This window comes from Effusibacillus consociatus (assembly GCF_042652925.1).
GTDB lineage: Bacteria > Bacillota > Bacilli > Tumebacillales > Effusibacillaceae > Effusibacillus > Effusibacillus consociatus.
This window is the reverse complement of record NZ_JBHSHC010000096.1, coordinates 56,027-113,697: the sequence shown is the minus strand read 5'-3', so window position 1 is coordinate 113,697 and position 57,671 is coordinate 56,027. Positions and strand designations below refer to the sequence as shown.

The following is a 57,671-nucleotide window of genomic DNA, read 5'->3' as shown; positions in this document are numbered from 1 at the left end:
ACCGCTCCGTAGGCAAGATTACATGGGCCAGTCTCTCTTCCGAAAAAACAGGCAAGCAGCAACTCACCATCCTCCTGCTGATCCCGTACTTGCTGCAGGCCATTCTGGCTACCGTCGAACTCCTTCCTTGGACAAGCTGGATTACATTTCTTACATTGCCGTTAGTCCTCCTCATCATCCGCCGTGTCTGGACCAGTACCACTCATTACGAACTAAACCTCGTTCTGGGCCTAACAGTACTTCTACAGTTACTGTACGGGATTGCCTACACACTAGGATTGCTGTCCTCCGTGTTGTTAGGGTAGTTAAAATAGTAATTGAAGGAAAGGTTATTGAAGGGGAAAAAGCAAAAGCAAAAGCTAATAAATATGTAATAAAGGGACAATAGTACAGAGAGGAGCAAACTGCAAATGAAATTTAGCAGCCGTATTAAAGTTTCGCTGGCAACTGCTTTAGTTGGATCTTTAGCTTTGTCCACTCCTACCTTTGCAGCTAATAGTATTTGCTACTATTCCTTTGAATCTGAAATGTATATGGGCTCAAATTCAAGTTCTTTTACACCCACAAACTCAGATAATGTACTTACTATTGTGGGGTGGCAAGACACTAACGATAATAGTAAACCAGCAGATGTTGAATACAAGCTGATTCGTAGCGGTTTTTGGGGTAGTACTTTAGTTGGATCTGTAAGGATTTCTGGCAATAAACCTCAAGCTGTACCTTCGACATGGTATAGGCACGTCTTCACAGGTGTAAGTCCAAATTATAACTACAAACTGTACACGGCCAATTGGTCCCAGAAAACTGTGAGGGGTGCGGGCAACGCATACGACGGTTATTAAAAAGCCCCCCTGGATCAAGCGAATTAGTATCATACATAAGAAAGAGGCTGCTGTGCCCATAAGAAGGTTATATACTATGGGACACAGCCTCTTGTTGTTGTTTGCTTCTTTCCGCTGGACCGTTTTTTGGGGAGCCATTCCGATTGGACTGTTAGCTGCCGCAATGCTGCATGCAAACAATTTGAGAGACAGGGAACATGACCCGCTCGTCGGGAAGATGACTCTGGCAAATTTGCGTTCCGAAAAAAGGGCCAAGCAAGAGCTGACAATCCTCGTTTTATCCGCCTATTTCATGCAAGCGGTTCTGGTGGCGATGGGAATTCTGCCGTTGTTGTCATCGATTTCCCTATTGTCTCTCCCATTAGCATTCACAATTATCCGTCGAACGGCAAAAAGCAAAACCCCATTGGAACTGAATTTGGTTCTCGGGCTGACTGTCTTGTTGCATTTGCTTTTTGGCATGTCTCATGCCATGGGATTATTCAGCTCGGTCCTTCTTGCATGAAAAGCCCGCTGATCACTCAGCGGGTTGCTTGTATTTGAAGCGATCCGATTCTGGAAGCAATTCTAAATATTGTCGGGGAATCGGTTCCCCTTTTTTGAGCGCTTCCAATATTTCAACAAGATACCCATAGGACCCCACGTTCGGAGACGATGTGACTCCTCTTCCAACGGCCTCAGAAGACTTACTGTTGTGTTCCAGTTCCAGAGTGTGAGGCTGGTTATTCTGCTGTTGGCTTCCCAGCATTTCTTCTTTTCCGGCGGTGTACTCCCCGATTGGTTGGGATTGCAGGGCATAGCCGGTTCCCATCATAGCAAAAACGGAGACACAAGAAAGAACAATCCATGTCCTCCCCACCCAATTCTTCTCTTCCTCGGATCGAATCGACAGAACAGCCATTGTCATCGAGATGAACATAAACAAAATTGTACATACCAATAGAAGGATCAACATGTAAAGTCACCTGCAATGTAAAGAAGACTTGGGTGAATGCCTGGGTGGCACAACAAAATAAGGCACTGACTGTGTCAGTACCTTATTGTTCGTCCGGTTCTCCGGCGACTCCTGCATCCTTTTTGATTAGCTTACATACTTCTCTGCTTCTATTACCTTAGCGGCAATTTCACGCTTAAGCCCAATCGTGTTGATCGGATTGAAGCGAACCAGCTTCTTGAAGATCGACAACTGAGTACGCAGCATGTCGCCCTCTTCCATAGCAGCCAACGCTTCACGGCCCAATGCTTCAATTCGACCAAACGCATCGTTTACGTAAGCACGAGTCATTGCAACTTTAAGCGGAGCGTCACCTTTTAGAAGCGCTTTATTGGTGCGCAGGATCGCAGATTCCATTGCAAAAATTCCGATCAGAATTTCCGCAAGATTCGCAAGAATCTCTTGCTGAGCGTCAATCTTGTTCTGATATTTTTGAACGGCCAATCCGCCAACCATCAGGAACGCTTTCTTTGCTTGCTCAAGCAGCAGTTCTTCAGTTCCCAATGGACCTTCGTTTGGCATTTGCGGAGCCATTCCCATCAGTTCCGACTGCAGTTTTTGAGCAGCTTGCAGCAAAGGAATTTCACCTTTGAATGCTTTCTTCAGAAGTGTACCCGGAATCAACAGACGGTTGATTTCGTTCGTACCTTCGAACAGACGGTTAATACGGGAATCACGGTATGCTTGCTCGATCCGATACTCCTGGATAAATCCATATCCGCCGTGGATCTGCACCCCTTCATCCACGCAGAAGTCGAGCACTTCCGAGCCAAACACTTTCGCAATCGACGCTTCAATTGCATACTCTTCAATCAGCTTGGCAGCTGTTCTGCCGAGATCATCCGGATAGTCAAAATCAGCAAATGCGTGATCGTAAAGTCCGGCAATTCGATAAATCAAGGATTCAAGAACGAAGGACTTGATGTTCATCTCCGCCAACTTGCTGCCAATCAAAGAGAAGGAGGAAATCGAACGACCAAACTGTTTCCGTTCGTTTGCATATTTGGCGGACAGCTCGAGTGCATATTTGGAACCACCCAAAGCAGCTACGCCTAACTTGTAACGTCCGATGTTGAGGATGTTGAATGCGATTACGTGACCGCGTCCTTCTTCGCCCAGCAGGTTTTCAACCGGAACTTTTACATCTTCCAGGATCAAGGGACGAGTGGAAGAACCTTTGATGCCCATTTTCTTTTCTTCCGGACCGGTGGAAACACCCGGGAAAGTTTTCTCAACGATAAACGCAGAGAACTTCTCGCCGTCAATTTTTGCATAGACAATGAATAAATCCGCAAATCCAGCGTTTGTAATGAACTGCTTCGTACCATTAAGAACGTAGTACTTGCCGTCCTCGGAAAGTTTAGCGGTTGCTTTTGCACCGAGTGCGTCAGAACCGGAACCCGGCTCAGTCAATGCGTAAGCTCCAATCCATTCACCGGTAGCCAGTTTCGGCAAGTATTTTTGTTTTTGTTCCTTCGTGCCAAAATAAACGATGGGGAGCGTACCAATCCCTGTATGTGCACTGTGCGAAACTGCCAGTGACCCGGCACGAGAGAAGTACTCCGAGATCAAGCTGCCGGAAACCTTGTCGAGACCCATTCCGTCATATTCTTCCGGAACATCGGCACCAAGAAGGCCCAGTGCTCCCGCTTTTTTCATGAGCTTATCAGAGAGTTCAATGTCCAAATGCTCAATCTGCTCGCGGTGTGGATCAACTTCACCAGCCACAAAGTCTGCGGTGGTTTTTGCAATCATTTTCTGCTCATCGTTAAATTCTTCCGGTGTAAAAATTTGATCAGGCTTCACAGTTTCAATGACAAAGCTGCCGCCTTTAATTTTTTCAGCCATCAGTTTTTCGGTCATTAATGAATGTCCTCCTTCCCTCAATGAGGTATCGTTTTACATCGCAAAATTAGGATACATATTTTTGTGCTTCGATTACTTTTGCAGCGACTTCACGCTTCAGTGCTACTGTATTGACCGGGTTGAAACGGGTCAATTTCTTGAAGATGGACAGTTGGGTACGGAGCATGTCGCCTTCTTCCATAACTGCCAACGTTTCACGGCCCCATGCTTCAATTCGGCCAAACGCATCGTTTACATACGCACGGGTCATTGCAACTTTAAGTTGAGCGTCTGCACCATTTGCAAGAGCTTTCTTCGTGCGCAGGATCACAGATTCAATTGCATAAATTTCGATCAGGATATCCGCAAGGTTCGCAAGAATTTCTTGCTCAGCTTCGATCTTGTTTTGATATTTTTGAACAGCCAATCCACCGACCATCAGGAACGCTTTCTTCGCTTGCTCAAGCAGCAATTCTTCGGTTCCCAGAGGTCCGTCGTTTGGAGTTTGAGGCGCCATTCCCATCAGTTCCGATTGCAGTTTCTGAGCCGCTTGCAGCAGAGGAATTTCACCTTTGAATGCTTTCTTAAGAAGCGTACCCGGAATCAACAGACGGTTGATTTCGTTCGTACCTTCGAAGATCCGGTTAATACGGGAATCTCGGTACATTTGTTCAATCGGATACTCTTGAATAAACCCATAACCGCCATGGATTTGGACCCCTTCGTCCGCAACGAAATCGAACACTTCGGAACCGAACACTTTTGCAATCGAACATTCAATTGCATATTCTTCGATTTTCTTTGCGTTTGTACGACCACGATCTTCCGGATCGGTATACCCTTCAAATTCAGTATTATAAAGACCACCGATTCGATAAATCATAGACTCAAGCACAAACGTTCTAATGTTCATCTCTGCCAATTTGTTGGCGATCAATGGGAAAGAAGAAATCGGACGTCCAAATTGTTTCCGTTCATTTGCATAGGTTGCAGACAATTCGATTCCGTACTTGGAAGATCCAACACAGCCATTTCCGAGTTTGTAACGACCAATGTTCAGGATGTTAAACGCAATAACGTGACCGCGTCCTTCCTCTCCCAGCAGGTTCTCAACAGGAACTTGTGCATCTTCCAGAATCAACGGACGGGTGGAAGAAGCCTTGATCCCCATTTTCTTTTCTTCCGGACCGGTGGAAACCCCAGGGAATGTTTTTTCTACTATAAACGCAGAGAATTTCTCTCCGTCAATTTTTGCGTATACAACGAAAACATCAGCAAAGCCAGCGTTGGTAATGAACTGCTTTGTACCGTTCAGAATATAATACTTGCCATCTTCCGACAGCTTTGCTGTGGTTTTCGCACCAAGTGCATCGGAACCGGAACCCGGTTCGGTCAATGCGTAGGCTGCAAGCCATTCACCGCTTGCCAATTTCGGCAGATATTTTTGCTTTTGTTCTTTTGAGCCGAAGTATACGATCGGCAAAGTACCGATACCAACGTGAGCCCCATGAGAAAGTGCGAAGGAGCCGCCCCGGGTAAAGTTTTCGGTAATCAAGCTGGAAGAAATTTTGTCGAGTCCCAGTCCTTCGTATTCTTCCGGAACATCAGCTCCGAGAAGGCCGAGTTCACCTGCTTTTTTCAAAAGCTTAACAGTCAGGTCGAGATCCAAATGTTCGAGTTGTTCACGATGAGGTGCAACTTCGCCCGCAACAAAATCTGCTGTTGTCTTGGCAATCATTTTTTGCTCTTCGTTAAAATCCTCCGGTGTAAAGACTTGACTCGGATTAACGGTTTCAACAACAAAACTTCCGCCTTTCACTTTCTGAGCAACTTTCTCAGCCATTTTGGAAAGCCTCCTTATACGAGTTCAAATACCCCTGCAGCACCCATACCGCCACCGATGCACATTGACACTACTCCATACTTCCCGTTGCGACGACGCAGTTCATTGATCAATGAAACCGTCAACTTCGAGCCCGTACATCCGAGCGGATGCCCAAGTGCGATTGCACCGCCGTTCACGTTTACCTTTTCCATATCCAAGTCAAGGTACCGTGTTACATATACGGCCTGGGATGCAAATGCCTCATTGATTTCAAACAAATCCACATCTTCCTTGGAAATTCCAGCCTTCTCCAATGCTTTCGGAATTGCGACGATAGGTCCGACTCCCATGATATCCGGATCAACTCCGCCGACCGCAAAGGAACGGAATACAGCCAGTGGCTTTAATCCGAGAGAAGCCGCTTTTTCAGCCGACATGACCATTACAGCTGCTGCCCCGTCAGAGGTTTGGGAGGAGTTCCCTGCCGTAACAGAGCCCTTCACATGAAAAGCGGGTCTCAACTTCGCGAGTGTTTCCATCGTGGTCTCCGGACGAACACCTTCATCCGTATCAAAAATGAATTCTTTAACCTGAACTTTCCCATCTTCAAAAGACTTGAGAGTCGCTTTAACCGGAACAATCTCCTCTTTGAATTTGCCTTCTTTTATAGCTGCTGCAGCACGCTGATGGGAGCGGACAGCAAAAGCGTCCTGATCTTCCCGGGATACTCCAAAGCGCTGCGCCACTTGTTCTGCAGTGTGACCCATGGACATGTAGATTTCCGGTTTATTTTCAGCCAGCCACGGGTTAGGAGAAAGCTTGTATCCTGTCATGGGGACATGGCTCATACTTTCCACGCCACCCGCAATAATCACATCCGCTTGCCCGATCATAATCTGTTGAGCAGCGAGTGCAATTGTCTGGAGACCGGATGAACAGAAACGGTTCACTGTCATACCGGAAACAGGGTTTGGTATTCCTGCGCGCTGTGCCACGATACGACCAAGGTTCATTCCTTGTTCGCCTTCAGGCATTGCACAACCAATAATTACGTCTTCAATCCCAGCCGGATCTAAGCCTGGTGTACGGCGAATCAGATCCTCCAAAACGATACCGCCCAAATCCTCGGGACGCGTTTGTCGGAGCGAACCTTTGGGAGCTTTACCAACAGCAGTCCGAACACCCGATACAATAACAGCTTCTTTCATGCCCTTCCCCTCCAAAATGACACTCATCGAAGTGAGTGTTAATTGCGTAACGGTTTTCCTTTGGACAACATGTACTGCATTCTTTCCTGTGACTTCGGCTCGCCGCACAAGCTCAGGAATGCTTCACGTTCAAGATCGAGCAGGTATTCTTCGGTCACCCAGGTATTCGCAGGCACTCGACCGCCGGCTAGCACGAAGCCGATTTTATCAGCAATCTTCACATCATGGTCAGAGATGTAACCTGACAGTTTCATCGATTGAGCTCCAAGCTTCAACACGGCATATCCAGGTTCGCCAACTACCCGAATCATTTTCTTTTGCGGTGCACGGTAACCTGCGTCCGCCAATGCGATTGCAGTCTGCTTCGCATTGTAAATCAGATAGTCGTTGTTAACAGTTACTCTGTCTTCACGGCGGAGATACCCGATCTTCTTAGCCTCCGGACCGGAAGTTGACACTTTCGCCATAGCGATCGTTTCAAATGTTTTATTGACAAGCGGTTGCAGATCGACATCCTTTTGGTCTTGTACCGCTTCTATGTTGCGAATCAACAGTTCTTTGTTACCGCCACCGCCTGGAAGCAGACCTACACCAACTTCCACAAGTCCAATATAGCTCTCGGCAGCCGCTTGGATTCGATCAGCCGGGAAGCACACTTCGATACCACCGCCAAGTGTCATGGCAAACGGTGCAGCAACAACCGGTTTATCCAGATATTTCAATTTCATCGTTGTGTCCTGGAATTGTTTTACAATCCAACTGATGTCATCCCAGTTCTCGTCTTGTGCTTCCATCAGAATCATCATCAGGTTCGCACCGACACAGAAGTTCTTTGCCTGGTTTCCAATCACCAGACCGCGCCAGTTTTGCGAAACTTCTTCACAAGCCTGCTGAATCATCATGGTGATGTCAGCTCCGATTGCCTGGTTGGGAGAATGGAATTCCAGACAAGCGATGCCGTCCCCAATATCAATTAAGGAAGCACCTGCGTTAGACTTGATTGTCTTGCCTTGTTCCTTAAGCGCTTTCAGATCGATAATTTCTTTCTTTTCTTCGATTCCCTTATATTCACCCTTCAAGGTATAGAAGGATTTAACAGCATTGTCCCTGCTGTAGAAGGAAGTCTTGCCGGAAGCAACCATCTCCTGCACCCATGCCGGGATGGTTTCTCCTTCTTCCTTCATGCGGGCAACCGATTTTTCAAGACCGATTGCATCCCAAGTCTCGAATGGTCCAAAATTCCAGTTGAAGCCCCACTTCATCGCTTTGTCAACACTTACGATATCACCAGCGATCTCGTCAACTTTCTCCGCCGAATACAGAAGCACACGTTTCAGCACGTTCCATGCAAACTGGCTTGCTTGGTCTTGCCCATAAACAAGCGCACGCAGCTTATCTCGGGAACCGCCTTGAAGTTTCGCCGCTTCCAGGGAAGCAAACGTCTTCTTTTCCTTTGGACGGTATTCAAGCGTATTGTAGTCAAGAACGAGAATGTCTTTTCCTTCTTTTTTATAGAAGCCCTGCTTCGTTTTCTCTCCGAGCCACTTGCGTGTCACCATTTCTTTCATGAAATCCGGGATTACAAAAGTGGCTTTTTCATCAGCATCGGTTACGTTGTCATGGCAATTGGTTGCTACATGAACGAACGTATCCAATCCTACGATATCAAGTGTCCGGAAAGTTGCCGATTTCGGGCGTCCCATAACAGGTCCGGTAATTGCATCAACATCATCGACTCCAAGAGATGCATTCACCATCTCCTGAACGGTGACCATTAAACCGTAGGTCCCAATTCGGTTTGCAATAAAGTTTACGGTGTCTTTGCAGACAACGACTCCTTTTCCAAGTACCCGCTCCCCGAAATCTACCATGAACTGGAGCAGTTCCGGTTTGGTGTCCGTGCATGGAATGACTTCCAATAATTTCATGTAACGAACAGGATTGAAGAAGTGTGTGCCAAGGAAGTGTTCGCGGAATTCTTTGCTGCGACCTTCCGACATACTATTGATTGAGACACCTGAAGTGTTGGAAGAGACAATGATGCCCGGCTTCCAAATCTTTTCGATCTTTTCGAACAACTGCTGCTTGACTGCCAGATTCTCAACGACCACTTCAATAATCCAGTCCACCTCTGACAGAACCGACAGATGATCCTCAATGTTGCCGGGTGTGATCAAATCAACGTTATCCGGTACATACAACAAAGCGGGCTTCGCCTTGGGAAGTCCTTCTTTGGCCTTCAGTGCAAGGCGATTCCGAACCTGCGGATGTTCCAGAGTCAATCCCTTGCGAGTTTCTTCTTCCGTCAGTTCCTTCGGAACGATATCCAACAGATATGACGGGATCCCTACATTTGCGAAATGTGCCGCAATGCCGGAACCCATAACCCCTGCTCCGATAACTGCCACTTTCTTAATCTTCCAATCCATCCCTGAACCTCCTCCTCAATAGTCCCACCAAAGTTACCAGACCAATCAACCGCGTAATGTTTTGGTTGGTTTTGTTAGGCTAGCCATTGCTGGCCGGGCCCCCCAGTCAGATTGTTGCTGTGCGGATCAGTCCCCTGGTTGCATCGATACATGTGTATGGGTGAAAAATAGTGTTTATACTACCCGCTCCCTACCAACTGATTGGAAGGAAGCAGTTTTGACTGAATGGTCATTCATATTATAGCACACTCTTTTTTTTCAGTAAATTCCCTTTTTCGCGGAAATTTTGTCGGGCGACACAAACATACCTAGTGATGATCGCATCCAAACCGGCAATAAATGAACACAATGCTAACAAAGGTAAAAGCTTCGGGCCTGAAGAAGAAGTATTCGCTTCGGATTTTGTTAAAAATCCAATGCAAAAAACAAGGAGTATCGGGGAAACTAGTTGAATAAGTATTATAAGGAAGCATCCCCACAAATGAGTTTTGGAAAGGATGTAGGTTATGGGCACAACACATTACTCGCAGCAGCAATTATTAGAGTTGATCAAGGAAAGGTGTGACTCCTTTCTGGAAGACATCGAATATTTGGGTGTCAATGATCAGGGGTATCCCCTATTCTCCGCTTTTGATGCCATTCATAAACGGGAAATTATCATTCGAGTGGTCGAAAATCGATTGGAAGCTGATTACGGATATGGATATCAGACTGTAATTACCACCATTCCCGTTGAAGAGTAACAACCAGAACCCCCGTGCGCGCAGCGGGGGTTCTTTCATGTTAGAACTTCCGTATCTTTCCTGGCCTTATCGATCGTTACCCACAAAAAGTTGGCTGATCCGTTTTCCGAAATCCTCGATCGCAAAGGTTGCCGTGTCCATTTTTTTATACCAGTTTTTAACCGTGTCCAATACCCATGAGGAAACCTTGACCCCGTCGATTAAAGGATAGAATTGTTCATATCCCCAAAGCAAGTGCTCCCATCGACGGTCGTTTCCGGGTTTTACATATTCCGATACATCCAAGAGTTTTGCTCTTCCGTCTTGTAAAAGGATGTTTTTCAAATGTATGTCTCGCGGATTCAATCCGACGCTTCGGACATACTTGCGAGCTTCTTCCACATCGTCAATTGCCTGTCTTGGAATATGGATGCCTTGCAGCAGGCAATCATACAGGGTAACCCCTGGTTCGTAACTGAGCACCAAATAGTTTTTCCCCGCCCCATAACATTTTGGAAAATACGGAGATTCATCCAACTTCGAGTAAACCTGTTCCTCCACTGTTTTTTTCGCTTCAGCTTCCGCAGTGTAAACCTTAAATGCATATTCGGGAAGCTCTTGATGTCGAAATACGGCGGCATCCGTACCGATCCCGATGCAGCGCAACCCCTCGGCGCTTCCTAAAACGATCACGGGTGCATTGTCTTCTTGTGCAAGAACTTGTATTTGATTGAGAGCGCCTTCTGCCCAATTCCAGTTTGGAACCATGACACCATCTCCTGTCATCGTCTTTCCGGAGTCGCACTTTTATTGCTGCCCTCGTTGCCAGGGTCTTTTTATTTTACCACGCGAGGGAAGAATGTTCTCGGGACAATCGCATGAAAAAAGGAGCAACAGATTATTCTGCTGCCCCATATTGGCAATGTGTTATTAAATCGCCTGGGATAGATTCTGAATCGCCAACTTGTTTTCAATTTCTCGCAAAAGAAAAGAAGTTTCCGCTTGAAGATGGTTCAGACTGGTATCGATTTTGTCTAACTCTCTGCTGATTTTGGTTAGTCGGTACTCCACATCGTTACTGGTCATAGCAAGCGACATAAAATACACATTGCTCTGCATATACGACTCATCTCCCTACTCCCCGAGTCCTGGTAGCCTAATTATACAAATAGGTGTAAGAGAAATATGTCGAAGTTTGTAACATGTCAAAAAACGGTTCTAAAGTCCTAGATCCTTGAAGCAGCAACAGATCCGGACCGGTTCATTCACTTTCAACTTTTTTTTGCAATCTCGTACACCTCTTGAAACGTTACCCCGTACTGCCTTGCCGCCTTGGCCACATCTTCAAACTCCGGAGCTTCGTGGACCATTCTGTCTCTTAGGTACGCTTGCTTTACACGAATTCGCCCAAAAGGGGTTTCTGCCAGACGAAACTTCCGGTCCAATATCTGGCGAGACCATACACTTCGGCGGACTCCCAACGTTGTTGTTTCTACCAGCAGAACTTCTTCACACCGGTCCGCCGTTTCCGGCAAGGCAAGAACTGTCACCAGTGTACCGGGCCGGTTTTTCTTCATATAAACCGGAGTGTAAAACACATCTAGAGCCTCCGCGTCAAACAACCTCTCCATCGTATAGCCAAGAGCTTCACCCGTAATGTCATCAAGTTGTGCTTCCAGAATAAAAATCGGCTCTCTGCCATCCGCGATCCCAGCCAGGTTTGGAAGTTCGCTGTTCGTACCAGACTTTTGAACCAACAACGCCCTGAGCACATTTGGATGGTCAAACTCCTTCTCTCCCGCCCCATATCCAATTCGTTCGATCGTCATAGAAGCAATTGGCCCAAACTCTTTCACCAGGGCTTGCAATATACCTGCTCCTGTCGGAGTGGTCAATTCCCCTTGCACGTCCAACTCGGCCAATGGCACCCCTTTCAGAAGTTCCGCAGTCGCGGGGGCAGGTATCGGATAGAGTCCATGTGCCATGCGAACTTTACCGTGACCTGTGGGAACAGGTGATGCGTAGATTTCGTCAATTCCGAGGTTCTCAAGGGCCAAACAAACTCCGACTATATCAATGATGGAATCCATTGCTCCCACTTCATGAAAATGAACTTCACTCGGATCAATTCCATGAATCTTGCCTTCCGCCACGGCAATTGCTTCAAAAACCGCCCGGCTGCGTTGTTTTACCCGTGGCGGAAGTTCACTGTGATCGATCATGGCGAAAATCTCGGCTGCCCGACGGTGCTCATGGTGGTGCTCATGGTGGTGCTCATGGTGGTGCTCATGGTGGTGCTCATGGTGGTGCTCATGGTGGTGCTCATGGTGGTGCTCATGGTGGTGCTCATGGTGGTGCTCATGGTGGTAGGAGCCGCCGATGTGCAGATGCAGTTTTTTCGCGGCAATTCCCCGTTTCACAACCGTGTCAACATGCATATCAAACGGATCAAGCGGCAGTCGCTTTAAATGTCCCACTATATAAGAAAGATCTGCCCCCAGATCAATCAGGGCAGCCAATGTCATATCACCGGAAATCCCGGAGATGCAATCCAAATATAACGCCTTCATGGGGAACAAGCCTCCATAACAAGTTGTTGGATAATGGCAGCTGAATAACCGGCGCCAAATCCATTGTCGATGTTCACCACCGTTACTCCCGCAGCACAGGATGTCATCATCGAGAGCAGCGGAGTCAAACCTTGAAAGTGTGCACCATATCCTACGGACGTCGGCACGGCAATTACAGGCCGCCGAACCAAACCGCCCACCACGCTTGCGAGGGCACCTTCCATACCAGCCACCACAATAAGCACTTGAGCTTCTCGAAGCTTATCCCGGTAAGCGAGCAGGCGATCTATGCCTGCCACTCCCACGTCATAGATTCTTTCGACTTGACATCCCATCCACTCGGCCGTTCCGGCAGCCTCTTCCGCGACTGGAAGATCGGATGTTCCAGCACAAAGAACGAGGACCTTTCCCGGGAATCTGCGAGCAGACTCCCCACAAGTCAGGAGTCTAGATACAGAGTCATAGACCGCATCCGGAAAATCTGCTTGCACCGCCACAGCCATCTCTTCCGTTGCCCGGGTCACCATTGCCCGACCATGAACTTCCATCAGACGGTGAAAAATTTCTCGCACCTGTGAGACTGTCTTGCCGTGTCCGAAGATGACTTCCGGGTACCCGGTTCTTTCTTCCCTTCCAATATCCACTTTGCAAAATCCTAAATCTTCAAATTCTCTCATATGACTCTCCTGTCTACAGAACCTTCAGCAGAGTTTCATTCATTGAACCACTTCGATATCCCTGCAGATCGAGCGTAACATAGGCAAATCCTTCGCCTTTTAAAACTTCTGTTATTTGGTCGGCCATTTGCAATACAAGCGCAAACTCCTCTCGAGGCACCTCGATACGGGCGATCGTGTCATGATGCCGGATCCGAAGCTGCCGGAATCCCATTTTCCGCAATGCCTCTTCCCCCCGGTCCAGCTGTTCCACCTTTTCCATGGTAATAATGTTCCCGTACGGAATTCGGGAGGATAAACAGGCAAAAGACGGTTTGTCCCAATTGGGCAACCCCATTTCACGCGCCAATTGTCGAAGCTCTTCCTTATATAAATCGGCTTCTTGCAGCACACTGCGGATCTCATATTCCTTTGCGGCCCTCCGCCCCGGCCGATAGTCGCCGAGATCGTCCATATTGGCTCCATCCAGAATCCACGGAATTTGTCTTTCCTTCGCCAGTTGAGTCAGACTGGAATAAAGACCTGTCTTACAGTGATAACAACGGTCCGGATTGTTGGCTACAAAGTTGGGGTTTTCCATTTCCTTGATTTGTATAACTTCATGTCGTGCGCCTACCTTCTGAGCCAACTCGATCGCTTCATTCAATTCTCGTTCCGGAAATGTTTCGGAAGCAGCCGTCACCGCCAATACTTTGTCACCTAATTCTTCTAATGCTCTTGCCAAAACAAACGTTGAATCAATCCCCGCTGAAAATGCGACAATCACTTCGTCCATTTCCCGCAAAATTTCACCTAAACGTTTATTCTTCGTCCGAAGATCCATAAAATCCTCTCCTCTTCGTACCCCTTATAACGCCCAGAGATTAAACAGCCCTTCTGTAACTCCCAGGTTATACATGTAATAAATACCAAACGCGGTACTGACACCCCCTATAATTCTACTCAGTACATGATTGATATCTGTCTTTTTCGCGCTTAATACGAATGGTATCCCGATCATCGTAGTGGAAAGGAGCATTCCAATAACCGTTCCCGCACCGAAAACCAAGATATATACGGCCCCTTCCCATACACTCTTCACCTCAGACATGGTCCATAACACAAGGGCAGCGCTTCCGGCAAGACCATGAATCAAACCGATGATCATTGACTTCAAATAAGACACACCATGATGTGGATGATCATGTGACCCGACCTGTTCATGAGAGTGAAAGTGTTTATGTGCAACCCCACCGTGCTCGTGCACATGAACATGGATTTTCTTTTTATTGTAGGAAAGCAAGCTTGTTATTCCCAAGTAAACAAGCATAATACCAACAAGGAATTCCAGAGACATGGCCCATTTTTCCGGTATCTCGTTCTTCAGCCGAATGAACACCATCCCCACGCCAAAAAGTGTCGCCGTATGTCCAATTCCCCAGAACACACCGGACAAAGAAGCATTCCGTAATCTTTTCGTCTGACTGGCTACTGTCGATACTGCAATTACGTGATCAGGCTCAATCGCATGTTTGATCCCCAATCCAAAAGCAAGCGTCAGCACTGAGAGCAAACTTTGTTCCATAACGTACCTCCCCCAAGCATTTATAAACTCCTTAATCTTCCACGTATGGAATGGTTAGAGGTCCGAGCGGGAGTACTGCAACTGACATGTTTTCCCCGTATTTCGCCCTCAGCTCATCCAGGGTCTTCTCGATATCATGAATCGGTTTGAACATGGCTCTCTCCACCTCTTCATCGGATAACGAAGAATATACCAATACATCTGCCCATACTTGAATGACAGCTTGTTTCTGCACTTGCCACTGATCAAAAACCTGAAACGCCGGGTCATTAATCATGTCAAGAATCTCCTGCGGCGTCCTGCGCATTTGAAGAATCTTCGCATAATTCCCATGATTTGGCAGTCCGTCCGAACACTCAGCCGCACAGATGATGGTGCCGCCTTGTTTCACAATTTTGTGTGCCGCACTCATGCCTTTTACCGCTTGATAAAGGTTCTGGTCAAGAGGATAGCCGGAGTTTGACGTGATCACTACATCAAACCGCTGATCACATTTAATCATCGCATGCTCTTTCACAAAAGCGCATCCCACTGAATGGGCCTCAAACAACTCGCCGGCAAATACTTCTGTGATTTCCTTGTCCCCGTTTAAAGTGAAGTTTAACATAAAATCGGGTTTGCACATCTTATTGATTTCTCCGCTCATTTCCTGCACCGGGTTGCCTTCCATGTTGCCCCAGGTTGCGAGCGGATCGCCTATCATCCTCGCATTGTGGAACGTCAGAATGGTCTCCAAGCCGGCAACCCCCGGCATGATTCCTTTCGGTCCGCCTGAAAATCCCGCGAAGAAATGCGGTTCAATAAAGCCTGTGACAATGCGAAAATCAGCCTCCACATATTCCTTATTAAGGTACACATCACAACCGAAACGGCTTGTACCAACCTTAACCTGTGTCGACTTGTCATGGCAGTTGTTGTTGATGATCCGGACGTTCTCAACGACCCATTCGCCAAGCATCTCTACAAATTCTTCCCTCATCTGGTCACGATGAGTTCCTGTTCCGTTTATCACAACGAATTGTTCAAGAGGGACATGAGACAATTCTTCCAATAGCCATGGTACAAGCTTGTGGTTTGGTGTTGGACGGGTAATGTCGCTGATGACAATTGCCACGCGATCCGTCTTTTTGACCATCTCACGAAGCGGGATCGATCCGATCGGGTTCCGAAGAGAGTGGAGTACCGCCCCCTTTTCATCTGCAAGTCCGTCAAGATGGATAGGTTCGACCACAACTGCCGTGTCAGGCACATTAACCGTTACTCCTTCTTTTCCATATTCAAGCTTGATCTTCAAAAGCCATCCCTCCTCAGTGAACAGCAACAGAGCTGTCCCCTATATTCACTGGACTCGGTTAGGAGCCAATTCCGCCGCTTGGCGCAATGCTTCTTTCAGACTTAGTTCGTCAGCAATTCCTTTGCCTGCAATATCGAACGCAGTTCCGTGATCAACGCTGGTACGGATAATGGGGAGCCCCACGGTGATGTTGACTCCCGCTTCCAAGCCGAGCACCTTCACCGGCCCATGTCCCTGGTCGTGATACATCGCGACTACAATATCGAAATCCCCTCTTGTAGTACGGAAAAATAGGGTATCGGCCGGAAGCGGTCCTACTGCATGAATCCCTTCTTTTTGTGCCTGTTCCACAGCCGGTACCACTTTTTCTTCCTCTTCTCCGTATCCGAAGAGGCCGTTTTCCCCAGCATGCGGATTGATCCCGCAAACCGCAATACGCGGGTTTTGATAACCTGCCTTTTTCAGGGTATCATGAGCCAGTTTGATCACAGTATATACACGCTTTGGATTGATCTGTTTAACAGCGTCAATAATCCCAATATGCGTAGTCACATGAATGACTTTCAATTTAGGAGCCGACAGCATCATCGAAAAATCTTCCGTATTTGTCAATTTGGCCAGAATTTCCGTATGTCCCGGGAAAATATGTCCGGCTTTATGAAGAGCTTCCTTATTGAGAGGAGCTGTACATATTGCATCGATCTTCCCGTCATTTGCCAATTGAATAGCCCTTTCCAAATAGCGGAAAGCGGCGTTGCCTGCCTCAGCAGACACCTGCCCAAACGGCAAATCTGCCGGTAATAAATTCAAGTCCATGCAATCTACAGTCCCATATTCAAAGCAAGCTTCTTCTACAGACTCAATCACTCGAACCTTCATATTCCCGTTTACAATTTGATTCGCTTGTTCGAGTCTTTTCGCGTCTCCAATCACGAAAGGCGCGGATATCTCGTACATTTCTTGATCCTGAAGAGCCTTAATTATAATTTCAGGTCCTACACCTGCACCGTCACCCATGGTAATTGCAATAATCGGCTTGGCAATTGACATTCTGATCTCTCCCGTCTTTTGATGGCTTTAGCAGTTCTAAAAAGCTTTGCGAAGTAATTCTTCAAACCCTTCTTTTGTCGGTACGCGAGGATTGTTCCGTACTAATCGGGCAATTCCCAATGCCTTCTCCGCAATTTCGGGAATATCGGTTTCCCGGATTCCAATTTGAGACAGACGCGTTGGCAAGCCGATCTCCTCAAGCAGATGAAACACAGCCTTAGAGGCCGCCAATGCCAGTTCCTTTTCACCAAGACCGTTCGTATCAGCATCAAACGCTTTTGCAATTTGAATCATTTTATCTTTTTCTACTGCAGCGTTATACTCCATCACATAGGGCAATAGGAGACCCGTTACCTCTCCGTGCGGAGATTTCACCAATCCGCCAATCGGATATGCCAGGGCATGAGCAGCAGCCGTGCCTGCATTCGAGAAAGCCATTCCGGCAAGCAAACTGCCTAATAGCATGTTGGATCGCGCTTCCAGATTGCTGCCTTGGTGCACTGCCAATGTTAAATTGTTAGCGATCAGTTCAATCGCCTGCAAGGCCAATGCGTCACTAATCGGAATCGAGCCCTGAAACAACAGATTGCCTTCAGCCTGAATATATTTATAGGTTTTGGCTGTATACGCCTCCACAGCATGAGCGAGCGCATCAATTCCGGAGCAGGCTGTCACATAAGGCGGCAAACCGGTTGTCAGCTCAGGATCCAGCAGAGCAACAGCAGGTCGGAGATAATTGTCGGAGATCCCCACTTTGATATTGTTTTCGACATCTGTTAGGACCGCTACAGATGTTACCTCTGAACCCGTTCCAGCTGTGGTGGGAATTGCAATCAAAGGAGCGATCGGCCCCGGAACCTGGTTTTCCCCGCCAAAATAATCCAGCGGGTGTCCGCCATGAGCCATCAACAGTGCGACTATCTTCGCCAAGTCGATACTGCTTCCTCCACCAAGTCCAATTATTGCATCTGTATTGATTTGAGAGTTGGCAAACTGATGACATTCCAAAGCGGTACTGACCGGTGGTTCCGGGACCGCCTTGTCATATACCACTACCTTATAGTCAGCCTCTTGCAGCAAGGAAATCACCTGATCGGCTATACCAGCCTGTTTGATGCCAGGATCGGTGATTATCAATACATTCTTTGCCTGGAGCCGCCTGAGGATCAGATCCAGTCGTTGAATGGCTCCATTTCCAAAAACAATGCGTTCGGTTGAAAAAAACTCCCACGTATTTCTCATCCTGTTTCTTGTCCCCCCTTACAGATTGATGACAACGATGCGTTCATCTGTCATTTCCTGAACGGCGTAACGGGGACCTTCTTTGCCGATTCCGCTATCCTTGACACCGCCATAAGGCATTACGTCCGCACGGTAAGTCGAAACATCATTGATAATAACCCCGCCAAAATTCAGTGCCTGAGTGGCCCTCATTGCAAACTGGAGATTTGAGGTGAACAAACCCACTTGCAATCCGAACCGGGTATCATTCGCCTGCCGGTAAGCCTCCTCAATATCATCAAAAGGAATGATACTGATTACCGGCGCAAAAACTTCCTGACAAATTACCTTCATCTCTGGCTTCACATTCACCAGAATTGTAGGGTGCAGGATAGAACCTTCCCTGATCCCGCCGGAAACAACTGTTGCTCCCTGACCGACCGCCTCTTGAATCCATTCTTCCGCCCGTTTTGCTTCCTTCTCTGAAATCATGGGTCCCACGTCAGTACCGGGATCTTCCGGGTTGCCAACTTTCAACGACTCTGCAACTTGAACCGCATTTTGTACAAATAGATCGTATACTTCGCGATGAACATAAACACGCTGCACTGAAATACACGCTTGCCCCGCATTGCCAACTCCACGGGTTACACATAGCTCAGCTGCCTTCCCAATGTCAGGTGCGTCTTTGTGAACAATAGTAGGCGAGTTATTCCCCAGTTCAAGAGTGACCTTACGTATGCCCGTCGTGCTTTTAATGTGACGTCCCACGCCTGGGCTTCCAGTGAAAGTAAACATATCAATCCGATCATCTTCCAATAAAAATTGGCCGGTCTCATGACCCAATCCATTGACTATGTTAAGGTGGCCTCCAGGCAATCCGGCGTCCGTAAGTATCTCAGCCATTTTGCAAGCAATAATCGGAGTCAGTTCAGCCGGTTTTAAAACGACTGAATTCCCGGCTGCAATCGCGGGTCCGACCTTATGGGCCGTTAAATTGAAAGGGAAGTTAAACGGGGTAATTGCGCCAATAACACCAACCGGCACACGTACGGTAAACGCCATTTTCCCCTCATTGCCCGGCTGTCCCAATGGAATTCCCTCACCGGCAATTCGTTTTGCTTCTTCTGCCGAAGCAATAAACGTTTGGATCCCGCGATCAATCTCCGCACGGGCATCCTTGAGGACTTTGCCCACTTCCTGAACGAGAGTCATCGCTAATTCTTCTTTTCGCTGTTTAAAGATATCGGCTGCTGCCATCAAAATCTCGTAGCGTTCGTAAGGGCTCAGTTTCTTTTTACTGAACGTCTCTTTCGCACTCGTCACCGCATCGGCAACCTCTTCTCTGGTTGCTTTCGCAATGCGGGCAATCTCTTCACCTGTATATTTATTAAATACCGGCAGATAGTCTTTGCCTTCGGTCCACTGTCCATTGATAAAGTTTCCGTACACAAGCACTTCCTTCTCTGCACTTGTTTGCATGACTTCACACTCCCACCCTAAATGTTAGTTATGCCATTTATGCAAATAACCATCGTTACCAAAGTTGAGCTCCTGCAAGTCGCCAATTATCTCTATGTGGTCCCTATCTGTAATCTCCGGGAGTAATGATTCAGACACATACAGGTATTCAAGATGCAGCGTATTGGGGATTAACACGATTCTTGCCTGCTCCGGTTCAGTCCCCCAGTTCGCCCGCAAAGCGGCGGAAAGTGCCTCCCGATCATTGTCAAGAACAATCGGTATCATCGCTCGATGCAGAAATGTGCTTGTGACGACATTTTCATTCATTTTTTGAAAATCGATCTTATCAAACAGCCGCTTGGTTGTTAGATCAGCAAGACCGATTCCCAACGAATTGCCGTGAGACTCTTCGCTCAGATCGCTTGCAATGATGTACTTTATCCGTGGAGTTTTTGGTTCTTCCACACCATGGATGCGAATTCTTCCGATTATGTTGGTATCCATGCCGGTTCCGCTGTAGTTTTTCCCGATCTCCCCGACGGCCAGGACATCGATGTCCTCGACAGGCAGTTTGGGCATTAACGCGGCTGATTCTCTTAGCAATTCACTTTCCCGATGCGGGATGTTTTCTGGGGGAATCGCTTCAATCTTGGCGGTCTGTTCAAACGCGTTTTCTATGATTGCAACTCCGCAAAGGATGTTTGCCTTTTCCAATACGACGCGTGCGACTTCCGGCATAATATCCCGTATCCCTTGAACTCCGTAACTGTGAATCAAGAGGGCCTGCTTATGCTTGCCAAGACCAATGGCAGCCATCTTCATCAGACCGCTTTCAATCCCGATCGGAGATTTGAAATCCGTATGCACCTTGACTCGTCCCATCAGAATTATGCCATCCGCTTCCCAAGCGTATTTATCGACATATACAGGCATTCCGCCAGGGGTATCCCCTGCGTGTACCACTTCCATCGAAGAAAGGATAGGAGCACCACAGAACTCCTCCGTAATTCCAAGGCTCTCCAGAACTTCAACTTGACCTTGTGCCGTGGCTCCGCCATGACTTCCCATTGCCGGTACAATAAACGGCAGGGCACCCATTTTTTTAAGTTCGTTTACGGTGGCGCGGATAATCATCGGAATGTTGGCGATCCCGCGACTTCCCGCCGTTATTGCCACTCTCATTCCTGGAGTGATCTTTCGACCTAATCCTGCCTGTGTTAACTGTTCGGATACGGCAGCGTCAATATCCTCTACAACAGGACCTTGAAAATGCTGTTTGATTTTCACTATCCTTGGAAATTTCATGAGACTCGATGCCCCTCCTTCGTTCAGGTATGTCTGTCTACTTCAAAATCGACGGTAACCAAGTTGAAACAGCCGGCACGTACGTAATAATTAAAATGTCGGCAACCAGGACAAAGAAGAACGGTAGTAAAGCTTTCGACAGCTGGTCCAATTTCACATTTGCTATCTGGCAGGCGACAAACAGGTTGACCCCAACAGGCGGTGTCACCATACCCATTGCCAAGTTAACGATCACAATCATTCCGAAATGAACCGGGTCGATGCCTAGTGCAACTGCTACCGGTGTCAATAACGGAGCCAAGATTATGATCGAAGCGGATGTCTCAAAAAACATTCCGACAAACCACAACAAAATGTTAACAAGAAGCAGGAAGACAATCGGGCTGTCCGAAATGGAAGTGAAGAAGGAAGCGATCTCTTGCGGTACCTGTTCCCGTGTCAAGATCCATCCGAACATGCCGGCATTGGCAATAATGATCATAATGATAGCTGTGGTGATGGAAGACTTCGCAAATATTTCAATCAGATCCTTCCACTTCACTTCGCGATATATGAATACCCCTACAATAAAGGCGTAGGCCACAGCAACCACAGCTGCCTCAGTCGGTGTAAATACGCCGCCATAAATTCCACCCAGAATAATAACCGGCATCAATAAAGCCAAAAACGCTTCTTTAAAAGCGGTCAATCTCATCGCCCAGGTAATTCCGGACTCACCCGTGTAACCCCGACGCTTTGACAGATACCAGCATGCGACAATGAGAGATCCCCCGATCAGCAGCCCCGGAAGAAAACCTGCCATAAACAAATCTCCGATCGACACACCGGCTGAGATCCCAAAGAGTATCATTGGAATCGAAGGCGGGATAATAACGCCTAATTCCCCTGACACGGCTTGTGTCGCGGCTGCAAAGCGAAGATCATATCCTCTTTTCACCATGGCGGGAATCAGAATGGAACCAATTGCCGCAGTAGTTGCCGCGCTTGAACCGGAAATCGCAGAAAAGAACATCGCGGTAATCACCGTAACAACAGCCAGTCCTCCGGTCATTCCCCCGGCTAAGGAGTTTGCAAAGTTGACCAATCGGCGGGATATTCCACCTGTCTCCATAAGCGATCCTGCCAGAATAAAGAAGGGAATCGCCATCAACGGAAAGGAATCAAGAGCCGCAAACATCCGTTGAATGAGAACCAGCAGCGGCATATCTCCTTCGCTCAGGAAGGCAATTGTTGAGGCAAGACCCAATGACAAAGCAACAGGTACGCTAAATAATAAAAGTATAAGTAAGGAAACCAACATAACTGAAGCCATATTATTCCGCCCCCTTGAAGAAATCCCGCTTGGCTTCACCCTGTAACGTCTCTAACAGGACGGCTGTCGAATTTAAAAGCATGAAAAAGCCGCCGGCAGGAACAGAAGCATATGGAATTGACATCGGCAGCTTCATGCCGGGAGAAAGTTGTGCAGAAACATGACCCAACATTTCAAAGCCATAGACAATCATGATGACAAAAAAGAACATAGATAGGATAAGAACGAGAATCTTCAATGTCTTTTGCAGGTTTTTACTCAGCCGTTCGGAAATTGCTTCCACACCGATCAACGCACTATAACGAACAGCGAGGGAGGCTCCGATAAACACCAACCAGATCATAAGGTACCGAGCCAATTCTTCCGTCCATCGCGGCAGCTCAATGTCGGCATATTTGGTTAAAAATCGAACAATCACCTGATAGACGATAATTGCGGACATACCCATCAGCAATAGAGCAGCAAAATAACGCAGCAATCTGTTGATCGCATCAATTCCCTTAATTACACTTTGCAAATAAGTCACCCCTTGGTATGGATTGGCGGATAGGTTTCCCTATCCGCCAAGTCTTGCTTTCAGCGTTCTTATTTGGTATTCCGAATACTTTCAATCAATTCTTTTCCAAATTTCGGTTCATACTTGTCATACACCTGTTTAACCGCGTCCATGAAAGGCTTGGTGTCCGGAGTTTCAACAATTTGCATGCCTTTGTTTTTCAGATCCCCCAGATATTGCTTCTCCATGTCTTGAACGACTTGACGTTCATACTTACCCGCTTCAACTGCGGCTTGCTCAATCGCTTTTTTCTGATCATCGGTTAAACCGTCAAATTTACTCTTCGCAATCAGCATAAGGGATGGAGAATAGAAGTGACGAGTCATCGTCAGATGTTTCTGCACTTCATAGAAACGGGACGTCATAATAACCGGCACCGGATTTTCTTCCGCATCAATAACTCCTTGCTGCAGAGCCGTAAACAATTCGGTGAACGCCATCGGTGTCGGAGCGGAACCTAATGCTCGGAACGAATCCATATGAATGTCGTTCTCCATTGTACGGATCTTAAGGCCCTTCAAATCCTCCGGTTTATTGACAGCTCGTTTACTGTTGGTTACGTTTCGGAATCCGTTTTCCCACCAAGCGAGAGTTTTCACACTAAGCTTTGATTCAACTTTGTTTCGAAGCTCAGTCCCAATTTTTCCGTCCAGCACTTTGTGTGCATGTTCAGCATCACGGAACAGGAACGGAAGGTCAACGACGGTTACTTCAGGAGCGAAACCGCTCATAGGTCCAGTGGAAGTCAGCACCATATCAATACTTCCTACCTTGAGGCCTTCGATCATATCCCGTTCCCCGCCCAACGAACCGTTAGGGAAGATTTTGATCTTGACTTGGCCATTGGTTTTGGACTCGACCAATTCCTTAAACTTCTCCATCCCCTTTTGGTAATGGGATGTATCGGAAAGTGTATGGCCGATTTTCAACTCAACAGCTTTGCCGCTTCCGCCTGAAGAAGCGGAAGTGTTTTGTTTTTCCCCGCCACCGCTGCCACAAGCGGTTAAAGTAAGCATGGAAGCTACTGCCAAAAGACTAAAAACTTTTTTCATGGATAGACCCCCTGTATGTTTTTATTTTTTCCACGGCATGAACCAAGGAAAAACGATTTCCAAACGCACCGGCTTTGGTGATGATTGGAAGAGCATCCGCACTACCGCCAATTACTTGAGAAAAGGGAATCCCCTCTTCCACTTCATCGAGAATCCAGAAAGCTTTCACTTGCAGGTACTTACAAGTTCGGTACGCAATATCACCTCCTGTAAGCACCATGCCTCCCAACTTCCGCCGCGATACAACCATAGCTCCTAACTTACCTAAACAATCAGCAATTTGGTTTCCTGCATACAGACCGTCGCGCCCATTTTTTCTCATCCATTCTCCGACTGGTAGCCTCGTTGATTCAGAAACGTCAGTGGTCAGCACCGGACTTTTTCCATTATCTATTACATCTATTAGAAGTTTTGTTATTTTTTCTAACTCTTCTCCCCTTTCGGAATCTTCCAAAAACGATAAAGGGTTTGCGACGATAACTTGAAACTCATCCCGCTCATTCAGAGCTTCAATTTGTTGTCTGGTGATCGCATTTACACTGCCGGCAACAACAAACGTCGGGAAGAAACTGTTTGTTTCCGGTTCTTTTTGTTCTGTTCTTGCTTTCCGTTTAAGATCAATTACCTCTGACAAGGAGTGGGCCAGTCCGGCCGATCCCACCCAGAGGGTCTTTAAGCCACTAGTCGAAACGGCTTCTGTAATCGCTTTCAAATCGTCTTGAAAAACAGCATCAAAAACTATTATGGAATTCCCCTGTGCCACCATATCCCTAACGCGGTCTGTAAGTCCGGCGCCCGATTCTCTGATGGTCTTAAGTTCAACATGGCCTATCGGCCTTTTTGATTGTCCGGAGAGAAGAGTAGGTATATGAGATTGAGTAACAGGGCATTTAGGATCTCGAGCAATCTCTGAATCTTCCAGCAGCATCTGGTTCACCAGGTGATATCCGCCAATGGTTTTTCGGTCATTTTTCGGATAAGCGGGAACTACAACCGCCAGATCAAAAGGTAAACTGTCCATCAAGGCATCAATTTCCGCACCAATATTGCCGCGCATGGTAGAATCAATTTTTTTGTACACATAAGGTACCAGATTCAGATCGAGGTGCCGCGCAATCTCTTTGGTACGTTCATAAGCCAACTGTGAATGCAAGGACCTTGTTTCCGCATTGAAAACGCATACATCAGCATCATTATTAAGATCATTCCATTCCGCATCCAGAAGAGACAGGGTACGGAACCCTTGTTTCGCAAATTGAAGCCCCGCATCATTCGATCCTGTCAGATCATCCGCAATGATGACTAATCTCGACAATGAATCCATCACCTTCTTATCTAAACAACACATTTAGAATTGACTTTACATTTAAAACATTACTTGAGATAGATGCAAAATTCAATAGTTAATTCTCTAAAAGTTGTTTCATATTGCAACGATTTTATTCCATATCCTTTATTTTCCTCCATAGAGTAGAACGATTGATCCCCAGACGCTTGGCAGCTTTCGACTGATTGTATTCTTCCTCGATCAGAACCTGGGTGATGATCTCTTTCTCAAGTTGTACGAGAGTTTTTCCCGATATGTCCAACCCAGTTCCGGCGGGCAAGATAATTCGTTCTTTAAACAGGTCATCCAGAATCGATTCAACATCTTCCAACTTAATAAACGGGGCTTTCCCTGTGATACACAACTTCCGAACCACATTTTTCAGTTCCATGACGTTACCGGGCCAATTCGCTTCTTTAAGCCGCTTCATGACTTCCGGTCGCAAACCGACTATCTGTTTTCCAAGAGCAGGATTTAGAGATGCTATAAACCAACGAACCAATTCATCTATATCTTCCTTTCGCTCCCGTAATGGCGGGATCGTCAAACTGCCTGTATTAATCAAATGAAACAGATCTTCCCTGAATTCACCATCCGCTACATGATTCTTTAAATTTTGGGCATTGGCTGCAATCAGACGGACATCAATCGGAATCGCCTTTTTGCCGTTAAGACGAACCACCTTTTTCTCCTGCAGAACGTTAATCAGCTTAGCCTGGATCGAGAGAGGCATTTTCCCTATCGCATCGATAAATAGTGTACCTCCATCCGCCAGTTCAAACACGCCTCGCTTGTTGTCTTCATTGCCTTCATATCCGAAAATCTCAAGCTCCAACTGCTCCTCTTTATACGATTCACAATTCAAAAAAACAAACGGAAATTCTTTTCGATCACTTGCATTATGGATCGCTTGTGCAAAACTCGTTTTGCCTGTTCCAGCTTCCCCGTATATAAGAATCGGAAATTTGTTTTTGCTGTATTGCTTTGCAGCTTGGATGGTTTCCTTCATAATTTCCGAAGTAGCAACCAGATGATTAAAATGCATACGAGCCCGCAACCCTCCGCCGGCCAACTTATTACGGATCTGACTTTCCACCTTTTGAATTTTACTGACCGTTTGCAGGATCGCAACCGCACCCAACCTCTGTTCTTCCGATCGAATGGGATTTTTACTAATCATCACTTTTTCCCCATTAAGTGTTACTACATCGTCGGAGGATTGGCCCTCTCTTTCAATGTCCGAATCCAGTTGAAGCTGAGGATTGATCTCCTCAGGCCGTTTCCCTAAGGCTTGTCCCGCATTAATGCCGAGCAGCTCTTCCGCCTTCTGATTAAAGGCATATATTTCCCCAGCAGCATTGACGGCGACAATTCCGTCCCGGGAGCATGAAATGATTGCTTCTAACAATTGAATCCGCTCTTTTTCCTTTTTTGTATAGAAAGCCAGATGTTCGGCATCACGGATCGATTCCATAACAGCTTCTTTGCCGGAGGTAATCAGAATGGAGTTTAATCCGAGCCGGGCAGCAACCGAGGTGGAAATCACATCCCCAATGATCACTTGAATGCCCTGGTCGATCACTTCCTTAATTCTGCTCTCCACCTCTTGGTCTTCCCGGATAGGAAAAAAAGTTAAATTCATGTCGAGCAACGTACCGATGACATCCGCTCCCTCGATAATCGTACGATAGCTCATAAGACCAATCTTGCCGGGATAGCCTTTTACAAGCGTCAAAGTCCGCATGATATCGTATCCTGATATTTTCACTTCCACTACAGGAATACCGCAATTTTCCCGCAGAAGGCGTGCAGTGGCTCCGCGGCTAATGATCACATCGTAGCCTTTCCCCTCCATGCTTTTTGCAATGGACAGCCCCTTGTAAAGGTCTCCAACTTCCACGTAGATGTCTTTATTTAATTCCTCATTCACTTCCAAAAACAAGTCTTTAAGCCCTTGATACGGTGCAATAACTAATATTTTAGACATAAGTTCCCCTCTTTTTTGCAACCCAATGAGTTGTTGCATTTTACTACAACCAGTATACAAGACAATCTTTTCAATTTTCAACAAAACGAAAAAGAAGGATAGAAATATTACTATCCTTCGAACAATTCTTGATTCTTTATTTACTTATTGATCTTTTGAGCGGATTTTGCCTCTTGTGGAAGCGTGATTCCTTTTGACTGATTTATATCGCTGAACTGAATACGATATGTGATCTGATCATATCTGCGAATTATATTCGGTTTCAATCTCATGTTTAGTTCCATTTTCTGAATTCCTACAGGTTCATTTCTTGTCCAAACGTGCATGACAGCCGTTTCCACATCCTCAAACCGAATACCATGCACTTCATCCCGAAACGGTTTGAGCTTTACGGAGAAATAGGAGCCTCGGTTTCCATCTTCCCGTTTCTCGATTGTGTGAGCGCTTTTTAGAAGTCGAAGCCAGAATGAAAAAGGATCTTTCAACCCCTGCAGCTCGCCTGCTACAGAACTCGTGTAATCCGTTTTGTTCCAGGTATTGGAATTTAAAGTATGGACGTAGATCACTTCAGGCTGAAAGTACACTTCAAACTGAAAGTCTTCCGTATCCGTTAACTTTGCTTTCGATGTCACCCAAACCGAATATGGGTCCTGCTGAGAAATGGATCGGATACGCAATTCCTCTTTGTTATCGAATTCAACTGTTTGAGTGGAAGAGTAAGAGCGCCATGCTTGTGAACTTGTCAGGGCCTTTTGAATGCGCAGCAAATCTTCTTCGTCACGGCTGCTGAACATGGTAAATGAAAGATAAAACAGCCCCACCCAGATCCCTAGTATGGAGGAGTATTTAAGCAATGTAGCCATTCAAATCATACCCCTCTTTTTCTTCCCAATAGCCTAAACCTCTTTCGTTAGTAAACTCAATCCGGTTCAGCCACTTAATCGATTTATATCCGTACATATCCGGATGGAACAATCGAAGAGGTGCCCCTTGATCGGCATTTAGCGGCTTTCCGTCCAACCGGTAAGCCAAGATCACATTTTGCTGCAAAAGTTGTGATAACTCATAGGTTTCTGTATATAACTGATCTGCCGAATACATCTTCACATAGTTTGCTCCAGGTTTCAGTCCCACCCTGTCAGCCACCGCATGGAAAAGGATTCCATCCCACTCAACCCCTGTTACACTCCAGCCTGTTACACAGTTAAAATCACGGACATACGATTGTTTGGGCAGTTTCATCAGTTCATCAAGTGAAAATTGTCCAGGCTGTTCAACCAGTCCGTCCACTACAAGCCGCCAGGCGGTTGGATCAAAGGGGGGATTGTCACTTCGTACTGAATAGATTCGAAAATAACCTCTCCTTTTTACAACATCAAGACCGGCAAGGAAACGTTCTGAGATCGGCTGGTACCAACGAACAATGCCACCTAACACCAAAGCTGTGAGTGCCCCGCCAAAAAGCATGATTACATCACGCCGATGGATCAAAATACCCCGATCGCGATCTTGATTTCCTGCACGCTTTACTTTCTTTGTTTTGCGCAGGTACCAAAGAGTGATATGCCCCAGAATCCATGGGATCACAAACAGGGAAAGAGCATCGTGAACCATGATGGAAAGTTGCCGGATTCCCAAATAAGCTGTAATATTCATCCAAAGATAAACACCGGTTACTGTCCAGCCAAGCCCGAGCGAGATCATGAGACATATATGAAACGTCTTTTGCCAATGTTTATAACTTCGAAGATATTGTACAATATAAGGAATTGACAACAGGATAAACAGGAAATACACGATACCCAGGATCGAATGAACTTGTCTGATTTCCCATTTTGCATCTCCAAAAAGGGTTCTCAGAGGATCAATGGAAAAGACAGCCCCCGTAAGCAGCAGAAGAAGGATCAAAAGACCATGGAAAAGATGGAGATAAAAATAAACCCTCCGTTTGTTCATAGACTTTCCTCCAGCTTTACATTTCCGGATCTGAATTGCAGAATTCGATCGGCCGCATAGACCCCCAATGAACTACAAGCTGTGAGAATCAAAGAAAATAGTGTCTCATATGCCCCAATTAAGAACAAGCTCAGTGGAAACACTGAACAATCAAGCAAAAAAATCAATTTGCTTAAAGAAAATCCGTACCGTTGATGAAGCATTTTAGCCAGCAGCGAACCTCCGCCCAAGCTGGCATTCCTCCTGGCCAGAAAGCCCAATGTAATCCCCATCCAAAAGCCGCCCGCTATGCTCCCCACCCAAATATTGTGGATCCCGAACCGGAGCAATGGTTCCTGAAGCACACCAATCACCAGCGAGGACGCAGCCATACAAAGAATCGAATTATAAAACAGATTTCGATAAAACAGAAAAGCTAGAATAAACAATGGTAAATTAAGCAAAAAGATTCCGAATCCGATATTGAAACCGAACAAATAATACCCGATTTGACTCAATCCGGTTACTCCACCATTCATGATCCTGTTGGGGACGGCAAACAAAAGATTGCCTACAGCAAAAAAGACGATGGCTCCAAATATGGTTAAGCATTTTTTTATCAAAATTCCCCTCACCCCAATAGGCCTGGATCGCCGGGCCGCTTATTCATGTGTCGTGTTTTTGCTGTCCCTCTGCAAATCTTTCTTGATCCAATCAATAAGTTCTCTTTCCCGTTCCTCGTTCATCTTCTGTGATAATTCCGGGGTCCACGTATAAAATCCTTTCCCGTTCTTTTGACCGAATTTCCCCTCACTTACAAGCCTGCGCATTGCAGCCAATGACTCCTTATGGGTGCTCAGATCGGGAAATAAGTAATTTGAAATCGAATCAAACACATCCAATCCTCCCATATCAGCCGTCATAAACGGACCCGTTACAGGGAGTCGGCGTCCAATGCTGTAGCGTACGGCAGCATCAATATCTTCCATCGAGGCAACTCCCTGCTCCAACAGGTACTGGGCTTCTCGAAACAACGCATACTGCAGGCGATTTCCGATTGAGCCAAGGACATCCTTTTGCACCATAATGGGTTTTTTATTCATTGAACGAAGCAGGTTTAAAGAACGGTGAATCGTTTGATCAGATGTCTGATCTCCACGTACCACTTCAACAAGCGGGATTAAATGCCCCGGGTTCCAGAAGTGAGTTACGATCGTTCGCTCCGGATGTTCGGTATATAACGCAATAGCGGTCGGACTAAGACCGGAGGTGTTGCTGGCAAGTATTACATCAATCGAACATTGTGCATCCAGTTTTTTAAACAAGTCCTGTTTCAGGGGGAGGTTTTCCGGTACCGCTTCAATAATAAATGTTGCGTTCGAAATGCATTCTTGCATCGATAAGGTAAATGTGACACGGGATTCGATCTCGGCTCGCTCTGCTGTTCCAATCACCTCATATTGCAGTAAAACATTCAGCTTGTCAGCAATGCCTTCCCTTCCACGTACGATATCCGCTTCACTGTTTCCCCAAACGGTAATTTCTAACCCTGACCATGCAGCAGCCAAAGCAATGGAAGACCCCATTGTACCGGATCCAAGTATCGCTAAATTTTCAGTATTTGACATCATTGATCCTCCCTCCTTGAAATCGAATTAGATGGCTGTCCATCCTCCGTCAACTCGAATGGTATCTCCCGTAACAAAGTTAGCTAAATCTGAGGCTAGAAACAGCACGGCTCCCGTTACATCGGAGGGAGCAGCCAGTTTGCCCAACGGAATCCGGTTTAGCACATCTTGATAAAACTCCTTGTCGGCCAGCATTTGCGCGGTTAGCTCGGTTTCTATGAAAGTGGGAGCCACCGCATTGACCTTGACATTGTAAGAGGCCCACTCCACAGCTAACGCCTTTGTTAACTGTACGACGCCACCTTTACTGGAACAATATGCGGAACGCTTAATGTAACCGACAAAAGCCATCTGGGAAGCAATGTTGATAATCTTGCCCCGTCCCTGTGCAATCATATACTTTCCTGCCCGTTGTGAACAGAAAAAAGTTCCTTTCAGATTCGTGTCGAGAATGCAATCCCACTCCTCCTCAGTTACCTCCAGGGCAGGTTTAGGGATATTGATTCCGGCATTGTTCACCAAGATGTCTAATCCTCCAAGACGAGACACTGCTTCATCGATCATTTTGTATATACAGGGAACGCGCTGCATATCTGCCACGATGCAGGAACAATTCGATTGATAACTTTTTAGTTCGTCAGTCGCAGATTCCAAAGCGGCTTCATCTCGTCCGGCAATAACCACTTTGGCACCCAATTTGGCAAACGCCAGCGCGATATTCCGCCCGATCCCTTTACTGCCGCCAGTGACAATTACTTTTTGTCCATTTAGTTCTGAAAAATAATTCAAAGTGTTCCCTCCATTCATCCCTTAAGCAAAATAAAGCGGGATAGCGTGGGTTCGTAAACCCACGCCAAGAGTTGCAAAGTTTTCAATTCGTTTGCTAGGCCTTAACAAACACCGTTTTGATCGATGTGAAAAATTCAATGGCTGCCTGACCCTGTTCCCGCGAATGAGAGCTTGACTGTTTCATTCCGCCAAATGGAGCCTGCAATTCCACACCGGCGCTTTCCGCATTGATGCGAACAAGCCCTGCTTCAATTTCATTAATAAATGAGAGCATGTTGCCAATGTCTTTTGTGAAGATGGAGGCACTCAACCCGAATGGAACATCGTTTGCCAGGGTTAATGCTTCTTCAATCGTATCGACTTTAATCAATGCCAGAACCGGACCAAAGATCTCCTCCTGTGAAATCGTCATCTTCGGTGTCACGTTTTCAAATATTGTCGGCTGCACATAGAAGCCGTTTTGCAGCTCGTCATCTTGAGGCTTGCCGCCCCCGCAGAGAAGGGTAGCTCCTTCTTCCATCCCTTTCCGGATATAGGAAAGAACCGTCTCCAGCTGATTTTCACTCGCGCAAGGACCCATCCAGGTGTCCCCGTCCAGTCCGTTGCCAATTTTTATTTCTTTGACTTTCGCCAACAGCTTTTCTTTAAACTCATCATACACGTCACTCTGAACAAAGACGCGGCTTGTGGCCGTACATTTCTGACCGGTTGAACGAAGTCCGCCGCTGATCGTCGCCTCGACCGCGAGATCAAGGTCGGCATCCGCTGCCACAATGACCGGGTTTTTACCGCCCATCTCAAGTTGATATTTGGCACCCCGTGCAAGAGCACCTTGACCCACCATTTTCCCCACCTGGTTCGAACCGGTGAATGTAATTCCGTTGATATCGGGATGATCAATAATTCCTTGCCCAATTACCGAGCCGTTTCCCGTCACCATATTTACAACACCTGCCGGCAAGCCGGCCTCGTCCATGCACTCAATCACTTTCGCTGCAGTAACAGCCGTTTCCTGAGCAGGCTTGAGAACCACCGTATTTCCATACACAAGAGCCGGGGCCATTTTCCATACGGGGATCGCCACCGGGAAGTTCCAAGGAGTAATCACTCCTACTACTCCAAGCGGCACACGGGTTGTAAACATCAGCGCTTCACTGTCGGTGGAAGGTATCACATCGCCGATTTTGCGCATTCCTTCCCCCGCGTAATAGCGTAAAATCGCGATGCCTCGTGCGGTTTCTCCCTTCGCTTCCGCGAAAGTTTTTCCCATTTCTCTTGTCATCGTCTCCGCCACTTCATCGATTCGCTTTTCCAATGCGTTGGCAATTCTGTACAGGTATTCCCCTCTGGCGGCACCTGACAGCTTTCTCCATTGCACCTGCGCTTTTTTTGCGGCCGCAACCGCCTTATCCAGATCCTCTTTGCCGGATTTCTGTATATAGCCAACAATTTCATTTATGTTCGCCGGATTGACGCTGGCATCCACTTGATTCACAGCAGCGGACACCCATTCTCCGTTTATATAATTCAAATATGTTTTTATCGTTGTTTCAAAACTCATTACCGCCATGTTCAAACCACCCGCCTCAGATTTGTAATGTTAAAACGTTGGACCGATCCGCCAAATCCCAAAATCATACTGTTTCAAAATTTCTGCTTTCGTGAGTTTTCCGGAAGCGACCGACCCAATCTCAGCGAATATCCGTTGCCCAACCGATTCAATCGATTCAATACCGTCAACAATCGTTCCCGCATTCAGATCCATATTTTCTGTCATGCTTTCAAACATCGGGGTATTTGTTGCAATCTTGATCACCGGGGCAATCGGTGAGCCCGTTGGTGTCCCTCTGCCGCTTGTAAACAGCACAATTTGTGCTCCCCCTGCCACCATACCGGTCAATTGTTCAATGTCATGACCCGGGGTATCCATCCAAACAAGCCCTTTTTTCGTTGGAACTTGGGCGTACTCGATTAACTCCTGCAGCGGCCGGGTACCCGCCTTGGCAGCCGCTCCAAGTGATTTTTCTTCTAACGTGGTTAATCCGCCTTTTCGATTCCCGGGACTTGGATTTCCGGTTCGGATATCCACTCCCATCGCAATTGCCCGATTTTCCATCGCTTCAATCACTTCATAGACCCGCTTGGCCACCCTTTCATCGACTGCACGATTCGCGAGCAAATGCTCGGCACCGATCAATTCGGTTGTTTCCGCCAAAATCGCAGTCCCACCGCGGTCGACGATCATGTCGCTCACGACACCGACCGCCGGATTTGCGGACAATCCCGAACAAGCATCCGAACCGCCGCATTCTGTGCCAACGATCAGTTCGCTGAAATCAATCGGTTCCCGCATCAAAGCAGAAGCATCCTGCGCCATTTTCGCCGCAATTCTCGCTCCCTGGGCAATCGCCCCGAGTGTGCCGCCATGATCCTGAATCGAAACCACTTCGACCGGCTTGCCGCTTTTTGCAATCTCCCCCGCAACCGATCTAGCCTGATGAGTTTCACACCCAAGGCCCAAAACTACGACCCCGTACACATTCGGATTCGTCCCCATGCCCACATAGGTACGAAATGTTTGTTCATAATCGACACCCACCTGCGCACATCCGTGTTGGTGTATAAAAGACACTGTCCCTTGAACAAGCTCCGTAATCTGTTTTGCCGCTTGGGTGGCACAAGTGATCGTCGGCAGAATCAGGACATGGTTTCTTACACCGACCCGGCCGTCCGGACGCCTGTATCCCCAGAATTTAGGGAAGTTTTGTGTACTCAACTTTGTCACCCCTTCCTCTTTTTCCTTCTACGTTGTGAACATGTACATGATCGCCGGCAGCTATCTCCTGAGAAGCAACCCCTATGACCTCCCCGTATTTAAGGACGTCTTCGCCCTTTTTTATCGGAACAACGGCGAATTTATGGCCAAATTCGATCGCATCCTTCAAAACGATTTCGAACGTTTTGTCCTGACATACTACATGAACGAGTGCCCCTGCAGCAATATTGCTTAAAGCAACTGCCACGTTGTCCTGCGGCTTCATCATGACAGTGTTGTAAGTCGTGATCATAGGGACCTCCTTTTTTATCCAACATTTTGCATTACAGGCGCTTGCGCTTTGACCGGGTTATTCAGCACCCCGATCCCCGGGATTTCGATCTCGATTCGATCTCCATCCTCCAGAGTAAATTCGTTTGGTGGAATAATACAAGTTCCGGTCAAGAGCACTGTGCCGTCAAATATGACATTGTCTCGGACAAGATAAGATACGAGTTCGTCCAATTTTCTCTTGAGTTGTCCGGTACTTGCGGACCCTTCGACCACTTTTTCTCCATTGCGGAAAATTCGGCACACGATTTCGAATTTGTATGGGTCTTCGACCGTTTCCACCAGCCGAATCGCAGGGCCGATTGCACAAGAATTCTTCCATATTTTCGCTTGCGGAAGATACAATGGATTCTCGCCTTCAATATCACGGGAACTCATATCATTGCCAATCGTATAGCCAAGAATTTTGCCTTCCTTATTGATCACGACACCTAATTCCGGTTCAGGAATTTGCCAGTGCGAATCACTTCGCAAATAAACGCTGTCATTGGGTCCTACCGTACGGGCTGACGTAGATTTAAAGAAAATCTCTGGCCGTTCGGCATCATAGACTTTGTCATAGAATGTCGTAACATCCAACTTGCCGCCGGTAGATTCATAATTTCGGGCATCTTTGCTTCTTTCATAAGTGACCCCGGATGCCCAAACTTCGGGCGCTTCGATAGGGACGAGCAAGTGCAAATCATCAAAGTCTGCATTCAAAGGAGCAGATTCTTGAATTACCGATTGCACCAGCACAAACGGCGTGGTGTTTTGCTGATCGGCCTTCTGAACCAATTCGATAAAGTTTGCAAAACGCAGTTGATAAACTTGATCTGCGTCTGTCAATACAGCAAGAGTCGGGAGATTGTTTTCATTTAAGAAACGAATAATACGCATGGAAATGCACCTCCGAAAGTTTTATATTATAAAACCGTGTTTTGTTCATTAGCTACTAGTGTCTAAATGACACCAGCTTATCTCAATAGTTCTGCCACCGTCTTCAACTCTCGTGAGAGGTGAATCCCATATCCCATCTGTTGGGATATTTCATCTGCCGCCTGCCTTAATAGGAGCAATACATTCTCCACCGGCTGATCACCAAGACTTGATATAGGAGTGGACATACTGGCTGCGGCCACTACTTGACCCGAATGATTTCGTATCGGAACAGCCACACAGCGAACACCCGGTTCATTCTCTTGGTTATCAATGGCATATCCTAAAGAACGCACGTTCTCAAGCTCTTTTAGGAAGTCCTGTTCATTCGTGATGGTGTTGGCAGTGTGGACAGTATAAACATATCCGTGAAGAATCTTTTTGATTTCTTCCAAATTTTTAAAAGCGACCAGCACTTTCCCAACGGCACTGGAATGGATGGGAACTCTTCGGCCTATACGTGAATACGCGACGATTCCGGAAGTTCCTTCCACTTTATCAATGTATACGCCTTCTTTTCCGTCAAGAATCACAAGATGAGTAGTTAACCCTGTTTGCTCCGTCAAATTCAGCAGATACTTCCTTGCGATTGGCCGCAGGTCCAAACTGTGAATCACGAAATTCCCACGTTCCAACAATTTCAGTCCCAGCTTGTATTTTCCGTTTTCCGGGTTTTGTTCAATATAGCCGTGTACTTGCAGGGTTTTTAACAAAGAGTGAACCGTGCTTTTGTGCAATCCCATCCGGTCGCTGATATCCGTAATCTTAAGCTCTGTCTCATGCTCATCAAATAAATCCAAGATCCGAAGTGCCCGGTCAACAGCTTGAATAATTGGCAATTCTCTCACCCCCTCGCCTTCCGAATGGCTTCCACATATTGTTTCGCAATTTCCGTAATCTTGTCAAAATCGTTCGATTCAATTGCTCTCCGGTCAACCAGGTTTCCACCAATCCCGACCGCGGCAACTCCCGCTTCAATAAAAGATGCCACATTCTCAAGATTGACTCCTCCGGTCGGGATCACCGGCACATGCGGAAAAGGGGCTTTTATATCCTTGATGTACTGAACTCCAAGACCTTCTGCGGGGAAGATCTTAACGAGATCCGCGCCCCACTCGATGGCTGTTATCATCTCAGTTGGAGTCATAACTCCCGGGACGGCAATTTTTCCGTATCGCAAAGCCGTTCGGATCACATCTTGATGGAGGCTGGGGCTGAACAGGAAATCAGCTCCGCTCTCGATTGCCAGCCGCGCCGATTCACCGTCTATCACAGTACCTGCACCAACAACCGCCCGGTTTTTTAATCTGGCAGACAGCTTTCGTATAACAGCGAAAGCACTCTGACTGTCTATGGTAACTTCGAGGGAGGTTACACCTCCTGCAACGAGACTCTCCGCAACTTGTTCCATGGCTTCTTCCGGGACCCGGCGGATCACTGCAATCACACCGCTTTCGGTAAGCCGCTGCAGCAAAGAAACTTTAGGCAGCATCCAAATTCCACCTCCCCAAACTATCGAAATACTTCTTTCTTATTGTGATCGGGGTCGACCTGGGACCAAAACGGCAGTCCTTCGACGTCTCCAACAACAGTTAATGCCAATGCACCTGTTTGATTTCCGAGCCGAACAGCTTCTTTATAAGTCCAGCCTCTGAGAAGTCCTGACAGAAAACCGGCTGCGAACGCATCCCCAGCACCTATCGGATCGATAATTTGCTTGACCGGGAATCCTTCAACATACCCAGCTTCTCCGGCAGCAGCGTAATAAGCACCCCGCTCACCAAGCTTAATCACAACCACCTTGGATCCATTTTCCAAAAGGCAGGCGGCAATATGTTCCGGCTCAGTTTCTCCCGTAAGAATTTCACCTTCTTCAATCCCGGGCATCACAATGTCACATTTGCTCGCTACATCCATTAATACGTCTCGTGCTTCTTCTTTTGACCACAGTTTCAAACGTATATTCGGATCAAAGACGACTGTGATGTGATTTTGATTTGCCAATTCAATCGCATGATTCACAGTATCGGCACATGAGGGACTTAAGGCCGGAGTGATTCCCGTTACATGCAGATATTTGGCTTGGGTAATGTAAGCCGGATCCAGATCGTGCGGAGTCATATGACTTGCAGCCGATCCTTTGCGGTAATAGTAGACTTTGGGCTCCTGTCCCATCTGCCGTTCTTTAAAAAACACGGCGGTCGGATGCTGATCATCAAAAACAACCCGCGAGGTATCTACTCCCTCTCCGCGAATAAAATTCCGGACATACAATCCGAATTCGTCATTCCCCAGACGACTGATCCAGCCAACCTGATGTCCCAACCGGGCAAGACCGATTGCAACATTCGATTCCGCTCCGCCAATTGTTTTTTCAAATTGTGCCGCGTATCGCAGCGGTCCAACAGATACCGGATTGAAGAGCACCATCGTTTCTCCGAATGTTATAACGTCCATTGCATTACTTTGCCGCAGGAACCGCCAGTCCCTTAGGAATCGCCAGTCCCGCAGCTCCCCTTTCCGATGTTTTCAGGTGGGGTGCATATCGTTTGATCAGATCCTGACCGAGTCGGGCTCTCCGAACACGTTCTCTGCACAATGCAACCGAAGTCGTTTCCAGATGGGTTCCGGACGGATAAATATTGGGCGAGTTGCGCAGTCCGAACTTAATATAGACAGGAGCCGCTACCCTGATAATCTCAGGGATGTCGTAATGTCTTATAAAACCGCCAATATCATCCGGCGCCTCGACATAAATATCGATCGGGATATCGACCGCCTGCCGGATTGCCGCCAGACGAGCCAATGTCAAGTCTGTTGGCACATTGTACGTTCCGGCCCCAATTTGTTCGATGAGACGAATCGATACCGGATTGGAATGAGCCATTTGCACCGAAATTTTCACTACCAAATCATTCGGCAATTCACCTATTTTCTTAAATTCGTTGACCAGCCATAAGAGACCTTCATCTGCTGCCAAGATGCTGCGGATTCCCATACTGCAGGCCCGTTTGATATCTTCAATGGAATAAACCAGCTGGTCCATCCCCTGCACTCTAAGAGCCGCGATTTTCCCGGCACTGGCCCATTGCATCGGGGTAATGTCCCATGATCCGCGGGGACCGACAAACAAACTGACTTCGAGCTTTTCTCTCCTGCCGATTTCCGCCATTTGGCTGAGCTCGTCATCTGTAAGGAGCATGATACCGCTGCCTTGCGAGATTCGGTGGATTACTACTTCGTAATCTTCACAAGCTTGCACAACCGCTTCAAAAGAGGCTGGCCCTTCAACACTGGGAATTTCAACACGGTATTGGGCTCCGTCAGGAAACGTCTTGGCAGATGTGGGCAATTCATGACAATCTCCGGCGGGAAAGCCAAGTTTTTGGATTGTATCTCTTGTCTGATTCAAGGGATTGCCTCCTTCCGAATTGTGAATCATCTCATTACTTGGTCTGCAACAGGCAGTTTTATATCCTTTCTGTAATCGAGCTCGGCTTCTTCCGCCACCGCCAGGGGAACAACTCCTAGAGCGGCATCGGTATGTCCGTACATTCGGTTGCTGGCTGCAACGAGCCGCTGCCGCTTTCGAATCCTCGCCAATCTCTCTTCCCCTAAACCATTTCTCTCTTTGCGAACTGAATCAAACTCGAACTGAAGTGAACCGTTCCGGAATGCCGTCTCATCGACAAACTGAATTTGGCGTTCACGCAGATTGAGATAGAGAAGATCACCTGTTTTGAGATAGAGAATGCCTCCGCCCTCGAGGGCTTCAGGTGTCATATGGCCGATAGCGGCACCGTAAGTTACACCGGAATATCGTCCGTCACTGATCAACGTCGCCAAACGTTTCAAGGAACGGTTAGCGTTGATGTGCTGCATCGGAGTAAACATCTCCGGCATCCCGAATGCGACAGGACCTTGACCCGATATAATAACGGCAATCTTTAGAATCGCTTTCTCTACCAACCTGTCAAACAGGGATTCGTAATCCAAATCTTTCAAATTCGGGTACTCTTCCGGAGAATTATATTTTAGTGCAGCCAACAAATTGTCATGGCTGAAGCAGCGCTCCAGCTTTAAAGTCTCCATCAAATTGGAGTCCAGCAGACCGCGGTTTGCATCATCCTCATTTTCGTAGTAGAGAACAAATGCCGCTTTTTTATCAAATTCATCCAACTGGGAAGTTGGCATGCCGCTGATTTTTACAACCGCACTTTCAAAAAAGTTGCCTGTTAATACATCAACACCGCTAAACGACCGTCGGGGATCCGCTAAAATAATCGGATTTTCGCTAACATTTAGCGCGGATAAACGCTCTCTGTTTTGAAGCCGTTCCCGCCAAGCAGTACCGGTAACGGTTGGAGCATCCGCATCCATCGGAACCCCGTTTTCCAACAACTCATGAAATAACGTTTCCATGCCCCGGATGCTGCCGCTGCAGCACTGTGACGCAAGTACGAAAATATCCCTGCCTTGTGTCAAACTGTAATCGAATAAATCCGGAACCGGATGCTCATGGTGGATCTGGTCCAAATCCCAAAGGCTAAACTTATAGCCGCCGTAAAGCATGGCAGCAACCATATGCATCATCAAATTTGTCGATCCGCCTGATGCACTGTGTATGCGAATCGCATTTTTAATATTCGCGGCCATGATATTCGAGACCCCGAATACCGGGTCATTGATCATGGTTGAAAGACTGTCAAGAGATTGATTGATTGCTTCCTGGCTTGGAGGATCTGTCAACAGTTCCAGTGACGGGTGGACCAAACCCATTCCCGCAACCAGATGTCGGGAGCTGTTGCCGGTACCATTGAAAGCGCAGACTCCCCCTTTTCCGTCACATGTAGCGACAGCCAATCTTTTTTCAAAATCTTTGCGGACAGCTTTCGTAATGATGTCTCTTTCCGCTGCCCGTTCGAGTACTCCCTGGAAGGCTGTGTTCGAAGAGCATTGTAAAATATACGCCATCGCATCCCGCAAATCGTAGGCAATATCAAATGCTCCCAATTGCTCTGCCCGTTTCGCCACCTCTTCCAATTCGGCGAATAAATCGGAAGGAATCGTCCCTCCCTGCAGTACATGGGCAGGAGCAAACGTTGCAAAGAAGGGTGCTTCTCCCCTCATCTTTCTGATGCGGTCCAAATGAGCCAATGCACTGACAACGCCAAGCGGTTGTTTATCACATCCCTGAATCACAAATGCGCCATGGTAACTGTGCGACTCCATCTGGTTCACAACCATTTGGGCCACTGCATTGCGGCTTTGCAAAGAATAGCTCATCCCTTGGTTGCTCTGGGCGGTTCCATCACACATCACAGGTGTGGAAAAATAGAACGGGACCCCTCCGTTTTGCCAGATGCGGATGGCTGCACGAGCCGAAGTTTGAAAATCCATGATGTGGGCCGGATGATCAGGAGACCCGCCTATAATTGCAATACGGGGAGCATTCTCTTCCAGCCTGTCATAAATTTCTTCCAGCGACCAGTCCGGCTTGGGACCTTCATAACCGGAACCAAGAATCTGTTTGGAACGGTCGAGCAGACCGGCAACACAAATCGGTTCATTTGCTTTCCCCTGTACATTATCCCGATATGGATTAACCGGATTATTTATCGATGGATATTTCACGGCCACTTAACCTGTCCCCCCTGACTTTCAAGTTTTACGCTCTTCCGGGTCCCCGCCAAAGTACTCGGAATAAGCAACAACGCTTCACTTCACTTTGGTGGGCCCACTTACCACTCCGCTACACTTCCGTCTTCATGACGCCAAACCGGATTTTTCCAATTATGACCCTCCAGAGCTGCTTCCTTCACCCGCACTTCATTAATCTCGATACCGAGACCGGGGCCTTGGGGGATCTCGACAAAGCCGTCCACATATTTAAAGATCGTGGGATCTGCCAAGTAATCCAGCAAATCGCTTCCCTGGTTATAGTGGATACCCAAACTTTGTTCCTGAATAAACACGTTCGGAGTGCATGCGTCTACCTGTAATGAAGAAGCAAGTGCAATAGGTCCAAGCGGACAATGAGGAGCCACCGCCACATCAAAAGCCTCGGCCATTGCCGCTATCTTCTTCACTTCAAGAATACCGCCGGCATGAGACAAATCCGGTTGAATAATGTCGACATATCCATCGATCAATAACTGTTTGAATCCCCAGCGGGTATATTGTCTTTCCCCCGTTGCAATCGGGGTTGTCGTATGGTGTGCAATTTCCCGGAGTGCCTCATTATTTTCAGGAAGCACAGGTTCCTCCAGGAACATGGGTCGGTAAGGTTCCAGTTCTTTGGCCAGAATTTTGGCCATTGCTTTATGAACCCGGCCGTGGAAGTCGATCCCAATCCCGACATCTTTGCCAACCGCTTCACGAACGGCCGCAATTCGCTCCACCACAGCTTCTACCCTGGATGTACTATCGATATAATTCATCTCTTCGGTAGCATTCATCTTCACCGCCGTGAATCCGGCATCCACCTTTTCTTTGGCGGCAGCCCCTACATCCTGCGGACGGTCGCCTCCAATCCAGGAATAGACACGTACTTTGTCCCGTGCGGCACCGCCAAGCATCTGATACACAGGAACGTTATAAAATTTGCCTTTAATATCCCACAAGGCTTGTTCAATTCCGGACAGGGCACTGGTCAGGATGGGGCCGCCCCGATAAAACCCGCCGCGGTATAGGACCTGCCAATGGTCTTCGATTCGCAGGGGATCTTGACCGATGAGATATTCACTCAATTCGTTGACACAAGCTTCCACCGTATCAGCTCTTCCTTCAACAATCGGCTCCCCCCATCCGGTGATCCCTTGATCCGTTTCTACTTTTAGAAAGAGCCACCGGGGCGAGACTTTGTAGAGGGTAAATTTCGTTATTTTCATGGAAAAGCCCCCTTTTAAGAAATATCGACGTATCGGTGTTCAGAAAAATGCATTGGAACCGGTTCGGTCAGGATCTCAATATCTTCGTTCGCTCTTGCTTCCGGAATCAGGCTTTCCGAGATCCAGATATTCTCCAATTCAAGCGTATTATGGATCCGGACGAGTCTAACTTTTGATAAATCAAATAGATTGCTGATCTTAATCGCAGCTTTGACCGCCAGTTCTTCTGTTTCGAGAAACATGGGCAGTTTCACCATACTGACTACCGTACTGGTTAGCGCATTCGCATATCCTTTTTCCCACTCGATGGATTCAAACACTTTGCGGGTTGTTACATCCGCCAAACCGATTCCATTTGCGTTGCCGTGAGTCTTCTCAGTTAAACCGAGTACGGCAATACGGTTGACCTGAGGACCGCCGCTTGCGTAAGGGGTTCCATATCTCCCTGTGATATTCGGATCCATTCCGTCACCGGAAATGTTTTTGCCTATTTCGTCAACCACCAAAACATCAATAGGATCAAACATGATTCTCGGCATTAACGCTTTTGCCTCTAGCAGCAGCTGGGGCTCAATCTCTTCAAATTTCTCTGCGGGAACCGCAACAATTTTGGCTGGTCGATCATATGCGTTTTCAATCGTTCCCAGTCCAAAGATGATCGGCACTTTGCTCAAAGTGATCCTGGCCATTGCCGGAACGTGCTCCGCCATATATTTGAAGCTGTATGCATGGGCGGCATCAGCTCCTTTTTGCTTTCCAAGCCCAATCGTAATCATTTTCATGAGACCGCTTTCGACCGGCCCCCGAAATGCGGTATGAGGTTTAATCCGGTTGATAACTATGACCTTATCCGCTTCGTAAGCGTATTTGTCCACGTAGACCGGAAGGCCGTTGGGAAGCCTCCCTGCCTCAACTACGTCCATACTTGAGAGGATCGGAGCACCGATAAAAGATTCGGTAACTCCCAATTGTTCCAGCACTTCAGTTTGTCCCTCGGCGGATGCCCCCCCATGGCTGCCCATAGCGGGAACAATGAACGGTTCGCCTCCCACGGAGTTTACGGTGTTAACCACTTCCCTCACAAGAATCGGAATATCTGCCACTCCACGGCTTCCTACTGCAATCGCTACCCGGTCACCCTTCGCAATCCGGGACAAAACCCCTGCCTCCTGAATCGCCTGGTGAACAGCCGCAGGGACATCGGAGACTTCAGGTGCATGGAACTTCTGCCGTACTTTCACCATTCGCGGGAGAGGAACGTTCTGGAGCAATTCTTCAATGATTTTCATTTGCCGATCCTCCTCAATCAGGACATACTAATTACTTACGTGCTTTTTTTACTTCTTCGTACATTTCTTTCACCAGGTCTTCACCGAATTCTTTTGCATATTTGTCGATAACAGGCTTAATCGCTTCCTGAATTTTTGCCTTGTCAGCAGCTGAAACTTCGTTAACTTTCATGCCTTTCGCCTTCAGGCTTTCAAGCGATTTTCCATTTTGCTGACGGCTAATCTCACGCTGATATTTACCCGCTTCAACTGCCGCATCCTGCATGATTTTCTTTTCGTCGGCGGAAAGCTGATCCCAGAACTTTTTGCTGACCAGGAACACGAACGGAGTGTAAACATGGTTTGTCAGGCTCAAGTAAGGCTGCACTTCATTGAACTTGTTCGACTCGATTGTCGCCAGCGGATTTTCCTGACCATCAACCGTTTTGCTTTCAAGTGCGCTGAACACTTCTGAGAAAGCCATCGGTGTCGGATTCGCACCCAAAGCTTTAAATGCATCCAGATGCACTTTGTTCTGCATCGTACGAATCTTCAAACCTTTGAAGTCATCCGCTGTTGCAACAGGTCGTTTACTGTTCGTCAAGTTGCGGAAACCGTTTTCCCAGTATCCGAGACCAACCAAGCCGTGCTGCGGCAGTTTATCAAGCAATTTTTTCCCGAGAGGACCGTCAAGAACTGCATCCGCTTCCTTCGGATCATTGAATACGAACGGAAAGTCGAAAATGCCGTATTCTTTCACGGTGCCCACCAACGGAGAAGTGGAAGGAATGGTGATTTCCTGCAATCCGCCCTTAAGAGCTTCGGTCATTTTTTGGTCGTCACCCAACTGTGCAGCGAAGTACGTTTGCACCTTTATTTTTCCGCCGGTTTTGGCTTCGACAATTTCCTTAAACTTCTTTAGACCTTGCCCTTGTGGATGATCCTCATTCAGACCAATCCCTGCTTTAATTACCCGTTCCTTGGCTCCACCGGAAGCTGCTGGCTGTGCGGAACCTCCATCAGTTTTACCGCTTCCGCATCCTACTACCGTTGCGAGAAGACTGGGAATTACCAGAGCAATCGCTGCGTTTTTCACCCATTTTTTCATAATCTGACCCCTTTTAATTTGATAGTTTTATATAGTCTTACTTCATGACAGCAAAGTGTTCTAAAATATATCGCTGTTCCGGCTTGCTGGCTTGAAGTGAAACTTTTTCTTTGACTTGCCGGTTAATCAAATATTTTGGATATTCCCCGTGCAATAGCACATCGACAATTCCCAGGGCCGCCTTTGAACGCATCTCAGCGGCAGCTTCTTCCGAATACCAAGCGACATGCGGCGTTAAAACCACATTTTCCATTGAAAGCAACGGATGATCTGCACGAATCGGTTCTTCCTCCACTACATCGAGGCCGGCACCGGCAATGCGACCTTCCTGTAAAGCTTCAACTAGAGCTCCCTCATCAATTACAGGACCCCGGGATGTATTAATCACAAATGCATCTTTTTTCATCAATTCAAACTGCTTTTTCCCGAGCAATCCTTGTGTGGAGGGAGTGAGCGGAGCGTGAACCGATAGAATATCAGCCTTTTGGCATAACTCATCCAGAGAAACGAGAGTCACTCCCTTGTCCCTCGCTACCGCTTCCGGAACATAGGGGTCAAACGCAATCACTTCCAGCCCCAGAGGTTTCACTTTCTCTGCCAGAGATTGAGGAATTCTGCCAAATCCCGCTAGACCAAGAGTGCGTCCCCGTAACCGATATATCGGTTGAGTAACCTTAAAATCCCACTTCCCGTTTTTCACATATCGGTTTGCCAGGGTTACTTTCCTTGTCAAGTCCAGTAATAAAGCAAGCGCGTGGTCAGCTACTTCATCCATACAGTAATCAGGAACATTCGCCACACAAATTCCTTTCTCAGTGGCCACGTTCAAGTCAACCGTATTCACACCTACACCGTATCTTGTAATAACCTTGCATTTCTTGAGCGATTCAATCACCTTGCGGCTGATGGGCGCATATTGATTGATGATTCCATCCGCATCCCGGCAGGCTTCAATCACTTCTTCTTCCGTTCGGCATTGGGCCGAAACCAATTCAATCTCCTCATGACGCAAAACTCGTTCTTCGTAACGCAGATCCGCATACTCCCAATCTGTTACAACGACTTTCCATTTCGCCACCGATCTCCACCTCCGAATCAACTGTTATTTTTTCTCCAGGAATTCTATTGGAACAGTAACGATTTCCGGGAATAGAATCAGCAGCAAGAGAATTACGCAATGAACCAATAAGAACGGCCAGACACCTTTCATAACGCCTTGCATATCTACTTTCCCCACACCGCAGGCGACATTTAAAACCGTACCTACCGGCGGAGTCAGCAATCCGATTACATTATTGACAATAAATAGAATTCCGAAGTATACCGGATCAATTCCAGCCTTTTGGATAATTGGCATAAGAACTGGTGTAAGGATCAAAATAGTAGGCGTCAAATCTACGGCAGTGCCTACAAGAAATACCAGCAAGTTAATCATCAACAAAAGAAGGATCTTGTTATCCATTACCGGTTCCAGTAAATCGGTTATTTCAGCCGGAATATTTGCAACCGTAATCAACCACGCGGATACCATGGCTGCAGCGGCAAGGAACATGACCACACTTGTCGTCTTGGCAGACGATACCAACAGTTCGTAGAGATCTTTGATTTTCAGCTCACGGTAGACAAACAAACCGACAAACAGCGCGTAGAAAACTGCAACAACCGCAGCTTCCGTCGGGGTAAAGACGCCTCCGCGCATACCTACAACAATGATGACGGGCAGCATAAGGGCCCAAACAGCCTCCACCGTTGCCCGGAAAATTTCCTTACCTGATTTGCGGGGCTGTACTTCAAATTGTCCATTCCGAACCATCCACCACCAAGCTATTGCCAGCCCTGCTGCCATCAGAAGACCCGGAACAATCCCGCCGAGAAACAATTTTGTTATCGATACGTTTGCGGTTACTCCAAAGATGATCATCGGGATGCTTGGCGGAATTACCGGAGCAATGATTCCGCTCCCCGCAATGAGGCCTGTCGCCTTGTTTCGGTCATAGCCCGCTTTCACCATCATAGGAATCAAAATGGCACCAAGAGCTGCTGTATCCGCGACAGCCGATCCGGACAGACCGGCAAATAAAATGCTGCCTATGATCGCAACATAACCAAGTCCGCCGCGAATATGTCCGACAAGGGACATCGCAAACGATACAATTCGTTTCGAAATGCCTCCGCCGTTCATTAACTCCCCGGCAAGGATAAAAAATGGAATTGCCATCAAGGGGAAGTTGTCTGCACCATTGATCAGGTTTTGTGCAATAATTTGGCTGTCAAACACGTCAAGGACAAACATAAGGGCCACACCACTTATCAGAAGCGCATAAGCGATAGGCATCCCCAACGCCATTGCACCAAGCAGTGAACCGACGAAGACCGTTAATGTCATGTTGTGACCCCCTTCGCATCCGTCTTAACGTTGTGATCTGATACTTCTTCCGACTCCCGTGTCATGATCAAGTCGTTGATCGATATCTTTTGAAACAGGACGCGGAACAAATTGTTAAGTATAATGATCCCCATGCCTAAGCTCGAGACCACACCAATTCCGTATACAAAAGCGAGCGGCAAGCCTGTAGCAGGTGCCTGACTATCCATATTCAGCTCTGTCATTTTCCAACTGCCGTCCAACACCAGCCAGAGAATATACAGAATCAGCAAGTTGCTGATTACATAGACAACTTTTTGGAGCTTAACCGGCAGTTTTTTTACAAGCATATCCACGCCGAGATGCTCATTCTCTTTCAACCCAAGAATAGCTCCCAAAAAGATCATCCATATAAACAGGAATCGGGACATCTCTTCCGACCATGTAATACCGGAATTAAACGCATAACGCAGGACAACGTTGCCAAAAACCAAAATGGACATCAGTGCCAAAGAAGATGCAATTGCGATCTTTAACAAATTGCTGACCGCTTTTGAAATTGTCTGCATGGATTTACCCCCTTTCGGGCTTGTCAAATACCCGGTTGATTATTTTGCTTCGGCTTTGATTTTTTCGATCAACTCTTTTGTCGAGGGATTTTTCTTGTAGAATTCTTCGTAAATCGGCTGTGCTGCAGATTGCATTTGTTTTTTGAAATTGTCATCCGGAGTATGGAATTTTAAGCCTTTTTCTTCAAGGAATTTTTTGTCCGTTGCTTCGTTCTTCTCAAGCAGTTCCCATTCATAATCAGCGGCGGCTTTCGAGGCTTCCTCAACTGCTTTTTGCTGCTCAGGAGTCAGCTTCTGCCAAAACTTATTGTTTACGATATAAACGTTCGGGCTGAACATATGGCGGGATTCAAGCACATGTTTTTGCACTTCGTACCAACCGGAGGCACGCAGGGTCGCAATCGGATTTTCCTGTCCGTCCACCACTTTTTGCTCAAGAGCCGCGAACACTTCTGAAATGGGCATAGGTGTTACGTTCGCTCCCCAAGATTTCCCCAATGCTATGTAGTTGGGAATGTTCGGCATTCTCAGGCGGAAACCTTTAAAGTCTTCCAAGTTTGTAATTGACTTATTGCTGGAAACCATGCGGAAACCATTTGCACTCCAGGCCAGGACACGAACTCCGTGTTTCGCTTCCATTTCAGCCGTCAATTCCTTACCAAGAGGGCCACTCAGCACAGTCTTGGCATGTTTATAATCTTTGAACAAGAACGGCAGTTCAGGGATCGCCATTTTGGGAATATCGGCCTGCATGATCATTCCGGGGATTCCCATTTCAATTGTGCCGTTTCGCACTCCGTCATAAAATTCTTTTTCTGCACCCAGTTTGCTGTTTTCATAGATTTCCACTTTGAGAGTACCGTTCGAATTCTTTTCAACCAGCGGTTTGAATTTCTCACGAAGAGCGACATTTTGCGGATGATTCTCGGCAAAATAGTTTGCAATTTTAATCGTGTGGGTTTTGGCCGCTGTGTTACCGCTTTCAGAGGTGGCAGTTTTACTGCTTCCGCAGCCTGACACCAAAATGGATGTTGCTAAAGTAAGACTCGAAATAAGTGCAATCCCCGTTTTCATTCAAAAGACCTCCCTTTATAATTACCATCTCATTGAAAACGCTGTCATTCCGGATAAAACGCAACCTTCTCCCTTATTTAAAACCACCACCTTAAAATTCTTTTTTCTACTGCCAACATAAATAGTTTTATAATATAAAACCAAGTTTTCATTTTGCTTGGTGTAAAAACCGGTCCACGACCGGTTGTTTGATATTATAAAACTAAATTCTGTAATTTCGTCTTATTCTGAAATTAATATTATTTCAGTCCAATTGACTTGTCAATGAATAATTTTTCGACAATAAAGTCGAGATATGAAATATTTTTTTACACCTCTTGCTTCATCCGGTTGGTTAGGCCGCCCAATTTGTCAATTTCGATCGTAACTTCATCCCCGTCCTTCAGCCACACTTGTTCCTCTTTCGGATATCCGAAAATTACTCCTTCCGGAGTTCCCGTCAGTATAATATCGCCAGGCTGAAGAGTCATGAATTGAGAGATATAACTGACCAATTCATCGCAATAGAAGACCATATCGGCTGTGTTTGAGTTTTGCCGGATCTCTCCGTTCACATAAGAACGAATCCCCAGATCGTTCGGGTTTCCAACTTCATCCGACGTGACCAGATAAGGACCCAACGGACTGAATCCGTCACAGCATTTGCCAAGCAGCCATTGATTGGTTCGGAACTGCAGGTCACGTGCAGACAAGTCGTTTACTGCACAATAGCCAAAGACATAATTTAAAGCTTCTTCCTTCGGTACACGCTTGGCTGTTTTGCCGATTACAATCACCAATTCCGCTTCATAGTCTACCTGCTCGGAGTTGAATGGCAGGTCAATAATGTCTCCGTGAGCGGCAACTGTGTTATCAAATTTATTAAACAGAATCGGATACTCAGGGATCGGCATATTGGACTCTTCCGCATGTTTCCGGTAGTTGAGCCCCACACAAATGATCTTTCCCGGATTGGGAACACAAGGTCCGAGAGATAACTCCTCTTCGTTAAGAAACACATCCGAGTTACCGCTTTCAAGGGTCCGCCTTACATAAGAAGATACCTCGTCCAACACTCTTTCACCGTCCGCAAGAAGCTCCTCCACCGTTTTCTGAACTTGCAATACGCCTTTTTCCGTTTTGACTCCCAGCTTCAATCCCTCTTCTGTTCGAAACGTTAAAAACTTCATCCTATGTATCTCCTTTTCTATGTACTAGATTTATTTGTTGCTGGGTTGCCACGGTTTTTCCGGGTCCCCGCCAAAGTACGAATTGGCACTTGAGATTCTTTCCGGGTCCCCACGAAAGTACTCGGAATATGCTTCGAAGATTCAGCTTCACTTTCGTGGGCGTGTATTACGCCATTTTGCCAAAGGTGGCTCCTCCATCGATGTACAGTGGAGAGCCCATCATAAACTTTGATTCATCCGACGCAAGAAACAATGCTGCTTTCGCAACATCTTCAGGCGTCCCCAAGTCGCCACTCAACTGACGTTTTTTAATGTTTTGCAACGCCTCATCCGGATTCTCGTAAGAAGTTTTCAGGTAGTCTTCAACAAACGGAGTCAAAATAGTTCCCGGCAGCAAAGCGTTGACTCGAATATTGTAAGTGGCATAGTCCACTTGCATCGATTTTGTTAACGCCAGAACCGCTCCCTTGGTCGCGGCATATACAGCCCGTCGCATCAGCCCGATCTCGGCAATGCAGGATGACATGTTGATAATGCAACCAGCTTTACGCTCCATCATATGAGGGATAACAAATTTACTCGGTAAAAATACACCCTTGATATTTACATTCATCACCCGATCCCACAGTTCATCACTGGTTTCGTGAAGGGCCCCCACACCGGCAATTCCGGCGTTATTAAACAGTACATCAATTTGTCCATATCGGGCGAGCGCCCTTTTTACCAAGTCCTCCACTTCCGGGGAAACGCTTACATCCGCTCGCAGAAAAATGGCTTCCCCTCCGTGTTCACAAATTTCTTCCGCAGTTTCGGTTCCATGTTGTTCGGAGAGATCATTCACAATCACCCTCGCTCCTTCTTTCGCGAACAACAAGGCAGTGGTTTTCCCGATTCCGGAACCGGCACCGGTAATCAATGCCACTTTGTTCTTCAGTCTCACTCCCAATCCCCCTCACGTTCTTGTATGACCAGCTCTCTGCGACAATCGTCTGGCCAAATCCACAATTTCATCACGAGCCAAATCGAATTTTTCCTGCCAGGCGGTTTCCATCATCGTGAAACTAACCGCAGCAAGGATTCGATCCGAGTGGTTATAGACAGGGGCGGCGATACAGTAAAAACCGGCCACTGCTTCCTGCAGATCACAGGCATACCCATTGATTTTGCTTTGTTTCACTTGCTCCCACAATTGTTCCAAATCTGTGACTGTATAAGGTGTCATGGCTTCAAATTCCTGGTCATGATAAAGCTCCCGCAAGGAATCATAATCAAATTGTGTCAGTAACGCTTTTCCAAGAGAAGTAGCGTGTGCGGGAAATCTCATTCCCGGGTCGGAAACCACTCGGACAGGTGCGGCAGTTTCTTCTTTGGCCAAATACAAAACATGCCTTCCATTCAACACGGCCAATTGAATCGTTTCGCCGACACGTTTGGCGGACGATGCAGCTTCTTCGTGAAAAGACTGGAGCAAATGAAACTGTCGGAAAAAAGCAGCACTTAAAGATCCTAGGGCTGGCCCCAGCGAATAGGTATCTCCTTTTCCCTTTACCACCCAACCAAGCGTTTCCATTGTATTGAGCAGAGAATACATAGAGCTTTTGTTAATTCCCAGGCGGTTCGATAGATCGATCAGCCTAAGATCCGACGGTTCAGCAGCCAGTAGAGCAAGTATCGCGTTTGCCCGCTCTAAAGCTGGCACCCAATATTTCTGCATGAAAATAAACCTCATTTCTCAATGTCCACACATGTTCGCAACAGAATCCGAAAGATCGGTTTAGTATAGAAAACCAAGTTTAATATACCGATTGCTTTGACTATATCATATGCGGGCATGAGTCTACAATTACTAATTGGAATCTTTTAAAAATTCAACTTCAGGATGAATCAAACTGGGAGGACGGTGACCCGTTAATCCCTTCACAAGATTTTCGGCTGCAAGCTTAGCCATCTTGAACCGGGTTTCAACAGTAGCAGATCCAATATGGGGCAGAGTGACGACATTCTTTAATTTCAGAAGCGGGTTATCGGGATCGATCGGTTCTTTTTCATAGACGTCCAATCCGGCCGCTAGTAGAGTCCTGTTTTGGAGTGCGTTGATCAAATCCTTTTCATTCACCGTTTTCCCTCGAAACCCATTAATAAATATTGCTGATTGTTTCATAAGTTGAAATTCTCTTTCCCCTATCAAATTCTCCGTAGCAGAGGACAGAGGCGTCATCAGACAAACAAAGTCGGATGCCTGCAACAATTCATTGAGGCTGCAGAATGCGGCATCATAAAGTTGTTCCGCGCGGTCGCCAAAAGCAATCCAAAAATGGTATCAGCCGTAGTTTCCGTAAGTACATCCGGGGTGTTGGTAGCCATAATATGCCGCTTTGTGAGCTCCGCAATATCCAGATTGTCATAGCCCACAGATATATTGCTGACGATTTTTAAACATGGGCCTGATCCAATAACTCCCTGTTCACTTTTAATTTAGTCCCGAGCAGTCCTTCTGCTATGCTTAACGACTGTAAAAAATCAGGATCAGGTGAGTCGAGTTCCTTATAATAAAGGACATCGCATGATTCCCTAATATACTCCATCACTGCAGCAGGGATTGAATGATAAATCATCACTTTCGGTTTCATCGCTTCTCCTCCTTGGGCATGAAAAATCACCTGCCCGGTAATCCAGTCTTTAATTCGTTCCAGGCTGTCGATTTTGCCAAGAGCATAAAGCGCCAACACGGCTGCCCCGAAGGCGGAAGCTTCATGGCTTTCGGGCACCAGCAGTTCACGGCCCATTACATCAGAGAGAATTTGCCGCCATACTGCGGATCTTGCGAACCCGCCCGAAGCGCGAATATCTTTTGCAGGACCCGCCAAATCCCGCAGCGCAACCCGAAGGTTTGCCAACACCCCGTCGCTGGCTCCTACAACAAATTTGGTCTCCGGCCGTAATCCCATTTGGGTAGCCAAATCGGGATCCATACCTGACACAATATGTGTGGTAGGAACAATTTCTGAAAGTTGCTCGGATCGGATTCCCAGGAGATTGAGAACATCCTCGTCCCAACCCAATTTTTCATGATTGAACAGTCCTGTCGCGGAAGCGATCGAGTAATCAACCACAAATTGTCCGAACAGCCGATAGAGCACGTATTCTTTAATCGAAACAAATTTTGCGGCCTTATGAAATGTTTCAGACAACTGTTCTTTCATCCACAGGATCTTGGGCAAAGGAGACATCGGATGGATAGGGGTGCCCGTTCGAAGATAAATCTCATGCCCCGACAATTCTTTCTTGATCCGTTCCGTTTGCTCGATGCTCCGGTTGTCAACCCAAATGATGCTATGGGTTAGCGGCTTCCCGTTTGCATCAAGAACAATCAACGAATGCATCGCGGAACTCATTCCAACAGCAATCACATTGTCCCGGTTCACTCCTGCATTTAATAAAGCATGACGGACACTGTCCACCACGGCTTGCAAAATTTGTTCCGGTTCCTGTTCCGCCCAAGCCGGTTTTGATTGGATGAGAGGGTAATCAACCGCATGAACTCCAAGGATTTGACCGCCCGGGCCGAAAACAACCGTTTTGGTACTGGTTGTTCCGATATCGAGTCCGATAACAACTTCTGAATCTTGTATTTCGACCATCCCGCCTTCCCCCTTTGCTCAATCCGGATAGTTTTTCTTTATTCAAACGATGTATGCGCTTCCATAATCATTATATGAAATAAATTTTCTTTATACAATATAAATATATAAAAAATATTTTTTCGTCGACAAATAAAAAAGGCTTCGCTCAAAGCACAGCTCGTACCGAAACCAGACCGCGCCCAGAGGAAGCTCTCTTTGCTCACATTCTCTTTAACGAAATGACTTCACGGATCTTTTGCAGATTTTGCAGCGTTTCTTCCTGCCGGAATAACGAAAGTCCAATATAAAGCGTGTCGATAATGCTCAACTGGGCTATGCGTGCTGACATCGCTTCTGTTCGAAAAGAGGTTTCACGGGTTGAAGTGTAAAGAGTTACATCTGCCAGCTGGCTCAGCGGGGACTTGCGGTAGCTGGTGATGGCAATGGTTTTCGCGCCTGACTCTTTCGCCACCTTACATGCAGCCAAAATGTCCTTGTTGCTGCCGGAATGAGAGAACCCGATCACGACACCACCTTCTCCGAGCAGCCGTGCCGACATAATCTGCAAATGGGAATCGGTATGGGCGATGCATGAGATTCCGGTGCGCATGAACTTATGGTAAGCGTCCAACGCCATTGCGCCAGAACCGCCGGTTCCATAAAACTCAACTCGTTTCGCCTCTTTTAATAAAGCGATCGCTTCATGTAAAGATTCCGGCTCAAGCACATGAAGTGTATCGGTCAAACCGACAACGTTTGCCTGGAACACTTTTGAAGCAATCGTCATCATGTCGTCATCCTGGCTTATTTCCTCATGAATATTTTGCAGCGGCTGCTCTACCACTTCTTGCGCCAAGGCGATTTTCAAATCCTGATAGCCTCTGAACCCCAGTTGTTTGCAGAGCCTGAAGATCGTGGCCTCTGCACAGCCGGTTACCTCCGCGAGCTGATTAATTGACAAGTGCACCACGTCTCGGGGATTCTCAAGAATATGAGCAGCAACTGCCTGAAATTTCGGTGAGAGTCCTGAGTACGCAGCCCGAATTCGAGCAAGGCCTCCAGTCAGAGGGTGTTCATTCATGTCTGTCATTCCTCCGGCAATCCAACATTTTACTTTATTATACTATAAAATACGCTTCTATCCGGAGCGTCCCTGTAGAGGTGCACACGCCAAGTTCAGGCGGTTTGTCGATTCATGAAGGGTGCGGGGGGTGAAAACGCATTGGAAAGATCTACCACACAACCAGTTTGCCTGTTAGATCCGTTTCCGGCTCCCCGGGAGCATCCGAGTAAAACTTGTAGCTGCCTCGTCGATCAATTTGCATCTGCAGCTTCATCCGTTCACCCGACCGTAAATTATAAGAATAGATATTCAGCTCAGGCAAGGTGAAGTTGTGAGGCTTCTTGCCGGTGTTTCTGATTTCCAACCGAAAGGGTTTTCCTTGACGAACTTGAATGATGTTCGGGTTCAATTCTTTGTCCGTAATTCGGATGCGGTAGATTGTGACTTCTTTTTCCTGTTCGATTTGGTTCGCTTGTACGATACCTGCCGTACTCATGCACATTAGCAGTACCATCCATGTAGAAATCCATTTTTTCACGGAATATCACCCTAGTCATACAATGACCGGGGAGCGAAGAATTATACAAGAATCAGTCATGAATCGTAATTGAAATCAAACAGATATCATCTATCAGGTCTTCTCTTTGTTCCCGATCGGCTATAACACGTTCAATTAACGATTGATTCTCCATGTGTTGATTGTGACGCAAGAAATCCTTTAAATTCTGAATACTTGCCAAAATTGATTTCCCGGGCACTTCGATCAGCCCATCTGTGTATAGAATTATTTTTAACGGCTTTGAATAAGAGAGTGTACGTTTCTCTACGGGCATCTCCGCCCGAAATCCGATCGGAACGCTGCTCCGATCCAGGCTGAGAACAGTCTGGTCCTGTTGAAGGATCAACCCCGGCGGGTGGCCGGCATTCACATATTCAATCTCTCGCTTTTGAGTGTCAATCATCACATAAATCGCGGTAAAATATTGAAATGACAACTTTTTATCTTTCCCGAACAAATTATGGATATGACGATTCAATTCCCGCACTACCCGGACCGGATCAACCAGTCTGGTAATCAACCCTCGTAATAATGAACGCACGGACATGCTGATAAGCGAAGCGGAAACGCCATGTCCCACTACATCAAGTAACAGAATACCGTAACGGTGTTGATCAATGTCACACCAATAGTACATATCACCGGAAAGTTCCTGTGAGGGAACATACGCTGCAGCGATTTCGATCCGAGGATTGCTTATTGGACGACTAAGCACACTTTGTTGGACCCTTTTTGCCAGGCACAGATCTTTCAGCAGCTTTTGCTCACGAATTTTTCGCCGATCCAGTTCATGTTTCAGCGCTAATGCCGAACGCACCCGAGCCAGAAGCTCAAGCTTCTTAAAAGGTTTCGTGATATAATCCATCGCCCCCGCAGCAAAAGCCGCCTCCAAGTCCGTTGTCTCGGTCAAAGCCGTTACCATAATAATAGGAATATCCCGGAGTCGTTGATTTGCTTTAATTTGTCGGCACGCTTCAATACCGTCTATTTCGGGCATCATAATATCCATTAAAATCAGATCAATTTCCGGAGAAACATTTGACGGATTATCCATTCCAAGTTGGTTAAAAGCTTCATTTGCCGAATCCACAGCAATTAACTCTGTGTATCCTGCTTTTTCCAAGATAGCTTGCAGTACGAGCTGATTTACTTCCGAGTCATCAACGATAAGTATTCTCATCGTTTGCCCCCCTGTATTATGTACGGATCATCCATTGATGGACTCCCGAATTTTATCGTGAAGTAAAAGGTACTGCCAATTCCTTGTGTACTTTCTACCCACATCCGCCCCCCCATTAAGTTTACAAGTCGACTGGAAATGGCTAGCCCAAGCCCAGTTCCTCCATACTTGCGTCTGATGGAAGAATCAACTTGTGTAAAGCTGTCAAAAATAGTATTCAGCTTTTCCTCAGAGATACCGATACCCGTATCTGATATTGAAAACAAGAGCCCCTCGTCATCTTTGGCGTCCGGATTATTCTTTATACGCAGCACAACTTCGCCTCTTTCGGTGAACTTGATCGCATTTTCCAGGATATTCAAGAGAATTTGGGTTAAGCGCCCTGGATCACCCATTATACCGGAAGGCACGTCCGGCATAATTTCGACAGTCAGTGTCAACCCCTTCTCCCCCGCACGTACAGCTGCTGCTGCAATCGCTTTTTCCACCAGTTCCCGAATATCAAAATGAACCTGATCCAGTGAAAGGGTCCCGCTCTCGACTTTGGAAAAATCCAGAATATCATTCACGAGAATCAAGAGCGTATTTCCCGCTGTTTCCAACACATTCACATATTTCTGCTGCTCCAAAGTAAGCGGAGTCTCCTTGAGCACCTCGGCTATCCCGATAATGGCGGTCAGTGGAGTCCGAATCTCATGACTGACCATGGTCAGGAATTGAGATTTGACACGTGAGGCCTCAAGCGCAGTATGAAGCGCCATAGACAATTCCTTTTCCACCCGCTTACGCTCTGTAATATCATGCAAATTCAAGACAATACCCGAGATACTCGGCTGATCTAACAGATTCTGGCCGATGACCTCAAAGTATCGCCTGGAACCGTCACAGTGTCGCAACCAACATTCTGTTACAATGCTAGTATTTGAACTGCTGAGAGCTTCATTGACAATTTCTCGAAATACGGTATGTTTGTGCGGATAATAGAATTCAGCCAGTTTAAAGACATTTTGGTTAATCAGATCTTCCGGCTTATAACCCAAAATTCTCTCAATCGAGGGGCCTACATACCGAATTGTACCATCGGCGTCCAGCACTAGAATGATATCCCATGAATTTTGAATAAGTGATCGAAAGTGTTCTGTCATAGTCATATCAGGAAATTAGATCCTTCTTGATCTCGGAA

At 46.9% G+C, this 57,671-nt stretch carries 54 protein-coding genes and 2 pseudogenes (2 of these 56 running past the window's edge); 4 read left to right on the top strand and 52 right to left on the bottom strand.

Annotation, left to right across the window (positions count from 1 at the left end):
* The 3 genes from menA to ACFO8Q_RS11995 all read left to right on the top strand — a co-directional run.
* Positions 1-305, top strand: the 3' portion of a protein-coding gene (gene menA, locus ACFO8Q_RS12005; protein ID WP_380026016.1) for a 1,4-dihydroxy-2-naphthoate octaprenyltransferase. Its footprint begins 610 nt before the window's first position; 305 of the gene's 915 nt are visible here — the last part of the coding sequence; the start codon falls outside the window, past its left edge; the stop codon is at positions 303-305.
* A 105-nt stretch (positions 306-410) separates the two neighbouring features.
* On the top strand, positions 411-842 hold the full coding sequence (locus ACFO8Q_RS12000) for a hypothetical protein (protein WP_380026014.1): 432 nt from the start codon (positions 411-413) through the stop codon (positions 840-842).
* Positions 843-918: 76 nt separating this feature from the next.
* A complete protein-coding gene (locus ACFO8Q_RS11995; RefSeq protein WP_380026013.1) occupies positions 919-1,347 on the top strand; it encodes a prenyltransferase in 429 nt (142 codons plus the stop codon).
* A 12-nt stretch (positions 1,348-1,359) separates the two neighbouring features.
* On the opposite strand, the gene ACFO8Q_RS11990 is transcribed toward ACFO8Q_RS11995, so the two are convergent.
* The 5 genes from ACFO8Q_RS11990 to ACFO8Q_RS11970 form a co-directional block, all read right to left on the bottom strand.
* Positions 1,360-1,797, bottom strand: coding sequence for a hypothetical protein (locus ACFO8Q_RS11990; RefSeq protein ID WP_380026011.1), 438 nt, complete (start codon positions 1,795-1,797; stop codon positions 1,360-1,362).
* 126 nt (positions 1,798-1,923) lie between these two features.
* Entirely contained in the window at positions 1,924-3,699 is a 1,776-nt protein-coding gene (locus ACFO8Q_RS11985) for an acyl-CoA dehydrogenase family protein (protein WP_380026010.1), read from the bottom strand.
* 49 nt (positions 3,700-3,748) lie between these two features.
* Positions 3,749-5,524: an acyl-CoA dehydrogenase family protein gene (locus ACFO8Q_RS11980; RefSeq protein WP_380026009.1), complete on the bottom strand. Its 1,776-nt coding sequence runs from the start codon at positions 5,522-5,524 to the stop codon at positions 3,749-3,751.
* A 14-nt stretch (positions 5,525-5,538) separates the two neighbouring features.
* Positions 5,539-6,714 carry an acetyl-CoA C-acetyltransferase gene (locus ACFO8Q_RS11975; RefSeq protein WP_380026008.1) on the bottom strand — a complete coding sequence of 392 codons (1,176 nt, stop codon included), beginning with the start codon at positions 6,712-6,714 and terminating at the stop codon, positions 5,539-5,541.
* 38 nt (positions 6,715-6,752) lie between these two features.
* Positions 6,753-9,143, bottom strand: coding sequence for a 3-hydroxyacyl-CoA dehydrogenase/enoyl-CoA hydratase family protein (locus tag ACFO8Q_RS11970; protein WP_380026007.1), 2,391 nt, complete (start codon positions 9,141-9,143; stop codon positions 6,753-6,755).
* Positions 9,144-9,649: 506 nt separating this feature from the next.
* On the opposite strand from ACFO8Q_RS11970, the gene ACFO8Q_RS11965 reads away from it, so the two are divergent.
* Positions 9,650-9,886: a hypothetical protein gene (locus ACFO8Q_RS11965; protein WP_380026006.1), complete on the top strand. Its 237-nt coding sequence runs from the start codon at positions 9,650-9,652 to the stop codon at positions 9,884-9,886.
* A gap of 66 nt (positions 9,887-9,952) precedes the next feature.
* Here ACFO8Q_RS11965 and ACFO8Q_RS11960 read toward each other — a convergent pair whose 3' ends face one another.
* The 47 genes and pseudogenes from ACFO8Q_RS11960 to ACFO8Q_RS11730 form a co-directional block, all read right to left on the bottom strand.
* Positions 9,953-10,633: a serine/threonine protein kinase gene (locus ACFO8Q_RS11960; RefSeq protein WP_380026005.1), complete on the bottom strand. Its 681-nt coding sequence runs from the start codon at positions 10,631-10,633 to the stop codon at positions 9,953-9,955.
* A 162-nt stretch (positions 10,634-10,795) separates the two neighbouring features.
* Positions 10,796-10,984: a hypothetical protein gene (locus ACFO8Q_RS11955; protein ID WP_380026004.1), complete on the bottom strand. Its 189-nt coding sequence runs from the start codon at positions 10,982-10,984 to the stop codon at positions 10,796-10,798.
* A 152-nt stretch (positions 10,985-11,136) separates the two neighbouring features.
* Complete coding sequence (gene larC, locus ACFO8Q_RS11950) at positions 11,137-12,435, bottom strand: nickel pincer cofactor biosynthesis protein LarC (protein WP_380026003.1); 1,299 nt, start codon at positions 12,433-12,435, stop codon at positions 11,137-11,139.
* Entirely contained in the window at positions 12,432-13,112 is a 681-nt protein-coding gene (gene larB, locus ACFO8Q_RS11945) for a nickel pincer cofactor biosynthesis protein LarB (protein WP_380026002.1), read from the bottom strand. Before larB ends, larC begins: the two co-directional genes overlap by 4 nt.
* Positions 13,113-13,125: 13 nt before the next feature.
* Positions 13,126-13,935 (bottom strand): ATP-dependent sacrificial sulfur transferase LarE, encoded by an 810-nt coding sequence (larE, locus tag ACFO8Q_RS11940; protein WP_380026001.1) that lies wholly within the window; start codon positions 13,933-13,935, stop codon positions 13,126-13,128.
* 24 nt (positions 13,936-13,959) lie between these two features.
* Positions 13,960-14,676: an urease accessory protein UreH domain-containing protein gene (locus ACFO8Q_RS11935; RefSeq protein WP_380026000.1), complete on the bottom strand. Its 717-nt coding sequence runs from the start codon at positions 14,674-14,676 to the stop codon at positions 13,960-13,962.
* Between the two features lie 31 nt (positions 14,677-14,707).
* The gene (gene larA / locus ACFO8Q_RS11930) at positions 14,708-15,970 is read right to left on the bottom strand and encodes a nickel-dependent lactate racemase (RefSeq protein WP_380025999.1); all 1,263 of its coding nucleotides are present in this window, start codon (positions 15,968-15,970) and stop codon (positions 14,708-14,710) included.
* A 45-nt stretch (positions 15,971-16,015) separates the two neighbouring features.
* On the bottom strand, positions 16,016-17,020 hold the full coding sequence (gene pdxA, locus ACFO8Q_RS11925; protein ID WP_380025998.1) for a 4-hydroxythreonine-4-phosphate dehydrogenase PdxA: 1,005 nt from the start codon (positions 17,018-17,020) through the stop codon (positions 16,016-16,018).
* A gap of 36 nt (positions 17,021-17,056) precedes the next feature.
* Positions 17,057-18,262, bottom strand: coding sequence for a hydroxyacid-oxoacid transhydrogenase (locus ACFO8Q_RS11920; protein ID WP_380025997.1), 1,206 nt, complete (start codon positions 18,260-18,262; stop codon positions 17,057-17,059).
* Positions 18,263-18,280: 18 nt separating this feature from the next.
* On the bottom strand, positions 18,281-19,723 hold the full coding sequence (locus ACFO8Q_RS11915) for an aldehyde dehydrogenase family protein (protein WP_380025996.1): 1,443 nt from the start codon (positions 19,721-19,723) through the stop codon (positions 18,281-18,283).
* 24 nt (positions 19,724-19,747) lie between these two features.
* Entirely contained in the window at positions 19,748-21,010 is a 1,263-nt protein-coding gene (locus tag ACFO8Q_RS11910; RefSeq protein ID WP_380025995.1) for a nickel pincer cofactor-dependent isomerase, group 22, read from the bottom strand.
* A 37-nt stretch (positions 21,011-21,047) separates the two neighbouring features.
* On the bottom strand, positions 21,048-22,322 hold the full coding sequence (locus ACFO8Q_RS11905) for a TRAP transporter large permease (RefSeq protein WP_380025994.1): 1,275 nt from the start codon (positions 22,320-22,322) through the stop codon (positions 21,048-21,050).
* Between the two features lies 1 nt (position 22,323).
* Entirely contained in the window at positions 22,324-22,848 is a 525-nt protein-coding gene (locus ACFO8Q_RS11900; protein ID WP_380025993.1) for a TRAP transporter small permease, read from the bottom strand.
* Positions 22,849-22,907: 59 nt separating this feature from the next.
* Positions 22,908-23,930 (bottom strand): TRAP transporter substrate-binding protein, encoded by a 1,023-nt coding sequence (locus ACFO8Q_RS11895; RefSeq protein WP_380025992.1) that lies wholly within the window; start codon positions 23,928-23,930, stop codon positions 22,908-22,910.
* Positions 23,914-25,245 (bottom strand): four-carbon acid sugar kinase family protein, encoded by a 1,332-nt coding sequence (locus tag ACFO8Q_RS11890; protein WP_380025991.1) that lies wholly within the window; start codon positions 25,243-25,245, stop codon positions 23,914-23,916. Before ACFO8Q_RS11890 ends, ACFO8Q_RS11895 begins: the two co-directional genes overlap by 17 nt.
* A gap of 124 nt (positions 25,246-25,369) precedes the next feature.
* Positions 25,370-27,244 carry a PrpR N-terminal domain-containing protein gene (locus tag ACFO8Q_RS11885; RefSeq protein WP_380025990.1) on the bottom strand — a complete coding sequence of 625 codons (1,875 nt, stop codon included), beginning with the start codon at positions 27,242-27,244 and terminating at the stop codon, positions 25,370-25,372.
* A gap of 140 nt (positions 27,245-27,384) precedes the next feature.
* Positions 27,385-28,107 (bottom strand): hypothetical protein, encoded by a 723-nt coding sequence (locus ACFO8Q_RS11880; protein ID WP_380025989.1) that lies wholly within the window; start codon positions 28,105-28,107, stop codon positions 27,385-27,387.
* Positions 28,091-29,200 carry a molybdopterin-dependent oxidoreductase gene (locus ACFO8Q_RS11875; protein WP_380025988.1) on the bottom strand — a complete coding sequence of 370 codons (1,110 nt, stop codon included), beginning with the start codon at positions 29,198-29,200 and terminating at the stop codon, positions 28,091-28,093. Before ACFO8Q_RS11875 ends, ACFO8Q_RS11880 begins: the two co-directional genes overlap by 17 nt.
* Positions 29,197-29,802: a YitT family protein gene (locus ACFO8Q_RS11870; RefSeq protein ID WP_380025987.1), complete on the bottom strand. Its 606-nt coding sequence runs from the start codon at positions 29,800-29,802 to the stop codon at positions 29,197-29,199. Before ACFO8Q_RS11870 ends, ACFO8Q_RS11875 begins: the two co-directional genes overlap by 4 nt.
* A 39-nt stretch (positions 29,803-29,841) precedes the next feature.
* Positions 29,842-30,807 carry a 3-hydroxyacyl-CoA dehydrogenase family protein gene (locus tag ACFO8Q_RS11865; protein WP_380025986.1) on the bottom strand — a complete coding sequence of 322 codons (966 nt, stop codon included), beginning with the start codon at positions 30,805-30,807 and terminating at the stop codon, positions 29,842-29,844.
* A 27-nt stretch (positions 30,808-30,834) separates the two neighbouring features.
* On the bottom strand, positions 30,835-31,596 hold the full coding sequence (locus ACFO8Q_RS11860) for an SDR family NAD(P)-dependent oxidoreductase (RefSeq protein WP_380025985.1): 762 nt from the start codon (positions 31,594-31,596) through the stop codon (positions 30,835-30,837).
* 94 nt (positions 31,597-31,690) lie between these two features.
* The gene (gene gucD / locus ACFO8Q_RS11855; protein ID WP_380026100.1) at positions 31,691-33,157 is read right to left on the bottom strand and encodes an alpha-ketoglutaric semialdehyde dehydrogenase GucD; all 1,467 of its coding nucleotides are present in this window, start codon (positions 33,155-33,157) and stop codon (positions 31,691-31,693) included.
* Positions 33,158-33,196: 39 nt separating this feature from the next.
* Entirely contained in the window at positions 33,197-34,372 is a 1,176-nt protein-coding gene (locus tag ACFO8Q_RS11850; protein WP_380025984.1) for a UxaA family hydrolase, read from the bottom strand.
* Positions 34,350-34,664 (bottom strand): UxaA family hydrolase, encoded by a 315-nt coding sequence (locus ACFO8Q_RS11845; protein WP_380025983.1) that lies wholly within the window; start codon positions 34,662-34,664, stop codon positions 34,350-34,352. Before ACFO8Q_RS11845 ends, ACFO8Q_RS11850 begins: the two co-directional genes overlap by 23 nt.
* Before the next feature lie 14 nt (positions 34,665-34,678).
* Positions 34,679-35,581 (bottom strand): fumarylacetoacetate hydrolase family protein, encoded by a 903-nt coding sequence (locus ACFO8Q_RS11840; RefSeq protein ID WP_380025982.1) that lies wholly within the window; start codon positions 35,579-35,581, stop codon positions 34,679-34,681.
* A gap of 77 nt (positions 35,582-35,658) precedes the next feature.
* Positions 35,659-36,459: an IclR family transcriptional regulator gene (locus tag ACFO8Q_RS11835; RefSeq protein WP_380025981.1), complete on the bottom strand. Its 801-nt coding sequence runs from the start codon at positions 36,457-36,459 to the stop codon at positions 35,659-35,661.
* A 5-nt stretch (positions 36,460-36,464) separates the two neighbouring features.
* Positions 36,465-37,112 (bottom strand): bifunctional 4-hydroxy-2-oxoglutarate aldolase/2-dehydro-3-deoxy-phosphogluconate aldolase, encoded by a 648-nt coding sequence (locus ACFO8Q_RS11830; protein ID WP_380025980.1) that lies wholly within the window; start codon positions 37,110-37,112, stop codon positions 36,465-36,467.
* A 20-nt stretch (positions 37,113-37,132) separates the two neighbouring features.
* Positions 37,133-38,077: a sugar kinase gene (locus tag ACFO8Q_RS11825; protein WP_380025979.1), complete on the bottom strand. Its 945-nt coding sequence runs from the start codon at positions 38,075-38,077 to the stop codon at positions 37,133-37,135.
* Positions 38,078-38,081: 4 nt separating this feature from the next.
* Complete coding sequence (locus ACFO8Q_RS11820; protein ID WP_380025978.1) at positions 38,082-39,032, bottom strand: U32 family peptidase; 951 nt, start codon at positions 39,030-39,032, stop codon at positions 38,082-38,084.
* Between the two features lie 26 nt (positions 39,033-39,058).
* Positions 39,059-41,260, bottom strand: a complete 2,202-nt coding sequence (locus ACFO8Q_RS11815; protein WP_380025977.1) for a dihydroxy-acid dehydratase domain-containing protein — start codon at positions 41,258-41,260, stop codon at positions 39,059-39,061.
* 101 nt (positions 41,261-41,361) lie between these two features.
* Positions 41,362-42,510 carry a galactonate dehydratase gene (gene dgoD, locus ACFO8Q_RS11810; protein WP_380025976.1) on the bottom strand — a complete coding sequence of 383 codons (1,149 nt, stop codon included), beginning with the start codon at positions 42,508-42,510 and terminating at the stop codon, positions 41,362-41,364.
* A 14-nt stretch (positions 42,511-42,524) separates the two neighbouring features.
* Positions 42,525-43,799, bottom strand: coding sequence for a nickel pincer cofactor-dependent isomerase, group 22 (locus ACFO8Q_RS11805; RefSeq protein WP_380025975.1), 1,275 nt, complete (start codon positions 43,797-43,799; stop codon positions 42,525-42,527).
* Between the two features lie 31 nt (positions 43,800-43,830).
* Positions 43,831-44,886 carry a TRAP transporter substrate-binding protein gene (locus ACFO8Q_RS11800; RefSeq protein ID WP_380025974.1) on the bottom strand — a complete coding sequence of 352 codons (1,056 nt, stop codon included), beginning with the start codon at positions 44,884-44,886 and terminating at the stop codon, positions 43,831-43,833.
* A gap of 37 nt (positions 44,887-44,923) precedes the next feature.
* Positions 44,924-45,964, bottom strand: coding sequence for a C-terminal binding protein (locus ACFO8Q_RS11795; RefSeq protein ID WP_380025973.1), 1,041 nt, complete (start codon positions 45,962-45,964; stop codon positions 44,924-44,926).
* Positions 45,965-45,988: 24 nt separating this feature from the next.
* On the bottom strand, positions 45,989-47,272 hold the full coding sequence (locus tag ACFO8Q_RS11790; protein WP_380025972.1) for a TRAP transporter large permease: 1,284 nt from the start codon (positions 47,270-47,272) through the stop codon (positions 45,989-45,991).
* The gene (locus ACFO8Q_RS11785) at positions 47,269-47,820 is read right to left on the bottom strand and encodes a TRAP transporter small permease (RefSeq protein WP_380025971.1); all 552 of its coding nucleotides are present in this window, start codon (positions 47,818-47,820) and stop codon (positions 47,269-47,271) included. Before ACFO8Q_RS11785 ends, ACFO8Q_RS11790 begins: the two co-directional genes overlap by 4 nt.
* A 39-nt stretch (positions 47,821-47,859) precedes the next feature.
* The gene (locus ACFO8Q_RS11780) at positions 47,860-48,894 is read right to left on the bottom strand and encodes a TRAP transporter substrate-binding protein (RefSeq protein ID WP_380025970.1); all 1,035 of its coding nucleotides are present in this window, start codon (positions 48,892-48,894) and stop codon (positions 47,860-47,862) included.
* A 308-nt stretch (positions 48,895-49,202) separates the two neighbouring features.
* Complete coding sequence (locus ACFO8Q_RS11775; protein WP_380025969.1) at positions 49,203-50,063, bottom strand: fumarylacetoacetate hydrolase family protein; 861 nt, start codon at positions 50,061-50,063, stop codon at positions 49,203-49,205.
* A 166-nt stretch (positions 50,064-50,229) separates the two neighbouring features.
* Entirely contained in the window at positions 50,230-51,003 is a 774-nt protein-coding gene (locus ACFO8Q_RS11770; RefSeq protein ID WP_380025968.1) for an SDR family NAD(P)-dependent oxidoreductase, read from the bottom strand.
* 12 nt (positions 51,004-51,015) lie between these two features.
* The gene (locus tag ACFO8Q_RS11765; RefSeq protein WP_380025967.1) at positions 51,016-51,777 is read right to left on the bottom strand and encodes an IclR family transcriptional regulator; all 762 of its coding nucleotides are present in this window, start codon (positions 51,775-51,777) and stop codon (positions 51,016-51,018) included.
* Between the two features lie 132 nt (positions 51,778-51,909).
* Positions 51,910-52,693, bottom strand: a pseudogene (locus ACFO8Q_RS11760) (NAD(P)-dependent oxidoreductase).
* A gap of 18 nt (positions 52,694-52,711) precedes the next feature.
* A pseudogene (locus ACFO8Q_RS11755) lies at positions 52,712-53,695 on the bottom strand (gluconokinase); the annotation flags it as partial.
* Positions 53,696-53,906: 211 nt separating this feature from the next.
* Positions 53,907-54,776, bottom strand: a complete 870-nt coding sequence (locus ACFO8Q_RS11750) for a MurR/RpiR family transcriptional regulator (protein WP_380025966.1) — start codon at positions 54,774-54,776, stop codon at positions 53,907-53,909.
* Between the two features lie 142 nt (positions 54,777-54,918).
* Positions 54,919-55,287, bottom strand: coding sequence for a cupredoxin domain-containing protein (locus ACFO8Q_RS11745; protein WP_380025965.1), 369 nt, complete (start codon positions 55,285-55,287; stop codon positions 54,919-54,921).
* Between the two features lie 52 nt (positions 55,288-55,339).
* A complete protein-coding gene (locus tag ACFO8Q_RS11740; protein WP_380025964.1) occupies positions 55,340-56,488 on the bottom strand; it encodes a PP2C family protein-serine/threonine phosphatase in 1,149 nt (382 codons plus the stop codon).
* A complete protein-coding gene (locus tag ACFO8Q_RS11735; RefSeq protein ID WP_380026099.1) occupies positions 56,485-57,633 on the bottom strand; it encodes a PAS domain-containing hybrid sensor histidine kinase/response regulator in 1,149 nt (382 codons plus the stop codon). Before ACFO8Q_RS11735 ends, ACFO8Q_RS11740 begins: the two co-directional genes overlap by 4 nt.
* Positions 57,634-57,640: 7 nt before the next feature.
* Positions 57,641-57,671, bottom strand: partial view of an HD domain-containing phosphohydrolase gene (locus tag ACFO8Q_RS11730; RefSeq protein WP_380025963.1) — the 3' end only. It continues 2,021 nt past the right edge of the window; the window shows 31 of its 2,052 coding nt (coding positions 2,022-2,052); its start codon lies beyond the right edge, outside the window; its stop codon occupies positions 57,641-57,643.

Coding starts and splice junctions, on each gene's coding strand:
- ACFO8Q_RS12000 (WP_380026014.1), top strand. CDS start 411: ATGAAATTTAGCAGCCGTATTAAAGTTTCGCTGGCAACTGCTTTAGTT.
- ACFO8Q_RS11995 (WP_380026013.1), top strand. CDS start 919: ATGGGACACAGCCTCTTGTTGTTGTTTGCTTCTTTCCGCTGGACCGTT.
- ACFO8Q_RS11990 (WP_380026011.1), bottom strand. CDS start 1,797: ATGTTGATCCTTCTATTGGTATGTACAATTTTGTTTATGTTCATCTCG.
- ACFO8Q_RS11985 (WP_380026010.1), bottom strand. CDS start 3,699: ATGACCGAAAAACTGATGGCTGAAAAAATTAAAGGCGGCAGCTTTGTC.
- ACFO8Q_RS11980 (WP_380026009.1), bottom strand. CDS start 5,524: ATGGCTGAGAAAGTTGCTCAGAAAGTGAAAGGCGGAAGTTTTGTTGTT.
- ACFO8Q_RS11975 (WP_380026008.1), bottom strand. CDS start 6,714: ATGAAAGAAGCTGTTATTGTATCGGGTGTTCGGACTGCTGTTGGTAAA.
- ACFO8Q_RS11970 (WP_380026007.1), bottom strand. CDS start 9,143: ATGGATTGGAAGATTAAGAAAGTGGCAGTTATCGGAGCAGGGGTTATG.
- ACFO8Q_RS11965 (WP_380026006.1), top strand. CDS start 9,650: ATGGGCACAACACATTACTCGCAGCAGCAATTATTAGAGTTGATCAAG.
- ACFO8Q_RS11960 (WP_380026005.1), bottom strand. CDS start 10,633: ATGGTTCCAAACTGGAATTGGGCAGAAGGCGCTCTCAATCAAATACAA.
- ACFO8Q_RS11955 (WP_380026004.1), bottom strand. CDS start 10,984: ATGCAGAGCAATGTGTATTTTATGTCGCTTGCTATGACCAGTAACGAT.
- larC (WP_380026003.1), bottom strand. CDS start 12,435: ATGAAGGCGTTATATTTGGATTGCATCTCCGGGATTTCCGGTGATATG.
- larB (WP_380026002.1), bottom strand. CDS start 13,112: ATGAGAGAATTTGAAGATTTAGGATTTTGCAAAGTGGATATTGGAAGG.
- larE (WP_380026001.1), bottom strand. CDS start 13,935: ATGGATCTTCGGACGAAGAATAAACGTTTAGGTGAAATTTTGCGGGAA.
- ACFO8Q_RS11935 (WP_380026000.1), bottom strand. CDS start 14,676: ATGGAACAAAGTTTGCTCTCAGTGCTGACGCTTGCTTTTGGATTGGGG.
- pdxA (WP_380025998.1), bottom strand. CDS start 17,020: ATGTCAATTGCCAAGCCGATTATTGCAATTACCATGGGTGACGGTGCA.
- ACFO8Q_RS11920 (WP_380025997.1), bottom strand. CDS start 18,262: ATGAGAAATACGTGGGAGTTTTTTTCAACCGAACGCATTGTTTTTGGA.
- ACFO8Q_RS11915 (WP_380025996.1), bottom strand. CDS start 19,723: ATGCAAACAAGTGCAGAGAAGGAAGTGCTTGTGTACGGAAACTTTATC.
- ACFO8Q_RS11910 (WP_380025995.1), bottom strand. CDS start 21,010: ATGAAATTTCCAAGGATAGTGAAAATCAAACAGCATTTTCAAGGTCCT.
- ACFO8Q_RS11905 (WP_380025994.1), bottom strand. CDS start 22,322: ATGGCTTCAGTTATGTTGGTTTCCTTACTTATACTTTTATTATTTAGC.
- ACFO8Q_RS11895 (WP_380025992.1), bottom strand. CDS start 23,930: ATGAAAAAAGTTTTTAGTCTTTTGGCAGTAGCTTCCATGCTTACTTTA.
- ACFO8Q_RS11885 (WP_380025990.1), bottom strand. CDS start 27,244: ATGTCTAAAATATTAGTTATTGCACCGTATCAAGGGCTTAAAGACTTG.
- ACFO8Q_RS11880 (WP_380025989.1), bottom strand. CDS start 28,107: ATGGCTACATTGCTTAAATACTCCTCCATACTAGGGATCTGGGTGGGG.
- ACFO8Q_RS11875 (WP_380025988.1), bottom strand. CDS start 29,200: ATGAACAAACGGAGGGTTTATTTTTATCTCCATCTTTTCCATGGTCTT.
- ACFO8Q_RS11865 (WP_380025986.1), bottom strand. CDS start 30,807: ATGTCAAATACTGAAAATTTAGCGATACTTGGATCCGGTACAATGGGG.
- gucD (WP_380026100.1), bottom strand. CDS start 33,157: ATGAGTTTTGAAACAACGATAAAAACATATTTGAATTATATAAACGGA.
- ACFO8Q_RS11845 (WP_380025983.1), bottom strand. CDS start 34,664: ATGATCACGACTTACAACACTGTCATGATGAAGCCGCAGGACAACGTG.
- ACFO8Q_RS11840 (WP_380025982.1), bottom strand. CDS start 35,581: ATGCGTATTATTCGTTTCTTAAATGAAAACAATCTCCCGACTCTTGCT.
- ACFO8Q_RS11830 (WP_380025980.1), bottom strand. CDS start 37,112: ATGCTGCCTAAAGTTTCTTTGCTGCAGCGGCTTACCGAAAGCGGTGTG.
- ACFO8Q_RS11825 (WP_380025979.1), bottom strand. CDS start 38,077: ATGGACGTTATAACATTCGGAGAAACGATGGTGCTCTTCAATCCGGTA.
- dgoD (WP_380025976.1), bottom strand. CDS start 42,510: ATGAAAATAACGAAATTTACCCTCTACAAAGTCTCGCCCCGGTGGCTC.
- ACFO8Q_RS11805 (WP_380025975.1), bottom strand. CDS start 43,799: ATGAAAATCATTGAAGAATTGCTCCAGAACGTTCCTCTCCCGCGAATG.
- ACFO8Q_RS11800 (WP_380025974.1), bottom strand. CDS start 44,886: ATGAAAAAATGGGTGAAAAACGCAGCGATTGCTCTGGTAATTCCCAGT.
- ACFO8Q_RS11790 (WP_380025972.1), bottom strand. CDS start 47,272: ATGACATTAACGGTCTTCGTCGGTTCACTGCTTGGTGCAATGGCGTTG.
- ACFO8Q_RS11785 (WP_380025971.1), bottom strand. CDS start 47,820: ATGCAGACAATTTCAAAAGCGGTCAGCAATTTGTTAAAGATCGCAATT.
- ACFO8Q_RS11780 (WP_380025970.1), bottom strand. CDS start 48,894: ATGAAAACGGGGATTGCACTTATTTCGAGTCTTACTTTAGCAACATCC.
- ACFO8Q_RS11775 (WP_380025969.1), bottom strand. CDS start 50,063: ATGAAGTTTTTAACGTTTCGAACAGAAGAGGGATTGAAGCTGGGAGTC.
- ACFO8Q_RS11765 (WP_380025967.1), bottom strand. CDS start 51,777: ATGCAGAAATATTGGGTGCCAGCTTTAGAGCGGGCAAACGCGATACTT.
- ACFO8Q_RS11750 (WP_380025966.1), bottom strand. CDS start 54,776: ATGACAGACATGAATGAACACCCTCTGACTGGAGGCCTTGCTCGAATT.
- ACFO8Q_RS11740 (WP_380025964.1), bottom strand. CDS start 56,488: ATGAGAATACTTATCGTTGATGACTCGGAAGTAAATCAGCTCGTACTG.
- ACFO8Q_RS11735 (WP_380026099.1), bottom strand. CDS start 57,633: ATGACAGAACACTTTCGATCACTTATTCAAAATTCATGGGATATCATT.